The organism is Acinetobacter sp. WCHAc060042, assembly GCF_003231195.1.
Classification (GTDB): Bacteria; Pseudomonadota; Gammaproteobacteria; order Pseudomonadales; family Moraxellaceae; genus Acinetobacter.
In genome coordinates, this window is record NZ_QKVN01000020.1 from 1 (window position 1) to 57,671 (window position 57,671).

Below are 57,671 nucleotides of genomic sequence, written 5' to 3' on the forward strand. Positions count from 1 at the left end.
CATGGGAGGTTTTTTGAGAAGCTACATGGAGCATATAGATCCAACACAATTCCTTCATATTCATCAGACATTTTCAAAAATATGACTGATAAAAATATAGATTCTAAATTTCAATAATATTACAAAAATACAATCTACTTTTCCAATAGATATAAAAATCAATTAAATATGTTGATTTTATTATATTATTACATTTATTTTTCCAGTTTAATTCATTCTTAACATCTAAAATTTCAATGTAACAATTAGGAAACAAAAAATAAGAATCATTATTATTCGCATACTAATTTACAACGCTAGAACTAGACTCGTTATGGCCTTCATCAAAACACGTAAAAAGCTGGTTTCTTCAGCAATCGCTTCAACACTTTCAGTGATTGCAGTCAATGCTGTTGCACAAGATCAAGTTACGCAACTAGAAACAATTCACACGGAAGCGGCAGCAGAACAAAGTTTGAAAGTCGATAAATCTGCAAACAGCAAATTTGTTGCTCCCCTACTGGATACTCCAAAGTCTGTTGCTGTTATTTCTAAACAGTTGATTGAAGACACTCAAGTTACAACGTTAAGCGATGCTTTACGTACCGTACCAGGTATTACCCTCGGTGCTGGTGAAGGCGGAAACCCAAATGGAGATCGTCCATTTATCCGTGGTTATAACTCAGAAGGCTCTATATATGTAGATGGTGTAAGAGCAGGAACTTCTCAAAATCGTGAAATGTTTGCAGTAGAGCAAGTCGAAGTAACGAAAGGTTCTTCTTCAATGTTAGGTGGTGGTGGTAATGCCAGCGGTAACATCAACTTAATTTCTAAAGTGGCTAAAAAAGGGGATTCTTTAGAAGGTTCTGTGCAAGCAGGTACTGATGATTACCAACGCATCACTTTAGATGGTAACAAAGACTTCGGCAATGGTATTGCTGCTCGTGTTGCAGTGATGGGACACCACAATAATAAAGCAGGTCAAGGTGATGATGGTTCAGAATACAAACGTGCAGGTATCGCACCAAGTATTACTTTTGGCTTAGATACACCAACTCGTGCCACTTTAAGTTATTATTATTTAAAAACAGATGATACACCTGATGCTGGTGTTCCATACAATAATCCTAACAATTATGCTGCTGGTTCTGGTAAACCAATTGATGTTAAGCAAGGCATTTATTATGGTTGGAAAGATCGTGATTTCCAGAGACAAGAAAACCAAATTGGTACATTTAAATTAGAGCATGATTTAGCAGATAATTTAACAATAACGAATGTTGCAACTTACAGCAAATCAAAAAATGACTATGTATGGACACAGCCCGATGACAGTCAAGGTAACTTTATTAACTCAGCAACAGGCGAATTAAAAAATAAAGGTATCTGGCGTCGTGCCAATACTCGTACAACGGATATTGACACTTTCAGTGACCAGCTTTTTTTAAATGGTAAATTCAATACTGGTGCATTAAAACATAGTTTTATTGCAGGTGCTGAATACTCAAAACTAGATGGTGACAAAGGTACTTATGTCGTTACTGACCCAGCGACAGGAAACAGCACTGCAATTGGTGGTAGTACTACAGCTGGTGCATGCACCCTTGCCAACTCAAATGGTTGGTGTACATCTACATTTAACCCAAATTCAAACGATCCTTTCCTTGGTTCTATACAAGCAAATAAACGTGTAACAAATACAACTACCGAAACTACAGCATTTTACCTCAGTGATCATATTGAGATTACGCCTCAATGGTTGGTAGATTTAGGTGCTCGTTGGGATAAATTTGAAACAGAATTAACAACATATAAAAATGGAACAACTGTTCTTGCAACACCAACTAAAGTAAATAGCGATTCTGATTATTGGAGTTGGAATGGCGGTGTAACATTTAAACCAACAGAAAATGGTAGCATTTATGCAAGCTACTCAACATCTGCAATTCCTGTAGGTATTGATGCAAGTGAGAGCAGTGAAACTACTCCATCTAATGCGATTAAAAATTTAGACCCAGAAAAAGCACGTACATATGAAATTGGGACTAAATGGGATCTATTGAATGACAAACTGAATTTAACCGCATCAATTTTCCGTACTGAAAAGCAAAATACACGTATACAAATTGATCCAACCACATATACAAATGGTGGCGACAGTAAAGTCGATGGTATTGAACTTGGCGTAAATGGCAACCTTACCGATAAATGGGCTGTTTCAGCTGGCTACACGTATTTAGATAGCGAACAGACTAATCCTGGCCCATCTTGTACTCGTGCTGGTGTCTGTACATATCCTAATGCTGCTAAAGGTAAACGTTTACCAAATGTACCTAAAAACTCTGCAACTCTTTGGACAACCTATGCTTTCACTCCTGCATTCACATTAGGTGCTGGTGCAGTTGCTATGGACAAAGTCTATGGTAATACCACCAATACCAAATATGTTCCAGGTTACGTTCGCTACGATGCTATGGCACGTTATAACGTTAACAAAAATGTGAATCTTCAGTTAAATATTAATAACTTGACTGATACACGTTACTTCACTAAAGCGTATGCTTCTCACTATGCAACTGAAGCTGAAGGTCGTAGCGCAATACTGTCTTTGAACTTCAAATACTAAGTGAACCGACTGAATCTCATGCATTCATGATCGAATTATATAAAAATAGCCTCTCTTTGAGGCTATTTTTATATATGCTTAAATATTAAAGATGTTTTTCCTTTTCAGCAGGCCGTATTGTGATCCACCATATTCCCCATGTGTTAAGCAAAGAACAAGTACAATACTTTCGCAGTGAAATGTCGAAAGTCGAATGGATTGATGGAAAAAAAACCACAGGATCACTCTCAAAAAATGTAAAACAAAACCAACAACTCCCTGAAGATCACCCTCTCACTCAACACTTAGGCAATATCATTCTAGAAGCACTCGGAAAGCATCCATTATTTCTATCCGCCGCCCTACCCTTAGATATTTTACCACCTTACTTTAACCGCTATGAACAGGGGGAAACCTTTGGCTTCCATGTCGATAATGCCATTCGTTGGATTGCTGGAAGCAAAGATCGGATTCGTACCGATTTATCCTGTACTGTTTTTTTGAGTGAGCCTGACGAATATGAAGGCGGAGATTTGGTCGTAGAAGATACTTATGGTTATCATGAAGTAAAACTACCTGCTGGAGATATGATTCTATATCCATCGACTAGCGTACACGAAGTCACCCCTGTAACTCAGGGTTGCCGCGTGGCTTCATTCTTTTGGGTTCAAAGTATGATTCGTGATGATGCTGATCGTCATATCTTGTTTAATCTTGACCAAACTATCCAAAACCTACGTGTGCAACTGAGCGACCAACATGAAGAGGTGGTAAAGCTCACTAGCCTGTATCATAATCTGATGCGAAAATGGGCTGAGATTTAAGTAAAACTAATAGAATTAGTCCATTTTGAAGCATGGATTGACTATGCTTCAATGGAAGCCATGTACTTTCCATATAATTATAAGATATTGGTTTAAATATATTTTTACCATTTGTTTTAATTCACCATTATATTTAGTTTACTTTTCACTAATCATTATTGTTTTCCTTAATTAATAAAGATTTATTAAACATTATTTCCATACATACAAATGAGTTTTTCAGCTTAAAGACCATTGTTAACGATAATTATTATCAATAGAATTCGCAACCACAGTTACATAGCTTAACAATACCTCCATGATTACTGCACTTTATGGTTCGACCCGAACTGAGCAGTGATGGAACTCTGTCGTATATTATTTGGGACACCGACAATGGCAAAAATCAAAAGCCGTAAACATAACCGTACTGCACAATTTGTTGCATTAGCAGCTTCTCTCCCACTGATGGCACATGCAGCAACGCCAACAAAAGATGATTCAACTGTGCTACCTACCATTACAGTGAAGTCGGAAGTCGAAAGTAAATACAAAACAGACAAAGTTAGTTCTGCAAAATACACCCAACCTTTAGTTGATACACCACAAACGATTTCTGTAATTAAAAAAGAATTACTCAAAGAACAAGGTGCAACATCTCTAACTGAAGCATTACGTAATACACCAGGAATTACATTACAACTTGGGGAAAATGGTAATACCAGTGCAGGCGATTCTTTTCAAATGCGTGGATTCGACACCAAAAACTCAATTTATGTCGATGGCATTCGTGATATTGGCGCCGTGAGCCGTGATATCTATAATCTTGAGCAAATTGAAGTCATTAAAGGACCATCAGGGGCAGAAGCTGGTCGTGGTGGTGCGGGTGGATATATTAATCTCGTCAGCAAATTACCGCATTTAGAAAACAGCCAAGAAGTTTCTGCAACTTACAATACCGCAGAACATGCACGTCTTACTGCAGACATCAACCAAGCCCTTTCTGAAGGGTCTGCACTTCGTCTAAATGTAATGGGTCAGCAAGGCGGGGTAGATGGTCGTGACTATGTAGAAAATAATGGTTATGCCATCGCTCCATCTATTGCTTTTGGCTTAGATAGCGATACACGTTTTTATTTATATTCACAGCATATAGTACAAAACAATATCCCAGATGGTGGTATTCCAACCATTGGCATGGACGGCTTTTACTACAACAACACGGATACAAAACTAACCCAAGCTCAAAGAGACATCATCAATACTGCTGTGAATGCAGCAGAACCTGTTGATCGTGAGAACTTCTACGGTAGCGTTAATGATTATGAAGACGTTGAAGCCCACATGTTTACAGCCAAAGTTGAAAGTGATCTAAGCAAAGGTGTGAAACTCACCAATATTTCAAGATTTGGTAAAACTGAAATGAATCGCGTCTTAACGGGAGTGAATGCTTTAGTCATTAGCAATCTTGCAACACCTAAAGATCCAGACTCATGGTCTGTAGCTCGAACTCGCCAAGGGGTCGATCAAGAAAATAAGATTTTGACCAACCAAACTACACTCAACATCAACACTCAAACGGGTGCGATTGAACATGACATCGTTGCTGGTTTAGAGCTCTTACGCGAAGAACAATACAATAAAACATTAAGCACACAAACCCCAGGGAAAGCTGCTCCAAGCATTACATCTGCAAGTTTATACACACCTAACCCTTATCAAAATTTACCAGACCTCGTCTACACGGGGGCATATGCCAATGGCCAAACAGATACTGTCGCGGCCTATTTATTTGATACTTTAAAATTTGGCGAACGTTTCCAGCTTAATGGTGGGGTCCGTGTCGATTATTACGACACCCAATCCGATGCTTTAACCGTCACGACGAATTCTTCTACTTTAGCCGTGACCCGCACACCAAGCCAGTTGAGTACGCATGGTACACTGGTCAGTTGGAAACTCGGTTCTGTGTTTAAACCAACCCCTGCAAGTAGTGTGTATGCTTCTTATGCGAAATCATTAACACCACCAGGTACGGCATTCGTTCTCAACAATAGTGCCAGCTCAGCCGCAAATGCTGCGAATGATCCAACTGTTAAGCCACAGGAAACCCATCATTATGAAATTGGGACAAAATGGACATTCAATGAAGACAAACTCATTTTAACTGCTGCGGCTTACCATACAGAAAATGAAAACCAAATTACTCAAGATCCGATTAGCTTACTGTACATTCCTGAAGGAAAAACAACAGTTAAAGGTTTAGAGTTAGGTGCTGTTGGTCAATTGACACGTGCGTGGAATGTCTCAGCAGGTGTTGCCTTTATGGACACAGAACAAGAGAACCAGCAAACCTATAATGCAACGACTAAAGTGTGGACTGAAAATGATTCAGTTCGCTGGTCGCCTGACTGGACTGCAACGTTGTGGACGACTTATAGCGTAGCTGGTTTTAGAGCGGGTCTTGGAGCGCGTTATGTAGATGAACAAAAGCGTGCAATTAGCACAGGTTCAACCGCAACAACAACCATGCCTGTTATTCCAAGTTATGTCGTATTTGATGCCTTACTAGGTTATACCTTTAATGAACATGCCTCATTAAACCTGAACATCTACAATCTTGCAGATAAAGATTACATTAGTACGCTTAATAATAGCGGTGCACGATTAGTAATGGGACAACCACGCTCTGCGGCACTGACCTTTAACTATAAGTTCTAAGAACCAAGCTAAAACGCGTTTAGACCTCAAACAAATGTAGTGTATTATCCCAATACACTACATTTTTACATTCAAATCTATCTTAGCCAATGGCCAGCTTGTCCCAAGGGGAGCCTAAAACGATATGATGCTACATATTCCAGCTGTGTTAACCAAACAACAAGTAGCGCAAATTCGACACCAACTGGATCATAGCCATGCATGGGTTTCAGGACAGGATAGCGCAGGTGCACAAGCACAAAAAATTAAAAGTAACTTACAAATTGATGTACATAGTGCAATTTATCAAACACTTCACCCTATACTTTCACAAGCCATCCAACAAAACACTTTAATTCGATCTGCAACTTTGGCAAAACATGTATTAACCCCCATGTTTAATTGCTATCAATCCCTTGGCGCATACGGCAACCACGTGGATAGTGCAATACAGTTTAGCTCGGATGCAGGACAAGCAATTCGTACCGATGTTTCCATCACCGTTTTTCTGTCAGAACCGCATGAATATGAAGGCGGTGAATTAATCATTGAAGATCATTATGGTAGCCATGAAGTCAAACTCGACGCAGGCGATGCGATTATTTACCCTGCAACCAGTCTACATCGTGTTGAACCCGTGACCCAAGGGAAACGAATTGCTTCATTTACGTGGATGCAAAGTATGGTCAAAGATGATTGGCAACGCAGTATGCTATTTAACTTGGACATGACCATCTTAAAACTACGCCAACAGCTCGGGGACAGTGAAGAAGTGCTGAATCTCACTCACCATTATCATAATTTATTACGTCAATGGGCTGACTTATGAACACTGCATCAATCTTAGCACCACTCACCCAAATTCCTGCCTCCCTGCAAACCGTTGCAGACTATGAGCGCCAAGCAGAAAAACATCTGCCAGAAATGGTTTGGCACTATTTGCAAGGTGGTTCAATGGATGAGCTCAGTGTTCAGAATAACCTCGCTCAATTCCAAAACCTGCACTTAATACCACGCATGTTAAGAGATCTCACTCAAGGCAATACGAGCTGTGAAATCTTAGGACAAAGCTTTCCACATCCTATTTTTGTTGCACCGATTGGTCATCAACAGCAGTTTCATCCTGACGCAGAAGCTGCAACCGCGTTGGCGGCTGAAGTACTCGGCAGTAATATGATTTTGAGTACTTTTACCAATACCGATATGCGCACATTCAAATCAGAGAATCCCTACAAATGGTTTCAACTGTACTGGCAAGGTGACCGCGATAAATCTTTGGCTTTGCTTAAACTCGCTGAGGGACAAAATTTCACCGCCATTGTCATCACTGTAGACTCACCACATACAGGGATTCGTGACCGTGAACGTCGTGCATTTTTTCACTTACCTGAAGGCATGCAACACCCACATACCCCTGCTCATATTCCGCTACCTGAACTGCAAGAAGGTGATCATCCCGTGTTTAATGGCCTAATGAAAATTGCCCCTACATGGGAAGATATCGCGTGGATAGTTCAACAGACTGATTTACCCATTCTGTTAAAAGGCATCGTCAGTCCACTCGATGCGCAACTGGCCATTCAACACGGCGTACAAGGCCTGATTGTCTCCAACCACGGTGGTCGCGTTTTAGATACCTGCATTCCCCCATTAAAAGCCTTGCAGCTCATCAAAAAGACCGTACCTAGTGACTTCCCGCTTTTATACGATGGCGGTATTCGTCGCGGTTCAGATGTATTTAAGGCGATTGCCTTAGGTGCTTCCGCAGTTTTAGTTGGGCGACCGTGTATTTATGGTCTGGCCACCGCAGGTGCTTTAGGCGTTGCCCACGTGCTTAAAATCTTAAAAGAAGAGTTTGAAATCACCATGGCTTTGATGGGCACTGCAACCCTTGCAGATATACAGACAGATATGATTATAGAGTTTTCATAACCCTCTATAAATAGCGAATGAAATGAATCAAATTCGTTATTTATAGAAAAATATCAAACACATTGAAAACATATGCGGAAATATTTCCCCTATAGCGCCCAATAGCGGGAAATATTTTTTCAGATACGACTAAAAGCCATAAAAAAAGAAAAATCTTTTCGACTTAACTGCATTAAACTCTTCAATATAAGCTTACAAGGTTACTCACGGTAAATCTAAGTCGTATCAAATATTTACGTTTACAAACACCCTGAAGACTCCCTTGTAAATAGAGCACATAGACACAATCTATATAAATAGTAGGTTGCTTTTTCTTACCCACTCAAATGCAACCCATACTATGTAAGGAGTTACCTCATGATGTTAGCTGATCCAAGTAAAAAATATCGTCGCATGTACCAACGTGTTGACTTGCCGGACCGTCAATGGCCAAACAACGAAATTACAAAAGCGCCTATTTGGATGAGTACTGACCTACGTGATGGTAACCAAGCAATTTTTGAACCGATGGATATGGAACAAAAATTTAAAATGTTCCAAATGTTGGTCAAAATTGGTTTCAAACACATTGAGATCGGTTTCCCTTCTGCATCTCAAATTGACTTTGACTTTACTCGCAAATTGATCGAAGAAAATCACATTCCAGACGATGTCTATATCGAAGTTTTGGTTCAAGCACGTGATCATTTGATCCAACGTACTTTTGAATCTTTAGTCGGCGCAAAACGTGCGATTGTGCATATTTATAATTCAAATGCCCCAACCTTCCGTCAAAAAGTCTTAAATGTCGATGTTGCGGGTGCGAAAAAATTAGCAGTTAATGCAGCGACCAAAGTTAAAGAATATGCAGCACAATATCCTGAAACGGAGTGGATATTCCAATACAGCCCAGAGTGTTTCTCTGCAACCGAATTAGACGTTGCAAAAGACGTGTGTGATGCAGTCACGGAAATTTGGGAAGCATCTCCAAGCAATAAAGTAATCTTAAACTTACCTGCAACAGTTGAAGTTTCAACACCGAATGTTTATGCAGACCAAGTCGAATGGATGCACCGTAACATTGAACGTCGTGATGGTGTCATCATTTCGGTACACTGTCACAACGACCGCGGCTGTGGGATTGCGGCATCAGAATTGGCGATTATGGCCGGTGCAGACCGTGTCGAAGGTTGTGTGTTTGGTAATGGCGAACGCACAGGTAATGTCGATGTTGCTGCAATTGCCTTGAACATGTATACCCAAGGCGTTGCACCAAACTTAGATTTCTCAAATATTAATGAAATTATTGCAACGGTAGAAGAATGTACAGGCTTGCCTGTTCACCCTCGCCACCCTTATGCAGGTGACTTGGTCTTCACAGCTTTCTCTGGTTCACACCAAGATGCCATCAAAAAAGGCTTCGAGTTCCAAAAGAACGAAGAAATTTGGGATATGCCGTACTTACCTATCGACCCGAAAGACTTGGGTCGCGACTATGATGCTGTAATCCGCGTCAACTCACAGTCTGGTAAAGGCGGTATTGCTTACTTGTTAGAAGCAAATTACAACGTGGTCTTGCCACGTCGTATCCAAATTGAATTCTCTCAAACCGTACAAAAACGTACCGATGAAGAAGGCACTGAAATTACCGCACAAGAAATTTGGAAATTGTTCAAAGAAACCTATGTGAATACCAAAGATACACATTATTCAACCAAAAACTACCGTTTATATGACAACAACGGCAAGCAAGTGGTTGAACTTGATGTTGAAGTAAATGGTGAAACGCAGCAATTACGTGGTGAAGGCAACGGCCCGATTTCTGCAATGTTAGATGCTTTACAGTTACCAATTGATGTCTTGAGCTATGAAGAGCGTGGTATTAGTTCGGGTGCCAATGCAAAAGCACTGGCTTTGGTTGAATTACAAGTCAAAGGCACAGGCAAATCAGCATTCGGTGCAGGTATTCACGACAACATTGTGACCTCATCTATCGAAGCGATTATTGCGTGTACCAACCGCTTAATTGATCAAGGTGTGTTAAGCACAGATCAAGTCATTGCTGCTGCGGTATAAGTATTAGCAATAATAATTAGCACTAAAATGACTTTAGAAGGATACCCTCAAGTGGTATCCTTTTGTTTATTAATCCCAAAGATTTAAGGCGTATTATTCCTGTGTCTTTTCCTGCTGACTCCGTGGGTATCGTTACTCCACAAAAGTTTACTTTTGAAGAGCCGTTAGAGCTCGAATGCGGTCGTATTCTTCCTCGTTATGAATTGATGGTTGAAACCTATGGGGAACTCAATGCAGATAAATCCAATGCGATTTTAATTTGCCATGCGCTATCAGGACATCATCACGCCGCGGGTTATCATCATGCCGATGATAAAAAACCGGGTTGGTGGGATGCTTGTATTGGCCCAGGTAAAGCGATTGACACCTCGAAATTTTTCGTGCTTGCACTGAACAATATTGGCGGTTGTAATGGTTCTACGGGTCCAACTTCGCCAAACCCTGAAAATGACAACCGCCCTTATGGCCCAGACTTTCCTTTAGTCACCGTCCGTGACTGGGTTAAAACCCAAGCCATTTTATCTGATCATCTGGGCATTCAGGTTTGGAGTGCGGTGATTGGCGGTTCATTGGGTGGTATGCAAGCCTTGCAATGGTCGGTTGATTATCCTGATCGCTTGCAAAAATGCGTGATTATTGCCAGTGCGCCGAAATTATCGGCTCAGAATATTGCCTTTAACGAAGTCGCACGCCAGTCAATTTTGTCTGATCCAGACTTCCATGATGGTCGCTATCTTGAAAATGACAGCTATCCAAAACGTGGCCTAATTTTGGCACGCATGGTCGGTCATATTACCTACTTATCTGAAGAAGCCATGAAGCAGAAATTTGGTCGTGACCTAAAGTCAGGCAAATTTATGTATGGTTTCGATGTCGAGTTCCAAGTCGAAAGCTATTTGCGTTATCAAGGTGAGCAATTTAGCCGTAACTTTGATGCCAACACTTACCTGATTATGACCAAAGCTTTGGATTATTTTGATCCTGCGCGTGAGTATGAGCAGTCTTTAGTTAAAGCCATGTCACAGACCAAATGTCAGTTCCTCGTGGTGTCCTTTACCACCGACTGGCGTTTTACCCCGCAACGCTCACAAGAAATTGTGGATGCGCTGATCACCAACCACAAACCGGTGAGCTATTTAGATATCGATGCTGAACAAGGCCATGACTCATTCCTGTTCCCGATTCCTTTGTATGTAAAAGCATTACGTGCATTTCTGGGCGGTTCTGAACACCTTCAAGCAACATCTCAGGAGGCTGTGTAATGCGTATTGATCATCAACTGGCAGAAAAATGGATCAAACCTGATTCCAGCGTACTCGATTTGGGCTGTGGTGACGGTGAATTACTGGCCCATATGAGCAAAAAGCACAATATTCGCGCATATGGACTGGAAATTGATCAAGAAAAGATTGCAATTGCGGTCGGTCGCGGGTTAAATATTATCCAACAAGACTTAAACTTGGGTTTAAGCCGTTTTGCAGACCAGTCTTTTGACTATGTCGTTATGGCACAAGCCTTGCAAGCGGTAGATGCACCAGATGTTTTATTACGTGACATGGTGCGCGTAGGGAAACAGGCAATCATTACATTTCCTAACTTTGCCCACTGGAAGACCCGTTCTTTCTTGGCACTGAAAGGAATGATGCCCGTTTCTGAAGCTTTGCCGTACATGTGGTATAACACACCCAATATCCACTTATGTACTTTCCGTGATTTTGAAGCACTTTGTGCGGAAAATAACATCAGAATTATTAATCGACTCGCTGTAAATGGGGATCAACAAGATAGTTTACTCAGTAAACGTCTCCCGAATTTGTTTGGTGAAGTCGCAATTTATCGAGTGAGCGCTCTATGAAAAAACTATTCTTAAGCACGACGCTACTGGTTGGACTTTTGAGCATTCAAGCTCATGCAGATTATGTTTCCCCAACCACGTCTGTTGCGAGTCAAGCTGCACAATATTCTGTTATGGATATCAATAGCTTAATTAAAGCAGCAAAAGCAGGCCAGCCTGCTGCACAGTTCTATCTTGCAACCAAGTACCAACAAGGCAAAGACATTGCTGCAGATGAACGACAGGCTTTTGCTTGGTATAAAGCTGCTGCTGATCAAGGTCTTTCGGCGGCTCAGCTGAATGTGGGACGTATGCTTGCAGATGGTCTAGGCACCAAAAAAGATGAATCTTTAGCACGTCAATACTTTGAAAAAGCAGCCAGCCGTGGTGATAACCGCGCAAGCTTTAACTTAGCCATGATGGAAGAGCAAAAGAAAAATTACATGGGTGCTTACCAATGGTATGAACTTTCAACCCGTGATGGCATGCTCGACAATAAAGTAATCACGCTTTCTGAAGGCAAGAAAACAGCCTTGGCAGCAAACTTAACCCAAGATCAAATTCGTCAAGCACGTGACCGTGCAGACAAATGGATTCAAGCCCAATAAGCTTTTATTTCCATACTCAGCACCTTCGGGTGCTTTTTTATTGCCTATCCATGAGTAGGACTTGTTAAAATAACCGCATAAGTTTTAAAGCACGGATCTTTCACATGGCATCAACTGATTGGTTATCTCAAGGCACGCTAGTCCTCGCAAGCAATAACAAAGGCAAAATTGCTGAATTTGAAAAATTATTTGCAGAACTCAACTTACCTGTCGAAGTGATTGCTCAAGGTAAATTGAATATTGAAGATGCCATTGAAGATGGTTTGAGCTTTATTGAAAATGCCATCATTAAAGCACGCCATGCCTCTAAAATTTCAGGAAAACCTGCCATTGCAGATGACTCAGGGATTTGTGTTCCAGTGTTAGGTGGTGCACCTGGGATTTACTCTGCGCGTTATGCAGGTGAACACGGCGATGATGCTGCCAATAACCAAAAACTATTGGCTGAGCTCAAGCCATTGCGTAAAGACGATCAAGTGATTGAAGGCATGTTTGTATGCGTTTTAGCCTTAGTACAACATGCCGATGATCCTCTTCCTCAAATTTTCCAAGGCATTTGGAAAGGTGAAGTACTCGAAGCTGCTCGCGGTGAAAATGGGTTTGGTTATGACCCACTGTTTTGGTTACCGAACTTAGGGCTATCAAGTGCAGAAATGAGCAAAGAAGAAAAAAATAAAATCAGCCATCGTGGTCAGGCGATGCAACTGTTTAAAGCCAGTTTGAAACACTAAAATCTAGCTTTACAATAGATCCCTCTCCTCCTTTTCAAAGATCAGGATGAGGGATTCTTTATAAACTCGGAATCAAAGCATGGATCAGTAAACCATACGCACCAATCAATATCGCACTGGCAATCGTACCTGATGCAATGTATTTCGCAGAATGTCCTGTACCTTGATAATATGTTTCTAAAGCCACAATATTTGCCGCTGGTGGCAATAAAAAGAACATCAACATAATGGCATAAGTCAAAACCACATGCGGAATGGGTAACCAAAAATACGCCACAGTACACAATAAAACGGCAATTAACATCCGACTAAAAATCAAAACGAGGCTCTGTTTTAAGTCGATCCAATGAATCCTGACTTTACTCAGCCACATGCCCAAAACACACATCCCTGAAAACGTCACCAAAACTTTATTTAACTGATACAGAAACTGAATCACTGGATGATGTTCCCACAGACTTAAATCCCAAACTGACAGTACAGCTGCGACACAAAGCGCAACTACAGGCGGAGAAAGGAGGACATTTTTTAAAATAAACTTTGGATCTTGCTTGGTTTCACTCACTGCAATTACGGCGCAAATATTACCAAAAAGTGACCCTCCAATATACAAAGCGACAATCGTGCTACTGGCTTCAGGGCCAAATATCGCCAAGGCAAATGGAAAACCCAACCATGCGCCATTTAAATAACTCAAACACAGTACACGTAATTTATCTTTAAGCATGGCATAAAAGATAACAAAGAAAAAAATAGAGCTAAAAAAGCTAAATGCAATCAGCCACAGACTTCCCTCTTTGTAAAACACCATGTTGTAGATAATGACAACAGGAATCAGCAAACGTGCCAATAATGAAGCTAAAAGTGCACGAAACGATTTTAGCTTTTCGGCTCCCCAGTACCCGATCAGAAATGAAATGAGAGGAAGAATGAGCGCCATTGAGTTATTTTTTCATATAGAGAAAGGCTAAATCCTAGCACAGTCATAACGATCCAATAGGTGAAAGTTCACTTTTCTAAATGTCTTTTTTATCGCATGTTGTCTTGAAACTGAAATATGACCGTCACCTCCATGTCATACAAGCCTGTTGATATAGGGAAAACGAAAAATGATGAGGAACGACCCATGGCGGGATTATCAATTTGGCATGTACTAATTTTTGCAATTGTTGTGATTCTTCTTTTTGGTACAGCCAAACTCAAAAACTTAGGTAAAGACGTTGGTGGTGCTGTAAAAGACTTTAAAAAGTCGATTCGAGATGATGAAACAGAACAAGCACAGTTAAATGAGCCAAAAACAATTGATGCTCATGTCAAAAGTAAAGAAAGTACGATCAAAAGCTAAGCGAGCATTGCCATGCTAAATGTCGGTATGACAGAACTATTATGCTTCGCTATTGTTGCATTATTAGTTTTAGGTCCTGAAAAGCTACCTGAAGCGGCACGCTTTGCAGCCAAATGGTATGGCAAAGCCAAACGCTTTATCAATAGTGTTCAAACAGAAGTCGATCGTGAGCTGAAGCTTTCTGAATTTCGTCAAGAAATCCAAAAAGAAATTGAACGCATGACTGAGTTGGAACAGCGTCTACAAAAGCAGCTTGATCATCTCAGTCAATCTGCTCCAACGGTCAAAGTTGAAAATGCAATAACCTATAAATATCAGTGGCTAGCCCCTTCTCCTTTAGCCCCATTTTCAATCAACCATCTTAAACAACATGCTACACCTATGCCCAACGCAGCGAATGTACCTATCCAACCTGAATTGAAGATTGCAGTATGAATCAAGTGTCAACAAGGCCCGACTCAAGCACAGGCCAAGATGAACAATTAGAACAAATGCCTGTCATGCAGCACTTAATTGTACTGCGTAAGTACCTATTTAAAATTGTTGGTATTACCCTGTTGTTGTTTTTTTGCCTACTGCCATTTCGTAATACAACCTATCAATTGCTATCAGAGCCATTACGCCAACAACTCCCAGTCAACTCCACCATGATTGCGACAGATGTCACAGCAACATTTATGGCGCCATTTAAATTAAATTTATTTGTTGCGCTGATGTTGGCTATGCCAGTTATCATCTACTTACTTTGGTCATTTGTTCGACCCGCACTCTATGAGAAAGAGCGTTTTTTGGCCATTCCTTTGCTCGTTGGGAGTATTGCACTGTTTTATATTGGCGTAGCCTTCGCCTATTTCATTACCCTTCCAGCCATATTACATTTTTTTATCAGTGTCTCACCTGAAAGTGTTGCACCGATGACAGATATCAATAGTTATCTCAGTTTTTGCCTGAAACTTTTTTTAGTGTTTGGACTCACTTTTGAAATTCCAATTATTACCCTCATCCTGATTTTAATTGGTGTGGTTAGCACTCAAAGTTTGGCTGAAAAGCGTCGCTTTATCGTAGTCGGATGCTTTTTCATTGCCATGTTTGTCACACCTCCTGATGCACTTTCGATGATTATGCTTGCAGTACCGATGTGGTTATTATTTGAAGTTGGTTTATTTTTCGGAAAACTATTAGAAAAAAGAAAAACCATAAGCCACTAAAGCTTAAAAAGAATCAATTTCTCTTCTCTTTCCTCCAACACTGTATGGAGGATTTTTCATTTGTGATTTAAAGCATCATCCTATCAACTTCTGTCTTTAAATTGACCCAAAACTGTAAATAAAACGTCATTTGCGCTTCCTACAATCTAGCTCAACTTACTTACAATTATTGATATGGACTTACTATGACAGCCACAACAAATCAGCCAAGTCGTCGTGATCTTTTAAAATGGTTTGCGGGAATTCCTTTTTTACCGCTTGGGGCAATGACAACCGCAGCAGCATTAAGCGGTTGTAATGACAGCGACAACGAAACCAATGTAACACCACCAGTGACAAAACCTGCAAACTTAAAAACAGCAACATTTACAGCAATGGCAGCACCGATTGTAATTGCTGACCGTGCTAAAACTTCGGTCAGCTCAAAACTCAAAATCGACTGGGATGACTCGACCAGTTCAGAGTACCAACTCGGCTATCAAAGCTTTTTTGAAACGGGTAATACAGTGCCTAAATGGGGCGGTGGTGAAATCATTGCTGGGGGCTATTTTAATGCCAAAGGTGAAGCCATTATGGATACATCTGTTCCAAGCTCACCACGCCAATTCTTTTCAGACTGCCCAGATGGCTCATCACTGATCCATTTAGAAGGTGCTCAGGTTGAAGGTGTAAGCAATCCAGTGTTCCATGTGGTGCAATTTGAATATGCATCCCTAAACTTAGCTGGCGTGAGCGAGTATGGCAACTTACCCTCCCCAATCGCGATTTTAACGCTAGACCAAAACCAAACGACAGGCCATTTAGAGCTTAAAAAATACTTTAATGTTGATACATCGGCAGTTCATGGACTATGGATCACTTGTGGTGCAAGTCTGTCGCCGTGGAACACACATTTATCGAGCGAAGAATATGAACCTGATGCATTTGAACAAGGTATTGGCGGGCCAAGTCCAAAAGGGATCAGCAAAAACTTCTTTGGGGATGAAACAGTCGCTAAACCATATAACTATGGTCATTTACCTGAGGTGATTGTCAACAAAGACGGTAGCGGTAGCATTGTAAAACACTTCTGCATGGGGCGTATCTCGCATGAGCTTGTACATGTTATGCCTGATAACCGTACCGTGATTATGGGCGATGACTACACCAACGGCGGTTTCTTTATGTTCATTGCCGATGTCGCAAAAGATTTGTCGGCTGGTAAGCTTTATGTCGCTCAATATGTATCTGAACTGACAGAGAGTAGCACAGGTCAAATCAAATGGATTGAACTTGGTCATGCAACCAGTCAAGAAATTGAAAACATGGTCAATGTTAACAATATTCAACCTAGCGATATTATGGAAAGTTTAACCACCAATCCAAATGACACGTCATACACCGAAATTATTTTAGCCAAGAAGAAACTTTGGGTAAAAGTAAAACCGGGTATGGAAAAAGCAGCAGCCTTCCTTGAAACCCACCGTTATGCAGCACTCAAAGGTGGCAGTATGGCCTTCACCAAAATGGAAGGCACCACCATCAACATTAAGGATAAAGTGGCGTATTCTGCTTTAGCCAACATTCAAGATTCAATGATCAAAGACAATGCGGCATGGGTTGCTGCGCACAATGTTTCATTTACGAAAAAAATCACCGCAGGTGGCGTGCTGGCACATGATTTAACAGCAGGACAGAACACAACCGATGGTCAACCAATCGACAGTGAGTGGGTTCCACATCAATCTAAAATGTTATTGATGGGTGAAGACATCACAGTAGATAGTTTAGGCAACACTGCAAATCCAGATAAAATCGCAAGCCCTGACAACTTAAAGTTCTCTGAAACGCTACGTACGTTGTTCATTGGTGAAGACAGTGGGAACCACCCAAATAACTTCCTATGGGCATATAACGTTGATACCAAAGCAGATCCTGTACGTTTACTCTCGACCCCTGCTGGTGCAGAGTCAACTGGTTTACATGCGGTAGACTCTGTGAATGGTTGGACTTATATCATGAGCAATTTCCAGCATGCGGGTGATATGAAGAGCTTATCAGCAGATTTGAAAGCCGCAACTTTAGCCAATTACAATAATGGCTATAGTGCAAGTGTGGGTTATTTAACAGCAGACTTGATGCCATCTATTGAAAAGAAAAAGACTAAAACCAAAGCCTCTTAAAACCGACCTTAAAAAAATGCCGACATCGAGTCGGCATTTTTTTAGGTCTTAACGACTACCGTCTGCTCAGTAATAAGCCCTTTCAACTCGCCCTGTTGCTGCTTTTCCAGCCAAGAGCAATGTTCATGGGTCATGCGCAGGAAGTTAGAGCAACGTGTGCCATAGATTGGGCTTTGAATAAAAGTCGAAGACAATAACTCCTCCATGTCCTGACTAATCCCCGTTTGTGGTAACAAGTCGGGGATAATCTTACGCTCATCTTCCAAAATATCCCATGCAGCCATCTCCACATCACTTTGTAAAATATGGCTTTGTTGCAACATTGGTAAAAACTCTTGAGTAAAGCGTTTGCGTAAATGTTTGGTCTTCTCCCAATGTTCGGTCATTAAACCATTTGACACTACATATACGCCTTTAGGCAAAATCTGTGGTGCCTCACCACGATTACTCATATAAACAGCTTGATGACGATCACCCATAAACAAGTTAAAGCCCGCATAGTCACATTGTTGTTTCTCTAAGTCTTGTGCAAAACGAATTGGCGTTTGTTCCGACTCTAAAAAAGATTGAATCAAATGCCCACGAGATGTGGGATAACTGGTTTGATCACGACCATCACGAAAGTTAGTCAAAACCGCCCAGCGCCCTGTGGGTGTAATACCCATCCACGTACCACCAGACTGCAAATCTTGCCCTGCAATAATCGGACTATTTTCCCACTGTTTTAAAGGACTCGAAGGACGCTGATAGAACTCATCTCGATTTGAAATCAAACACAATGGCAGATCATCCAAGACCTGCCATGCAATTGCCACAATGCACATAAACGATACTCATCATCTTTACACATTGAATGTACAACATTTTTCATCTCTTTCAGCTAAAATCTGTTCAAAACATAATGACTAGGAATATGCATGCTGACCTATCCAAATATTGACCCCGTCGCAATAGCACTTGGCCCTTTACAAGTCCATTGGTACGGACTGATGTATTTATTGGCCTTTTTGTTTGCTTGGGGACTGGCAAGCTATCGCGCTAAAGAGCGTGGCTGGACACCCGATATGGTCTCTGATCTAATTTTTTACGGTGCTCTCGGTGTAGTGATTGGTGGTCGTGTCGGTTATGTCCTCTTTTATGGTTTTGAGCAGTTCCTTGCCAATCCGATTTGGCTATTCCAAGTCTGGACAGGCGGCATGAGTTTCCATGGCGGCTTCTTAGGTGTAATGCTTGCCATGCTGTTCTGGTGTAAGAAGTACGCCATGACATGGTTCCAAACCCTCGACTTCATTGCTCCCTGTGTACCTACAGGTCTTATGTTTGGACGCTTTGGTAACTTTATTGGTGGGGAACTCTATGGACGCCCTGTAAGCGACCCGAACTTTGCGCTCGGCATGATCTTTCCAACCGACCCATTACAACTGGTTCGTCACCCCTCTCAACTCTATCAAGCCTTTTTTGAAGGCTTACTGCTGTTCATCGTCTTGTGGTGGTTCAGCTCAAAACCACGTCCACGTATGGCTGTGTCTGCCCTCTTCCTGATTGGTTATGGTATAGCGCGTTTCATCGTCGAATTCTTCCGGGAACCAGACAATGGCCAACTGTTCATCGCATGGATGAGTAAAGGTCAGTTCCTTAGCCTACCAATGATCTTGGTCGGAATCTGGATGATGTGGTATGCCTACCAAAAGAAAATCTATGATTGGGGTCCACAAAAAAACAATGGTTAATTAACCGCTATGATTCAATATTGGGGGCATCATCGCCCCCTTTTTTATGGCTAAATTATGCTAAAGTGGTGCTTATCTCAGTTTAAAATACATCATCCCCATGCTTGAATTTTGGTTTAATCCCTCGATTTCTGTTCTAAAAAAATTATTTATTTTTGTCGCGATTGCGATCGTAACAGGCCTATTGTATTGGATGGAACCATTGCGTCTTGATGCGGTCTTGATGTTCTTAGGCACAGGGATTATTTTTCTAATTTGTCGTTATTGTAAAATTCATTTTGCAGGGAAAAATCCTACAGGTTTTTTATATCGCTTACTTACATGGATTCCGATTGCTCTACTCTTAGCACTGATTTTTATGAATATTAAAGATGGCGAGCTCCTTATTCCTGGTGCACAAGGTGTGGGCTTTATGGCATTAGGTATTTGCTTATTCTCCCCCTTATCTCTTTTGCATAACAACACTGCATCTGAGTCCAAATAAACCATGTTGAATTTTTGGTATTCTGAACGCTGTACCCGTCAAATTAAACTGATCGTGTCTATTGCAACTTGTGTGCTGATTTTTATGGCAGCACAAGTTCAACAGCTTGGCACGATTTTTATTGGTTTGAGTCTAGTGATTGGTATTACAACGCATCTGTTACGCCTTATCCCATTGAGAATGGTACCAGATCACCCTTATCGTGAAGGTTTTTCACGCTTAGTGACATTCTTTCCCGTCATTGCACTGATTTGCTTAATCGGCTATTTACCTCATCAGCATAAAATCATGCTTGCGCTTCAGTGTATCGGCTTTAGCGGAATTGGTTTATTTTTAGTGTCAATCTATGCACAACGCGAAAGAAGATTTTAAGCAGAATATTGGGGAGATATTTATATCCTTTAATCCATTCGATAGTAGCTATAGTTCACATTTTGATTACGGTAAACTGCATAACCACTTTGTTTAAAGTCTGAAACCCAGCCGTTACCTGAATAAGCGGCAATATGTCCATAACGATTTTTTGCAGTCCGGTCAATAATATAGATATCGCCTTTTTTAGGCTGATCAAAAGACAGGTTGATTTTGCGGTAGCCAATACTGGTTAAGGTTCTCCCCCAATCCGCCGCAGCAACAGGATGATTTTTAAACTGAGCACCCGCAGACTCTAGACCTAAGCGAATGCTTTTCGCACATTTCTGAGTACTGGTTTGACGAGTAATATTTTTTAGAAACCCCGTAAATTTTTCAATATCTACGCGTTGATTACTGTTGATTGCTCTTTCTCTTGCCTTCTTCGAGGTCAGGATTTCAGCAGCGGTAACGTTTCTCTCTGACTGGGAACGTATTATGATATTGGTTTGCGCAGGCGCATAGACTTCGTTCATATTCACGTTTTGATCATAAGGCATACTAAAACCAACACTCCTCCCAATCATCAGGGTCTTACATCTTTTCGAGTTGGAAATACTAACCGCTCAGCATTGAACTTTCATGTTCTAAATGTAATATTTTTTTTCAAAGAACCAAGCCACTTTTCTAAAGTTTTATTTTCACTGTATTTTTTGGAATAAAGATTCATTTAAAAAATTAATTATCAAACAATCTATCAGTTAAAAGTCTCCTGTGGGCTATCATTTTTCGCTCAAGTTTCCAGCATATTGAACTCCGTATAGATCCATATGAGTACGTCTTGCGGCACAAAAATAGCTATATTTTTTGGTTTCAACCCTGAAGAAAACCTCACATTGAAGCATCAGAATCCTTTTTAATGGCAAAAAGTGAAGCATGCCAAAACAGCAAATAATCGCACTAAGCTCAAATCCCGCGAAGTTCCATCCTCAGTAAAAAACAGCTAGAATGCGCATAAGTGATTACCCAAAAATATGAGAGAAATATGCGTCAATATTTGGACCTTTTACAACACATCCTCGACAACGGTGGCGATAAAGGCGACCGTACTGGTACGGGAACGCGGTCTGTCTTTGGTCATCAAATGCGCTTTGATCTTTCTAAAGGCTTTCCTTTATTAACCACTAAAAAAGTGCACTTTCGTTCGATCGTAATTGAACTGTTGTGGTTTTTAAAAGGGGATACCAATGTTCAGTATTTAAAAGACCATAAAGTTTCTATTTGGGATGAATGGTCTACCGCAGAACAAACTGCACGTTTCGGTCGCCCAGAAGGCGAATTAGGGCCTGTCTATGGTCATCAATGGCGTAACTTCGGCGCAACGAAAAAAGCCGATGGTCTATATGAACAAGATGGTTTTGACCAAATTACTTGGTTAGTGAATGAAATTAAGACCAATCCCAATTCACGCCGTTTGATTGTATCGGGTTGGAATCCACAAGAAGCAGGGCAAGTTGCTCTTCCTCCGTGCCATACCCTCTTCCAGTTTTTTGTCCATAACGGCAAACTGTCTTGTCAGCTCTATCAGCGCAGTGCAGATGTATTTTTAGGTGTGCCTTTTAATATTGCCAGTTATGCGCTCCTTACCCACATGATCGCGCAAGTCTGTGGTTTAGAGGTTGGTGACTTTGTCTGGACGGGTGGTGATACGCATTTGTATACCAACCATTTTGAGCAAGCGAAGCTTCAGTTAAGCCGTGACCCTTTAGGACTGTGCCAACTGCAACTCAATCCAGAAGTTAAAGATATTTTCGACTTCAAGTTTGAAGATATTGAAATCGTTGGTTATGAGTCGCACCCAGGGATTAAAGCTCCTGTTGCTGTTTAAACAGACTCATTGAATCTCGCTCAATCAGCGAGATTCGCATTTATAAAGAGATATTCTTCCTCTGCTTGAGGAAAAATAAATAATAAAACTTCACATTCGAGCACCTTATGGCCTTTCAAAACTTAGAAGTTGTACATGTCGTTGCCATGGATCAACAGCGTTGCATTGGTAAAGGCAATGACCTGCCTTGGCACATTTCCGCTGACCTCAAACACTTCAAAGAAATTACGCAAGGTGGTGTCGTCATCATGGGACGTAAAACACTGGAGTCTATGGGGCGTGTTTTACCTAAACGTGTCAATTGGGTGATTACTCGCGACAGCACTTGGTCATTTGAAGGAACCAAAGTGGCATATAGTATCGAAGAGGCTTTAACACAAGCTGTTGCGGATGTTCAAGCATCAGAAAAGCCGAATAGCCTTTACATCATTGGAGGTGGTGAAATTTTTAAACAAACCATCGACATTGCTGATCGTTTAGAACTCACGCATGTTGAGCTCAATGTGCAAGGTGATGCGTACTATCCTACCATTCCGTCAACATTTAAAAAAGTCGCGTCAGAACAACATATTGATGACAAAACAGGGATTGCATTTGAGTTCGCAACCTATCAAAAATAAAGCATATTCTTCTTGCTAAAACATGATGCAGAACATGACAAATAAAGAATTTTGGCGAACGCTAGGTTTTGGATTAATTCACACCCTGTTTAGTATTTTTGTTTTGCTCAGTTCTATTTGGCTATGTTTTGCACTTTGGATTCAAGAGCCTTTCGGCTGGCTCATTAGTCGTATTTTGATTGGAACATGGATTGCTTTTGCACTCAGCGTATTAGGCATCTACATTAGTCACAACTTTTTTGGCCGCCGCCGCGATATTGTTATTTATATTCTTAGTTTTTTACTGAGCTTATCTTGGTATTTTGGTTTAGAGGCCCGCCAAGATCGTGACTGGAACCCAGAAGTCGCTAAAATTTTGTCCTATGAAAAACAAGGCGACCTTGTCACCTTACACAATGTTCGTAATTTCACTTGGCATTCAGATGGCTCATATACTGAACAGTGGGATACACGTAGTTTTGATTTGAATCAAATTACAGGTGTCAACATCATCACCTCCTACTGGATGGGACCGCAAATCGCGCATACTCTCGTCAGTTTTGACTTTGCCAATACTGCACCACTCACATTTTCTATTGAAATTCGTAAAGAAAAAAATGAAGAATTTTCAGCCATCGGTGGTTTTTTTAGAAAATATGAGTTGAGTTTAATCGCCTCAGACGAACATGATATTGTGTATACCCGCAGTAATATTCGTCATGAACAGGTTTATTTCTTTCCCATTCGCCTTGGACAGTCTGAAAGCAAAGCACTGTTCGCCGAGTATTTACGTAAGGCGGATGAGTTAGCCGAACATCCTAAATGGTATAACACCCTCACCAGTAATTGCACAACCTTGGTGTTTGATATGGTTCAAGCCATTTCCCAAGAGCAATGGCCAACAGACTATCGTATTTTAGCCTCGGGCTATTTACCGAATTATCTATATGATTTAGGGGCGATCAGCCCACAATGGGATATGAAAACGTGGTATCAAAAAGCCCATATTAATCCACGTGTAAACAGTCATACACCTTTAACCAGTTCACAGTACTCTCAACTGATCCGCCAAGGTTTACCTGTAGACCAAACAGGTAAATAGATACAACCAAAAGTCATCAAGTTAAAACTAGCAATTCAAAACAAAATTTGCTTTGATAGTTCTCAGCATACATCACAATAAGAGTCTGACCCATGTTAAAAAAACTGATTGCAAGCAGTCTTTTAGCGAGTAGCTTAATTATGTCTGGCTGCCAAACTACACCTGCCCCATCCGATACCATTGAAATAGCCAATATTCAACAACTCCAGCAAAGGGCTTGGATTTTGACACAGATTGGCAATACTGAAATTAAAACAGCGCCAAATGAACGTAACATCCCAAGCCTTCAATTTTCAGCAGATAACCGCATCAGCGGAGCAGATGGCTGTAATCGTATTATGGGTAGCTATACCGTAGGACGCGATACGCTCACCTTGAGCCAACTCGCAACTACACGTATGGCTTGTTTAAACAACAGTACAGTTCCACAACAATTTCAGGAGGCACTTGCAAAAGTGACTCATTACCAAGTGTTTGGCAAGACGCTGAAACTACTCGATCGACATGGCAACTTGTTGCTACAGTTTGGTTCAGCGATTCAACCACGTTAAATCGTTGCTAAGAAAAGCCTGTAAACACAGGCTTTTTTAATCCGTAACGAACAACATTGTAGTGAACCAATCTGCCCTGATATCAACAGATATAAACACAATTAGGATTTTAAAATGCAACAGGCACTTTTTGGCGGTGGATGTTTTTGGTGTGTAGAAGCTGTGTATTTAGAGCTTCAAGGCATACATAAAGTGACCAGTGGTTATGCAGGTGGACATACCAATAACCCAACCTATGAAGACATTTGTCGTGGCGATACCAATCATGCAGAAGTCATTTTGATTGACTTTGATGAAATGCAAATCAGCTATGCGCAATTGCTCGATGTGTTTTTTGCCACCCATGACCCAACAACACTTAACCGTCAAGGTAACGATATTGGAACACAATACCGTTCTGTCATTTATTATTTTGACGATGTTCAACGTGCTGTAGCGGAACAGGCGATTGCTGACTTAAAAGCTGAAGGTCTCGATATTGTAACGGAACTCAGCCCAGTACCAACCTTCTATGCCGCAGAGGATTATCATCAGAATTTTTATGCGCGGAATCCATCCCAAGGTTATTGCAACTTTGCTATCCCCCCAAAACTCATGAAACTCCGTTCTAAGTTTCAGGCTTTATTGAAAGACAGCAAATAACTCAATAACTGACCATAAAAAAAGCGACTTCAAGAGTCGCTTTTTTTATCATCTACATTTTTAGTTATCGCTAACAAAAGCAATATCTGCCAGTCCAGCCTCACTTGCACGAGACATCACTTGTGCGACCATATCGTAACGAGATTCTTTATCTGCACGAAGTTGAACTGTTGGCTTGGTTTCTAACGCACCCGCTTCATTAAAGCGAGTTTGCAGCTCTTCCAAGCTAATCACTTGATTATCCCAAGCCACTTCGCCCTTCGCATTAATACTAACAGTAATCGCTTTAGGCGGCGGGTCGATAATATCCGCTGTCGTTTTTGGTAAAGTTAATGGAATTGATGGGTTGGCAACGGTCGCTGTCACCAAAAAGATGATCATCAATACCAACATAATGTCGATCAGCGGAATGAGGTTCATCTCATTCATGCCAGCATCGTTATCGTCACCCAATTGAAAAGCCATTAAGCTTGACCTCCAACTAAACCTGATTGAGTTGCTTTCGCCTCAGCACTTGCTGGTGCTGAATCTTGCTGCAACATAGTGTCAATCAACAAACCATGAGCTTGATCTTGAAGTTCATGTGCTAAGGTACGGTTCACACGTGCGCAGATGTTGTACGCTAATACAGCAGGAATCGCAACAGCCAAACCTAAGCCCGTCATAATCAGTGCTTCGCCCACAGGTGTTGCCACTTGTGCTAAGCCTGCTTGACCACTTTTACCGACTGCAACAAGGGCATGAAAAATCCCCCATACGGTCCCGAACAAACCAACGAAAGGCGCAAGTGATGCGATAGTTCCTAAAATAGAAACACCTTTCTCAGCATTTGCTTTTTCTGCAGAAATCTGACGAAGCAAAGCTTGTTCAGCAACAGCTTTGCGTTGATCAAAGTTTAGTGTAGCAATCTTTGATTTTAACTTAGCTAAAGCCTGTGAAAGTTGAGCATAAGCTTGTTGTTTCAATTGACGTGTACCCATAATACGTAAAACAAAAATGGTCCACGTTGCAATCGACATTGCCAACAAGATGAAATACAGTGTTTTACTGACTGCATCAGCATGTTGCCAATAAACTGAAAAGTTCATACTCGAACTCCTGATAAAGTTAGCGTTTTGTATTCAATTCTAAATCAAATGGTTGTACGGCCCGAATTGGGTAAGCCACACCATTCTCTTTATAAGGTTTAAACTTAGCGCCTTTGACAGCTCTTAAAATCTTTTCATCTAAAGCAGGAACGCCACTTGAACGCGTAATGCGGGCACTTACAATGACCCCTTTCTCATTTGCTTCAATCTGTACGACTACTTGACGGTTTTCACCTTGTAAATCTTGATTACTATAAACTGGTTTTGGAGAGCGGCTCCATTGCACACCTGAACCACCAATCGACACCGACTTAGGTGAAGTATCAGCAGGTTCAGCTTGCGTGACAGGTTTCGCTTGTTCTGGTTGTACGACAGGTTTTTCGACTTTTTTCTCTGAAATGGTCGTGGTAACTGTCGGCTTAATAGGAGTCTCTGTTGGTTTAACAACAGGCTTGACTACTTCCGCCTTTTTAACTTGTTGAACCTTTTCTACCTTTTTCGGTGGAGTCGGTTGTGGTTTTTCCACAATCTTCACTTCCTTCGGCTTAGTCGGTTCCTTTTTAGGTTCTTCCTTCGGCTTAGGCGGTAGCGGTTTTGGTGGTTCTTGAATTTTAACGAAACGAACCTTCATGGGTTCTTTTTCGATGGGTCTGAGTTCAGGAGCTTTCATGTGGCTCACCGCCCACAATACACCCATATGCCCCACCACAACCGCAACCAAAGCAGCAACAACTTTCTTTTTCATGGGGTTAGGTGTTTGCATAGGAGAAGTAACTGTTGAACTCATTAAAATCTGTTACCTAATTTAAGCTTAGCAGAGACATTGTCGGTTTCCACTATCATGCTTATCGGTTAGTACAATAAAGTAGCGCAATGATAAATGAGAAGTGTTTTCATTTGCAACTATTAATTTATCACTTTTTATGGTTTTTTCGAATAAAACAAAAGCAAAAAAGGCATACTTAATGTATGCCTTTCCTCATCATGTCCGCAATCTATTTTTATTGGAAAACGACTGTTTTGTTACCATCCACAATAATACGGTCTTCTAAATGCCATTTCACTGCACGTGCCAAGACATTACGCTCAACATCCTGACCTAATTCACGTAATTGATCTACCGTAAAGTCATGATTTACACGTTCTACGTCTTGTTCGATAATTGGGCCTTGATCCAAATCCGCAGTGACATAGTGCGCAGTTGCACCAATCAATTTGACACCTTTTTCATGTGCTTGCTTATATGGATTTGCCCCAACAAAAGCAGGAAGGAAGGAATGGTGAATATTGATTACTTTCATTTCCCACTTTGCCACAAACTCTTCATCTAGAATTTGCATATAACGCGCAAGTACCAATAAATCGTTACCCTGCATTAATTGATCTATTTCTGCATAAGCTTCGCGTTTATTGTCTTTGGTCACAGGCACCACTTCAAATGGAATACCAAAGTTTTCAACGGCTTCACGTAAAGTCTCGTGGTTAGAAACCACTTTGGTAATTTCACAAGGTAAACCACCGCGTGAATGTCGCCATAAGAGCTCCAATAAGGCATGGTCGACTTTAGAGACCAAAATCCCAACTTTCTTGACATCACTCACTAGCGCCAAACGCCATTGCATTTCATAACGCTCTGCAACATTTGCAGCAAAGGTTTGGGTGATACTTTCTTTACGCGACTGCAAATTGTCTAGTTCAAACTCAACACGCATGAAGTAACGTCCGCCCTGAGCTTCGGTCGCGTATTGATCAAGCGCAGTAATATTCGCGCCTTGATGATACAAAAAGCTCGATACAGCTTGCACGATCCCTGGCTTATCTTCACAAGTAATCAGTAACCGTGCTGTGTTAGCAGTTGTCATATTCATGTCAGTTTAAATCAGTAAAATGAAAATCAAGCCGAGTATTCTAGCGCTTTTTACTCGGCTGTCAAAACACCTTATGGCTTATCATCTGATTTAAATGCGGCCAAACTCGAAAACAGCTCCGAAGGTCCCATGGTATCTAATAAACGCTCATAGGTCTCACGACTCTCACCACGTAAATATGCCCCTTCTAAGAACACCATTTGACGTAGCGCTTGCCAGACCCACTTTTCTTCTAAATGGTTTGAGTCAGTAATATGCCCTGACATATAAAGGAAGTTAGTCCAGTTGGTCAGTACAATCCATAAATTGATAATTAAGGCTTCAATTTCAGAGGCCGTCATTTGCATGAGACCTGCATCCACAAAGGCTTGATAAATCTTTTGCCCTTGCTGCATTACTTGCCCTGCAAAACGCGGGTACATCTTACGAAAATCTTCATTATTTTCAACCAAATGATAGACATCACGATGTAAAAAGCGATATGCCCATAATTGGCTACTTAATACCTGAAAATAACGAATTTTATCATTCGCATCCAATGCTCGGTCATCAGGAAGTGCAAGCATTTGCAAGGTCTCACCCTGATATTGCTCCATTAACTCTTTGATAATTTCACTTTTATTACGAAAGTGATAATACAAATTGCCTGGACTCATATTCAATTCAGCAGCAATATGGTTAGTCGTAACAGAACGTTCTCCACGCTCGTTAAAAAGCTGCAAGCTGAGCTGCAAAATACGTTCTTTGGTTTTCAACGTTTTAGTTTGGGACATCCTAAAATAACCATTCATTCAGTGCATTAGAAGACTAACACATAAAGTAACTTGACTAATTAGAGTAATTGCTCTAAAAATTAAACATAAATTGAAATGTGAAATGGTAGTGCGGTATGAACAGTCAAACAAAAACAACTTCATTGACACCACATTCTTATGATATTCAGCATCTGCATGATGTGCTTGAACAGCAAAAGTACGCTTATTTACGCTACCCACTGCCAACTGCAAAAGAGCGTATTGACCGTCTAGCACGACTTAAGCGTATCTTAGTTAAGTATCAAGATCAATTTGCAGAGGCAATTAATCAAGACTACGGCAACCGTTCAACCAGCGAGACTAAAATTGGCGAATTACTGACGTGCCTTGAGCATATTAAATATTATAGCAAGCATTTGAGCTCATGGATGAAACCATCGAAACGTCATGTTTCAATCATTCACCAACCAGCAAAAGCGTGGGTGCAGTATCAACCTTTAGGGGTGATCGGCATTATTACCCCATGGAACTATCCTCTATTACTCTCGATTGGACCCCTGATTTGTGCTTTGGCTGCAGGCAACCATGCCATGATCAAAATTTCTAGCTCATCGGCTAATTTTGGTCGTATTCTTGAAAAAGCGCTCTCTGAAGCCTTTCCTCAAGAGTTAGTTTCAGTGACCAATGGCGGGGGCGCAGTCTCCGATGCATTTTGTCGTTTAGCTTTTGACAAACTGATTTTCACAGGTTCAACCAATGTCGGTAAAACGGTCATGGCTGCTGCGGCTGAAAATCTGGTACCGCTGATCTTAGAGCTTGGCGGTAAGTCACCCGTATTAGTGCATCCTTCTATTCATTTAAAAGATGTTGCGCAACGTATTGCTGCAGGCAAACTCTGGAATGCAGGTCAAACTTGCGTGGCACCTGACTATATGTTCTTGCCTAAAGGTAAAACAGCAGAGTTCATTGATTACTTCCAAGCATGCGTAGAAGAAATGTACCCAGACATTCTGCATAATCCTGACTATACCTCGATTATTAATGCACGGCAGTACAATCGCTTACAAGGCTATCTTGAAAATGCCCGTGAACAAGGTGCACAAGTGATTCAAATCAATCCAGCCAATGAAATATTCACAGATACACGTAAAGTTCCCCCTACCTTGCTAACAGGGGTCACGCCTGAAATGCGCATTATGCAAGAAGAAATCTTTGGCCCGCTGCTTCCCATCATGGAATATGATCAAATAGACGATGTTATCGAGTTTATTAATAGCCGTCCGCGTCCACTTGCTTTATACTACTTCGACTTTGATCAGGCGCGTGCAGATTATGTTGCACAGCGTACTCATTCAGGGCATTTCGGACAAAACACGGTTTTAACCCATGTCGCACAGGACGATTTACCATTTGGTGGTGTCGGTGCATCAGGTATGGGGAAATATCATGGTCCAGAAGGTTTCTTCAGTTTGTCGCATGAACGGTCAGTGATGTCGAATCCCAAGTTATATAGCTTGAAGTTCATTCTTCCGCCGTTTAACAAGCCAATTCACAAGTTGATTTCAAAGACCCTTCTTCGTTAAATGATCAAGGCATGATCTATCACACTCGATCATGCCTAGTTTTAATGAAAATCGCTTGTCTTTTAAGCGCATTTTTGGTATAAAACGCCCCTTGAATGATTTCATCCGTTTACTTTTAATGACTAGCCGCACAATCGGTGCTGTCTAGCAATGGAGTTCACCATGTCTAAGGTTTGCCAAGTTACCGGCAAGCGTCCAGTCGTTGGCAACAACGTCTCGCACGCCAATAACAAAACCAAACGCCGGTTCGAGCCGAACCTGCATCACCACCGTTTCTGGTTAGAAAGCGAAAAACGTTTTGTACGTCTTCGCCTAACTACAAAAGGTATGCGTATTATCGACAAATTGGGTATCGAAAAGGTTGTTGCTGACCTACGTGCTCAAGGTCAAAAGATCTAAGGAGTCTGAACCATGCGTGATAAAATTCGCCTAGTTTCTACTGCTGGTACAGGTTATTTCTATACCACAACTAAGAACAAACGTACTATGCCGGAAAAAATGGAAATCAAAAAATTTGATCCAAAAATCCGTCAACACGTAATCTTCAAAGAAGCTAAAATTAAATAATTTTAGTTTTTTGGAAAAAACGACCTGTATCAGGTCGTTTTTTTTTGCTTTTTTTTCATTCGACTTGTTAAACTTTTAATCTCTTTTGGCACCGTTTGTGCTTTGCTTATTTTTCACCCTTAACTTTTTTGCTTAAGGAGTTTTTAGTGCCTCATGACGTAGATCTCATTATATTACTTGCTGTTGGCTTTGGGCTTGCGCTCATTTTCGGCTATCTTGCCGTACGCTTACGCCTCCCTCCACTCATTGGCTATCTGATTGCCGGTATTATCATCAGCCCCAACACCCCAGGTATTGTCGCAGACATGCATCTAGCGAACCAGTTGGCTGAACTTGGAGTCATGTTCCTCATGTTCGGTGTGGGCATGCACTTCTCTCTGAATGATCTATTACAAGTTCGACGTATTGCCTTACCTGGTGCAATTTTACAAATTGCTGTGGCAACTCTACTTGGTATAGGTGTCAGCATGCTCTGGGGGTGGAGCTTTGGTTCTGCACTGGTTTTTGGTCTCAGTTTATCCTGCGCAAGCACAGTGGTATTACTCAAAGCCCTAGGAGATCGCGGTCTACTCAATTCAGTTAACGGTAAAATCGCTGTTGGCTGGCTTTTGGTTGAAGATCTAGTCATGGTCTTGGTGCTGGTTTTATTACCTGCAACAGCGGTCTTACTCGGTGGCGAAGCTTTTGCAGGCAGTGAAAATACCAACATTTGGCTTACCCTCGGCACCACCCTACTTAAAGTGGCTGGTTTTATCGCTTTTATGCTGATCATCGGGAAACGTCTGGTTCCAATGATCATGCAGTTCGTCGCTCGCCTTGGTTCACGTGAGCTCTTTACTTTAACCGTAGTGGCTGCCGCGGTATCCATTGCTTTCGGTGCTTATAAAATTTTTGGTGTTTCCATGGCGCTGGGCGCTTTCTTTGCAGGGATGGTCGTCAAAGAATCTGACTTTAGCCATCGTGCAGAAGAGGAAACTCTCCCTCTACGTGAAATTTTTGCCATTTTGTTCTTTGTTGCAGTGGGCATGTTATTTGACCCACGCATCTTAGTAGAACAACCTGTGCATGTGCTTGCTGTCGTTGCCATTATCATGATTGGCAAAACCATTGCAGCTATGGCACTGGTGCTCTTCTTCCGCTATCCCATCAATACAGCTCTCACTGTAGGGGCTTCACTGGCACAGATCGGAGAATTTTCCTTCATCTTGGCAACGCTTGGGGTTTCACTCAAACTTCTGTCTTTAGAAGGACAAAACCTGATATTGGCAGGCGCTTTGATCTCCATCACTTTAAACAGTTTTGTGTTCTCTGCCATTGAGCCTGTACAACGTTGGATTCGTGAACGCTCTCATTTGGCCCGCTTACTGGAACGTAGTGGGGATCCACTAGCAATGTTGCCTGATGAAGTCTCACAGGACTATTTACGCGACCAAGTCGTGATTGTTGGACATGGTGAAGTGGGACGTCGTATTACCAAACAATTAATGGCCGAAGACATTAAAGTGGTGATTGCGGAAGAAAACCGTGAAATTGTAGAGAACCTCCGTGAGAAAGGCATTGCGGCTGTTTCTGGTATAGCAACCGATCCTGGAGTACTGATTCAAGCCCATATTCAACATGCGCGCCTGTTGGTACTTTCTCCAATGGATATTTTAGATATTCATAAGATCGTAGATATTGCCAAAACTCTCAATCCTGAGATTCAGGTCTTGGTGTGTGCGGAAAGTAAAGAAGAAGCCGAAGTAATTCGTCGTGACAACATTGGTGAAGTGTATTTTGCCAAAGAAGAAATGGCAAAAAATATGAGCAATCATATTTTAAATCAAATTCAGATTGCACATCATCAGGCACCCACCCACTAAGGAACAAACACGAGATACAAAAAAACGCACTGTTCAGTGCGTTTTTTCTTATTCAGTTTAGCTCAAGAACTGTGGTTTTTCGTCTACAACTTCAGCTTGCCACTCACCCACTTGCTTTTCAAGTAAGGCGTATAAAGCCGCTTGCACCATATGCTGTGCAACCACAGTTGCTTGATCACCCAATAGGGCTTTAACTTCATCATTAAATTGTATCGTGACTAAAGGCGCACTTTCAGAACCTGCGTTACGTAGTGCCAATTCGCCACCTTCAAGTTGAACCAATTCCAAAATGGCCTCTTGATTTCCAAATAATTCTTTCAACTGTTCTATAGACATATTTCCTCCATGTTCAACATGGTGGCAAAGGCAGTTGCACTTTGCTTCGCTTAGACTTATTGATATAAGGACAAATTTTCAAACTTCAAGCGCTGGTCATCGCTTTTAGAACTCGACCATCTCATTCCGGAAGCCATCAATCAAAGCCGTCAAGTCGCGGTGCCACTCTCTTAGAATTTTGGTATCAGGTAACCATGCTTGCGGTGTTTGCGTCACTTTAATGATCAAGTTCGATGATGTTTCAGACTCTGGTTCAGGACTCGTTGGTTCTGGCGCATACTGGCATAAACGATAAGCACGCTTTAACTCTGCGATAAACCCTTCTTTTGATAACTGCTGCAACACCGTTACCTCAGGTGAAACTTGTCCTTTAACTGCCATTTGTTCCTCAATAGATTTCAAGGTCGGGTTAAAGTCATTTAAGCGGTAGTATCTTACCAATTCCTGTAAAAAGGCCAGTACAGCACCGTGTAAATGAAAGACGGCTGCTTCACGGTGCGCTTGCGCTTGCTGCACATGATCGTTCTGCTCAGCTTGTTGACAGGCAAGGCGAGCAAAATAGAGTTTTTGATTGGTACGATCTGCATGATAGCGGGCAACACGGGTCATGAATGGTGTTCCTAATGTTTGGCGTTTTTTACAAGGCCAAGATTAAACTTTATGCACAGCAGTGCATAATGAAAATTATGCATGATCTATTTCAATAAAATAAATCTTTCTTTTGGCCATAGCGGGAGTCTGGACAAGCATTGGACGTACATTACTTAATACCCAAGCCCAATATCCTTCGTCCCAATATGATGCCATAGCCACTTCAAGCTCTTCCTCTTTCCACGGATGAATCGCCTCAACATCGACCATAGCCACAGCATATCCTAACTCTTCATCACCCTCTTGTGTCAAATAATGCTGATTTTCAACAATCAATAAATCTTTCAACGGCAAATGTGTAGGGCGCCAAGAACGTATTTCTAAAGTCTTTTTTCCTTGTGCAATGTATTGCCCCATCGGAGCAACAATAGATAATGCTGGGTAGATTTTTTTCATGCTTGACTCAATAAAAAAGGAGCATTAATTGCTCCTTCATACTTATGCTTCTGGCTTCTCAGGCTTATCTTCCGCCTGTTTCACACGAATACCGCTACCATGCAAACGCAATGTGTTTAAGCCTTTAATAGCTTTAATCGCCTCACGTGCATGTGGCATGTCCACAAAAGCGAAACCTTTCGATTTACCTGTAGCCGCATCCAGCACTAAAGTACATGATGCAACTGTGCCGTATTGTTTAAACAACTCAAGTAATTCTGCTTCTGTTACTGTACGTTCTAAACTACGAACTAAAATTTTCATTCAACAACCTTCAAAAATAGGCAAAATCATCAAAAAGCAATCGCCTACGCTACTTTCTGAACATTGCACAACAAATACCACAATGTAATCAGTTTAGTTTAATCGAGATTAATCCCAAAATCTAAATTAATCGACTGTCGTTCAATCAGTGCACTTTTAACGGTTTGCTGACGGGGCTTATGATGGGTTTCCATGCTACACAAATTTCGGGTCAAATCGTTCAAAAAATAACTTTCGACTTTCCGTCCTTGCTCATCAATCATATCTCGCGCCCACAGACTTAAATTTTGCTTGGTCAAAATCAGCTCATTCTGGGCACGGGTCAGTGCCACATACAAGACCCGACGCTCTTCTTCAACATCATTAAAATCACCTTGGGCACGAGCATGCGGATATTGCCCTGGCGTGACATTAACGACATAACATACTTTTTGCTCTGTACCTTTGGCCGAGTGAATGGTAATCAGGGTGACGACATCCGTATCCGACTGTCGTTCGATTTCAGAAATAGACACAGGATCAAGTACATATTCCTCAAGAAATTCACTCAACTGGGTATGTTTAGATGCCAATTGCTTCACTAACTCAAAGTCACCTTGGCGACGGTTCCAGTCTTTTTTATAATTTTCTGCCAATTGTGCTTCAATCGCCTGAATACCCAAACTGACGCAAGCCTGCACTTCCTGTTTTAGTACCGTCATTTGCTTCATGATCAACACGGTTTCAGCTGGAATTCGCCCAAATTTCTCTAATTTATCAAAGATCAAATCAAACTCAGGCTCCAGTAAAAGTTGCTGAGCGAGACGACTTGCCCCCACATCCCCCACCCCATTCCACAGGGTGAGAAAACGCATCCATGCAATATCATCTAGAGGATTGGCAATCACACGTAGCAGGCTCAGTAAATCTTTCACATGCGCGGTTTCAAGCAGTTTCATGCCCCCAATAAAACGATAGGGAACATTGGCCGCAATACACGCTGCCTCAATATGCCGTGCTGCAAAGCTGGAACGCACCAAGACCATGTGATCCGACCAGCGCTGTCCTTGTAAATAATGGCGCTCTTTAATGTCGATCGCAATCCATTTTGCTTCATCAAATTCATTTGGGAAAATGTGCATGCGAGGCTTTACACCCTCACCCCGATGAGCATCTAGGCGTTTATTATATTGAATCTCCGATTGATCGAGCAGCCAATTAGAAAGGTCTAAAATTTCTTGAGTGGAACGATAGTTTTGCTCCAATTTAAACACCTGAGCATTCGGCACACGGTCTTTAAAATGGTGAATATTTTCAAAATCTGCCCCACGGAAACCATAGATTGACTGCGCATCATCCCCCACACAAAACAGGCTCACTTTGTCTTTAAGCGGTTCAAGCAAGGCCCACTGCAAAGGATTGGTATCCTGCATTTCATCGACCAACATGTGTTTGCAAAGCGATGCTACATAGTCGGCTAAACCGTCTGACTGATCGAGTGCTGAGGCCACGATTGCAAGAATATCGTCATAATCTAAAAAACTACGGGCACGTTTTCGTGTCTCATACTCTTTCATGATTTCCGCAATTTGATCTTTAAAAGCCAAATGCTCAGGATGCTGTTTTTCTAAGGCATCGCTCAATTTTTGACGTGTATTTCGGGCAAAAGAATACAGATCACACAGTTCTTGCGGCTTAGGCAACTGATTGGGATTTTTCTTATCATCTTTCCCACGAATCAGGCGGAACATCATCAACTGATCATCACGATCAATAATTGAAAACTGTTCTAAACCAAAGGCTTTCGGTACGCGGCGCAGCAGATACATACAAAAAGTATGAAAAGTAGAAGCGCGCAGCCCTTTTGCCTGCTCACCTAAAGCCAACTCCACTCGCGCCACAATCTCGCTGGCTGAACGACGGGTAAAGGTTAAAATCTGGATTTGGTTGGCTGGAATCCCTTGATCAATCAGGTACGCCGCTCGCGCCACAATAGTTTTGGTCTTGCCACAGCCAGCCCCTGCAAGCACCAGACTGTGTTGTGACTCAGTCGTGGCAGCTTGTTTTTGTTGCGGGTTTAATTCATCAATTAGGCTGGCTAAACTCATAATCACTCATCAATTCGTGGATGCTACTAGTTTAACAAATCTATGACGTCAATATGAGCCTACAGCAACGATTATCCATTTCTGTCTGAAATACATCTTCAAATTTAGGCCAAGGCCTTATGCCCGAATCAATTACTGACTCAACAAATTAAAACTAATCTTGCTCAACATGATTTAAAAGCAAAAGTCGAGTGATATCCTCACAGCTGTTTTGCAAATGCTGCTCTGCATTTTTCAATGCTGTGGCTAAATCACAGTCGGATTCATTGATCGAAACAATTTGACTAAACCCTTCATCAAATAATGACTCAATATCCTCTCCAACACGTCCAGCAAAGGCAATCACTGGTTTATTCAACTGTTTGGCTAACTGAGCCACCGCCCACGGCGTTTTACCAAACTTGGTTTGGAAGTCGATACTGCCCTCACCAGTGAAGACATAATCAGCTTGCTTTATTTTCTCAGCCAGTTGGGTTTGCTCAATCACCCACGTCGCACCTGACTGAAGCTTAGCACCTGTGAATGCCATTAAGCCAAAGCCTAGTCCACCTGCGGCCCCCGCCCCTGCAACATTACGTATCTGCATATTCAGCTGTGTTTCCACCACATCTGCAAAGTGACTCAAGTTTTGATCTAACTGCTCAACCATCTCTGCACTCGCCCCTTTTTGCGGGCCAAACACATATGACGCACCCTGTGCTCCACACAGCGGATTAGTGACATCGGAGGCAATCAAAACTTGAACCTTTTGCAAGCGAGGGTCTAAAGCCTGCATATCCATCCGTTCAATCTCTTGTAAATGACCACCACCAACGGCCAGTTCAGCCCCTTGTACATCTAAAAACCTGATTCCAAGCGCTTGAGCCATGCCACTGCCTGCATCATTGGTGACACTGCCTCCGAGTGCCAAAATAATTTTTGACACACCTGCGTCCAAGGCATGCCGAATCATTTGCCCCGTTCCCAAAGTTGTGGTTAGGAGTGGATTCCGCTGCGCAGATTCAAGCAGATGAATCCCATTGGCTTTGGCCATTTCAATAACAGCCGTTTGCCCACCATCAAATAAACCCCAATACGTTTTAATTCGTTGTGATGGCAATGGCCCTGTTACCTCACATTCGACTTTTTGACCCGCTAATGATGTGAGTAAGGCATCAACCGTACCTTCACCACCATCTGCCATGGGTACATGTATACATACCGCATCAGGGATTATTTTTTGAATCCCACGTTGCATAGCTGTACAGGCCTGCTCCGCAGTCATGCTTTCTTTAAATGAATCGGGCGCAAGAACAAAAGTTTTCATCGTGTGAAATATTCCATAAATTATATTTGCCAGCTCTCAAACTTAAATAAAAAGAGTGTTGAAATATAAAAAGAGTGCTAAAGCACTCTTTTTTTGTTCAGATTAATCATTTAGGCATCTGCTGAACTTTTCGGGACTTCTCTTTTGATATAAGAAGCTAAAGAAAGATAGTTAATCCCTTGGAATAAAATATCGAATGCTAAAAATAATCCCAACACCCAAAATGGAGCATCTGGGGTAGTTAAAATCATAATCCCAGCGATTAGGGTTAAAATACCTGAAAAAAGTGTCCAGCCCCAGCCTTGGAATGTACGAAATAGTATCGCATTAAAAATACGAATCACGCCTGCAATGACCAGGAATACGGCCAAAATACTGGTCAATACAACGGCTGTTTTGACTGGTGTTGTGAAAGCATAATAACCCGCAACCCAATACAACACACCAAACAGCGCCCATAACCAGCGAAAACCGCCCTCAAAAATCTTAAAAGCCGCAATCAAATGCAGAACACCGCCTAACATCATCAATACACCAAAGATAAAGACTGCAGATAAAGTCGCGAGAGGTAGCGATGCAAAAAGGATTAAACCAAACAAGACCAATAAAATCCCTAAGCCCAAATACCACTTACGGTTTTCATGCAGTTGATGGCGAACTAAATCATTACCTACTGTTTTCATATTCTTCTCAAGTCTGATTTCGTTCATTTAGTTTTAACATGTTTTTCAACAGACTTGTAGGCATGAATTTATCCACATAAGCACACTGGATTGTGGATAAATTCGACATTATCCACAGTTACTTTTTCCAGCCAATTTCTATCGCGGTGATCTCATTCACCAAGGTATCATCAATCGTTTCTGGCATTTTACTTTGTGTTTGCGAAGTTGGTATGTGTCCAGCCATAAGCTCAGCTTTGGCTTGTGGGAACAAGGGCTGCTGATTTGGATATGCATAACCTACGGGATACATCGGTTGCCCAGTAGCTAAGTCATATTTATCACTGGCACCAAAGGCATGAAAAAGCTCATGTGCAAGCACCACTTTGTTTTGCTCTGTTTGCTTGGTCGATGCAAATAAATTCACTGAACCAATACGCCCTTTTTGCAAAGCTGTTGAGTGTTTCAGTTCTTTGGTCAGTGCAGGTTCATAATAGTTCAAATACAAAGTAACAGCTGGTGCGCCATCTGAACCTTGATGATTTTTCCACGCATAATAACGGAACTTTAAACTCCACATTACAGTATCCAACAAGCTCGCCTGCTCAGGTACTTTAGGTGGTAACTGCTTGAGCTCGCGTCCAAGTTGGAAATAAATTGAAATCGGCTGGCCACGATATTGTGCTGACATCTGCTCTAAATAGCCTTGTACCCCTTGTAAGTTTCCAAGGTTCAGTTGCTGAATATATTGCTGAGTTGTAGCCTGTCCATCTGCATTCACTGGATGGAGTAATACAATAATGGGCTTGTTCCAATCTTGGTTCTGATCCCTGTAAGCATTCACAGCGACCACCAATAAAATCAGCAGCAAGATTAAAATACGAAGTTTTTTCCACATATCCCCAAAATCCAATTTTCTTAATCACTTATCTAAAAATACCAACTGATTTAGTACGCCAATAAAATCTAAAGCAAAACTCTATTAATTTTTACAAACTTATTATTATCTAATTCTTTAAACTCAAGCCAGCCAGAATGTATTGATTCTACAGCTTCTTCATAATTTCTAATATTTAAATCAGAATTTTTCAAATATTTAATAATATCAGACATCTGAACCCAACCATCATCTACTGAGTAATTATTAATTGCCTTTTGCACTAGGCGAATAAATGTACTAAAACTACTTTTCCTTAAATACATTTGGCTTCCATTCATTTTAGTCTCAAAAATACCTAAAGCTTTAACTAAACTAGATAATTTATCAAAACCATAATTTCTAGTATCAAAATCAGGTTTCACAGCATTAATATAACCACCTACTAACCCTAAATACGCCCAGCCACTATCATCCGAATTATCTTTAACTGCTTTATAAATCAAGTTTAAGGTTGCCCGATCAACTGTTTCTGGAATAATTCTTTCTTTTGGTTGGATTGCTGCTTTTTGATCAGTTGCTTTCAAGGTTTCTACTATTTTTTTGGCCGTAGATTCAGAAAGGAACTCATCTTCAATATTTTTAAGATCGCTACCCACAATTAAATTTTCAACATAAATAAATTTATCGCATGCCTTCTTAAATGCTTCTGGTGTTTTCTTTTTTCCAAAGCCATAAACACTTAAACCATTTTCACGAATCCGAGATGCTAAAGGCGTAAAGTCACTATCACTGGAGACGATACAAAATCCATCCAAAGCCCCTGCATAAAGTAAATCCATTGCATCAATAATTAGGATCATATCCGTAGCATCTTTACCTTTTGTATAGGCAAACTGCTGAACTGGTGTAATTGCATGTGGTAAAAGCACTTCACGCCAATTTTTTAGAGTTTCACTACTCCAATCTCCGTATACGCGCTTTACGCTAGCAATACCATATTTAGCTACTTCTTCAAGTACTGATGGAATTGCACTAATTGATGAATTATCAGCATCAATTAATACGGCAAACTTTTTTGTTTGTATGTCCACGTATACCCCAATATGCTATTTTTTATAAATTATGATTAAAGGATTGTGACATAAAAAATGCCCACCAAAGTGAGCATTTCTTGATTATTTCTAAGCAATTAAAACTTAAGCTTCAACCCATTTTCCATCATTGAACACCAATGACCACTTGGTTTGCTTACCTTCAGGCGTTTCAGAGCCAATATATTGCGCTTGATTCTTACGACTAAACTTCACAAGTGTTGGATTGCCTTCTGGATCAACATCAGGTGCTTGCAAAATAAACTGATACTTTGGATCAAGCTGATCAGCCACCGTACGCAATTCAGCAACCTTCGGAGCACGTGTTTCACGTACTTTCGGGAACTTACTTGCAGCTAAGAACAGACCCGCCGCACCATCACGCAGGACAAAAAAGTCATCATGCTTGGTTGAACGTAGATGTTCCATTTTAATCGGGTCGACACGCGGAGGTGCAGGTTGACCACTTTTCAGTACTTTACGCGTGTTGTCACAGCTGTTACAAGCAAAGTAAGGGCCAAAACGCCCTGTCTTTAACTGCATTTCGCCATCACACTTATCACATGGAATGGTTGGGCCATCATAGCCTTTGATTTTGAACTCACCTTCTTCAAGCTCAAAACCAGCACAATCAGGGTTATTACCACAGATATGTAATTTACGACCACCATCAATCACATAGCTGTCCATTGCGGTTTCACAAATCGGACAACGCTTTTTCGACATCAAGTCTGCTGTTTCTGCTGCATCATCGTCCGAGAGTGCTGCAAGTGATTCAACTGGTGTTAAGTTCAACGTGCCTTTACAACGCTCTTTCGGTGGCAAGTTATAACCTGAACACCCTAAGAACACACCTGTAGTTCCTGTACGAATCTGCATAGGACGGTCACATTCTTTACAGTGAACGGCTTCGACTTCAACAGGTTGGTTACGGCGCATACCGCCCTCACCTTGAGCATTGGTCAGTCGGTTTTTGAAATCACCATAAAAACTGTCAAGCAACTCTTTCCAATTACGCTCACCATCTGCCACTTTATCCAACTGACCTTCTAGATCCGCGGTAAAGTCATAATTCATGAGGTTATTGAAACTTTCATCCAAACGATCTGTAACAATCTCACCCATTTTTTCTGCATATAGACGGCGGTTTTCTAGTTTGACATAACCACGATCTTGAATGGTTGAGATAATCGCCGCATACGTTGATGGACGGCCAATCCCTTTCTTCTCAAGCTCTTTCACCAGTGACGCTTCGGTAAAGCGTGCAGGTGGCTTGGTAAAGTGTTGCGATGGATCGAGTTTTTCAAGTTTGAGGATTTCACCCACTTTGACCGCTGGCAATAATACATCGTCATCTGACTTGTTTTGACCGCGGACTTTGGTGAAACCATCAAATACCAGTGTGCGACCTTTAGCTTTGAGCTCAACACCGTTTGCATCGACTAAAATAGTTGATGACAGGTATTCTGCTGGGGTCATTTGACACGCGACGAATTGACGCCAGATCAGGTCATACAACCGCTGAGCATCACGCTCCACACCCACTAAACTGTCACCTTTTAAAGCCACATTTGATGGACGAATCGCTTCATGGGCTTCTTGTGCACCCGCTTTGTTACCATAGCGGTTCGGCTTAGCAGGCAGATACTTTGCCCCAAACTCTGTCTCAATATGATGACGCACCATATTCACCGCATCGTCGCTCAAAAAGGTCGAGTCGGTACGCATGTAGGTAATAAAACCCGCCTCATACAAACGCTGCGCCAACATCATGGTTTTCTTCACTGAGAAACCCAGACGTGTACTCGCGGCTTGTTGTAAAGTCGAGGTGATATACGGCGCACTCGGATTGACCTTGGTCGGTTTATCCTCACGTGCTGACACTTTGTAATCTGCGTCTTTAATGAGCTTCAGTAAAGCATCGGTATCGGCTTTATTGCGTAATTTTAGGGTTTTACCCGCTTGCTTGACCGCCTCTAAACGAATGTCATCCGTCTGTGATTTGGTATCTGCAAAAACTTGCCAATATTCTTCTGGGACGAACGCACGAATTTCACGTTCACGTTCAACCACCAGTTTCACGGCAACAGACTGAACACGACCAGCAGACAAACCGCGGGCAATTTTTTCCCAAAGTAATGGGGAAATCATAAAGCCAACAACGCGATCTAAGAAACGACGGGCCTGTTGCGCATTGACTTTATCAATATCAAGACGTGCTGGATGTTTAAAAGCTTCTTGAATGGCATTTTTGGTAATTTCATTAAAAACGACACGTTGGTAACGAGAGTCCGCACCACCAATGACCTCTTTAAGATGCCATGCAATGGCCTCTCCCTCACGGTCCAAGTCCGTTGCGAGATAAACCTCGTCAACCTGCGAAGCAAGCTTTTTCAGTTCAGCAACCACATGCTCTTTGCCTGGAAGCACTTCATAATGAGCTTTCCAGTCATGTTCAGGGTCAACCCCCATACGATTGACCAAGGCATTCTGTGCTTTTTCAGCTTTCTGAGCATCGGTCAGTTTGGTTCGTGTCGCTGGCTTTTTTTCTGCAGTCTTACTTGAGCCACCCGTCGGTAAATCACGAACGTGACCAACGGAAGACTTCACAATGTAATTCGAGCCTAAATATTTATTGATTGTTTTCGCTTTTGCAGGCGACTCCACAATTACTAAAGCACGTTTTTTCCCAGCCTCAGGAGAATCTGCTGTAGTACTTTTGGATGTGGAGCGAGGAGCTTTCGCCATATTAACCGTTAATCCTGTTTCAATGGGTCTGTAAAATTAAAGTTCAGCCAAAGACTGTAAATATGCTTTCATGGCATCTAACTGGGTTGCTCTTAAGTCAGAATGTTCATCCCAATAGATTCCCACGCAGTTTGCTTGCATATCAATAGCATAAATACCCTTTAATTCAATGGGTAAATGTTTAAACTTGTCATCACCTGTAATGAGCTCAAGCTGCTGATCAACAACACGAGCACGCATTAAAGGTAGGCGTGCATCTGGAATCAGGACACTGTAGTACGCCACCATACTGGCACGGTTCTCCGATGCCATCGGTATTTTCGTCCATTCAGGTGCCGCAACTAAACGTGGGTGCAAGCCCATCTTGCGGGCTTTTTCTCGCATCTCCCCCAAAGCTTTTTCTCTTGGACTCACACGAAGTCCAAAAATCGAGCCGAGAACGAACAAGATAATAAATCCAGCAACCCAAATTCCAATATTTTCCATAGCACAACCTTTTTATTCCTTTATTAGAGTTGCATAAGCACAATATAAAACGCAAGTTTGAACGATAAAATTAATTTAAGAACATTTCATGACTATATAAAACTTCATGTCCATTCCAATAAATATAGCCTTTATCAAGCAACTCTTTCAGTAACATACGTACATCTGACTTCGGAAACATTTGCTCAAGCAAATCACGGAGTGCATAAATATCTTTAGGTTTATTGGTTTTGAGCTCACGCAATTTGCGTGCGACCTCAAGCTGTACGGGGTCAATTTGAGCAAAATTTTTAAACAACGCTTGTTGTGCTGACAAAGTTTCCACAACAGGTTCAACAGTATCGCTCTCATCATCTTTTTTTAATTGCTGCAATGCCTGTTGTAACGTTTTCGGTTCAGTAGCCGAGTCTTGTTTTTCGATATTCAATGCCAACCATTGTTTCAATACTTTTTTACGGAAACTGATTTGCTCATCATAACGCTTCACAATTTTTAGGTTGATCAGCATACCGACCACTCGTTGGGTCTTTTCAGGTACGAGTTGCAAAATATTACTGATTGAGTTTTTTAAACCATCCAGTGTGGTTGGTTTACCTGACATTTTGCCCAAAGCATCACAATATTTTTTGACCATTTTCAAGTAGGGCTGGTTTTGAATAGTCTCTAAACTTGGAATCAGTCCTTTTACCGTTTGCAAGTCTGTCTGAATTTGGATCAAATGACAACTGATCTGAGAAGACTGCATCAATGCCAACAATAGCTCGGCTGTACTGACAGCAGAAATAAGTTCAACATGCGTCTCAGGTTCAAGTAAAGCCATTAACTGCCCCACAACAACCGCATATTCATATTCTTTTTGTTCGGCTTTTGGCGTTTCTAATACCACCACTTGACCGCTACTGATCCAACTTGCCAATTCAGTTAAATCGGACAATGCATATTCAAATTGACCTTGGCAATTCAACAAATACACAGTTGGATAGTGCTCCATTATTTCGCGCAAAAGCTTTGCCGTAGGAACATTATTTTCAAGATCAAGAAGTACAACTTTTGAAGTCATAGGGCCATTTTTATGGGATACACCAGAAAGCACGTATTAGAGTCGGAACTGCATCAAAGGTCAAATGATTTTGACGAATCCTAAACCTTGATGTGCTTTTTGGTGGTATAGATCTGTTGATATAGATCATTAGAAAAGTGCGAATGCGAAAATAATATGAAGCTATATTTTACTTACGCTTTAGACTCATTCAGTTTTGAGTCAGATCTGTACGTCTATTATCAAGCCAATGTTGGATTCCAAAAAAGATCAACACCAAAATGGATACACATACAGTAAATCTGAGAATTTAAAGCACAATAAAACCAGATCTTAATAATGTGGAGGGCGATCAGCCATCGGGTCAAAAGGTGCTATCCCATCTGAAACATCCGATGCTTCAACACGTTGATACAAAATTTGCATTTGCTTCTTTAAGTCAGCAATTTCCTGCCCTTGAACCACCAATTGTTCATGCAGTTGATCAACTAAATCATCTAAAAATGCAATTCGGACTTGCAAATCTTCAATGGGTGCGGACAATGGCGCTTGATTATCAATATTTTGTTGTTTAGACACTTCAAGTCCTCATTTGAGATTTTTCAGGAAACATTATGGCCTATATTACTTTAAGGGATGTCCAACTTGCGTTTGGTGGACCTGCCTTGCTCGACGGCGCGAACTTTTCATTGGAACGCGGTGAACGAGTGTGTTTAATTGGTCGTAATGGTGAGGGTAAGTCTACTTTACTTAAACTGATCGAGGGAAGCTTATTAGCCGACTCTGGCGAAGTTTCTCTACAAAACGGCATCACCATTTCCATGTTGGCACAAGACGTACCGATGGATTCGGGCAAAGTGGCGGATATCGTGGCAGACGGCGCAGGTGAAGCTGCGGATGTACTCAGAGCATATCATGAAGCCAGTGATGCTTGTGTGCTCGGAGACATGGAAGCGTGTGATCGCATGGGTAACCTACAACACAAACTAGATCAGTTGGATGGCTGGGCTTTAGAAACCAAAGTCAATTCTATTTTAAGTAAAATGGGCCTAGACCCAGATGCTGATTTGGCCGATTTATCGGGTGGTCGTAAGCGTCGTGTGCTACTTGCTCGGGCTCTCCTTACCCAACCCGATGTGCTATTACTAGACGAACCAACCAACCATTTGGACGTTGAAAGTATTGAATGGCTCGAAAAGTTTTTACTCGATCAAAATAATTTAACTTTACTGTTCATCTCGCATGACCGTTCATTTGTGGACAGCATTGCCACTCGAATTGTTGAACTCGACCGCGGCACTCTGCGCAGCTATGAAGGTAACTACTCACGTTACCTCGAACTGAAAGCACAGCAAATGGAAGCAGAAGAAAAGCAGAATGCACTGTTTGATAAACGCTTAGCTGAAGAAGAAGTTTGGATTCGCCAAGGCATTAAAGCCCGTCGTACGCGTAACGAAGGCCGTGTTCGTGCCTTAAAAGCACTGCGTGAAGAGTCGAAAGCCCGTCGCTTCCAGCAAGGCAAAGTCAGCATGGCGACCCAAGAGGCCAATCGCTCAGGTAAAGTCGTCTTTGAAATTGAGAATTTAAGCGTTCGCTTTGGCAATGATGCACCTATCATCAACGACTTCTCAGCATTGGTGTTACGTGGTGATCGGATTGGTCTGGTAGGTGACAACGGTGTCGGTAAAACCACCCTCATTAAAGCCATTTTAGGTGAGCAACAACACACGGGTACTGTGAAAACCGGTACACAATTGGAAGTGGCTTACTTCGACCAATTACGTAATGCTCTCGACCTTGAAAAATCAGTCAAAGATAACGTATCAGAAGGCTCTGACCATGTCGATGTGAATGGAAACCGTCGTCATATCTACAGCTATTTACAAGATTTCTTGTTCTCACCAGAACGTGCACGCACACCAGTCAAAGCCCTTTCAGGTGGTGAGCGTAACCGTATTCTTTTAGCAAAATTACTACTTAAACCCTCTAACTTAATTGTGATGGACGAACCGACCAATGACTTGGATATGGTGACACTTGAGCTGTTAGAGGAAATGTTGTCCGACTACAAAGGCACCTTACTGCTTATTTCACATGACCGCGCATTTATGGACAATGTCGTGACATCAACGTGGGTGTTTGATGGTAAAGGCAATATTGACGAATATATTGGCGGTTACCAAGACTATTTACAGCAACGCCCAGACCAAACTGTAGTGGATCAGAAAAGTGCGGTGAAAAAGGCTGTGGCAAAAGCCGAAGCTGAGGCAGAGCCTGCGGCATCAAAGAAAGTAAAACTTAGCTATAAAGATCAACGCGCACTCGAACAACTGCCTGCTGAAATGGAAGCATTGGAAAAAGAACAAGTGGAAATTAATGCTGTATTGGCAGATGGTTCACTCTTTATCTCCGATGCAGACAAAGCACTTAAACTGTCTAATCGTTTGAGCGAAATTGATGACTTATTGCTTGAAAAACTTGAACGTTGGGAAGAGCTAGACAACCTAACGAAGTAATTTATTTTTTCTTCAAAAACGCTGCTGAACGCAGCGTTTTTTTATCGAAAAATATATCTACAAATAAAGATCAGATACGAAAATTTAAGTTAGACCCAAGAATTCGCCTTATAATTCAGCACAGTTCTTCAACTTTATTTATCTATCTGGTTTTTGCATGATAATGAACCGAAACCACCTGAGCAATGCTCTCTATCTTTTTAAAATACTTGCATGTGCAGTCGTCATTGTCATTTTAGCGCTCTGTTTTGATAGTAATAAAGATACCAACTTCTTTCTATGGGCATCATTGACAGCCTTTTTAACCATTCAAATGGACTCAGGTAAAAAGATTAATTTTAACCAGTTGATAGGGAATTTTATTGGCTCTGCTGTCGGCATCCTGATCTGGCTCGCCATGGATCACTCTGCATTTATTCATAATTTTAGTATTAATTTAGAATATCTTTTTTTAATTACAGGCATTTTTATGACCAGTTTAGTTTGCGTTCTTTTTAGAGAAGGAGCCTATACAGGCATTGCATTATCGAGTTTCTTAATTGTGACGATTTATGATGTCGGGCATCGCACCATAGACGGTGCGCTACTCCGGATTGTTTATTGTTTCATTGGTTGTAGCATTGCACATCTAATTGAGAAATTTTCTGTTTTTCTATTTAAAACCAGCTACAAATAAAGCTGAATGTTCAAAACACCCAAACAACATTAAAATTAATGATTTCTTAAAAAAACGAGATACTTACCATAATACTGAAAGCTTACAATTATTCATTTCAATCGCACTATTTTTCTCTACATTGGCTCCATGATCTTTCCATACAAATCCTTGAATATATACCTATCGAATCTAATCAGATATCGAAACACTCAAAGAGAGAATGATCATGAAAAAAGTAGCATCAATTGTATTAGCAGCATTTACTACCGCAATTTTTGCAGGTTCTGCAATGGCCGCAACTTCTGCACCAAATGAAACTCACAAAGCCACAGAACAAAAAGTAGCCACCCATCAAATCCACAAGAAACAGCAAACAGATCATGCAAAAAAACAGCACGTGGCTAAAACGACAACCAAAAAAGTAGAGGGCCAAACTTCCGCTACTAAATCATAATCTTCATGAATTCTTTATTCCCTCATTAGTCATTAAAGGCTACTCAAGATGTAGCCTTTAATATTGATTCCTTTCCCGACCCATTTCTTCGTTGTTTTGATTGCTATTTTGAAATCTTATAAATTTTTTTTATAATCATAATCTTAGTTAATAAAAATAAATTCTATCAGTACACCTGTCTTTTCAAAACCCACCTATCAAAGTCTCTAAACAATGATTATCCGCAATTTTGAATGGCGGTGGCATCGAGCACAGCTTGTCCCTTCATACATGCTTCATGCTAAACTCAGAACATTCTTTTTCAGCACTTATCGCAATTTATGAGTTCTCAGCCAGACTATCAACCCGGTGAATTTCAATGGTCTTTCCTGCAACCTAAATATTGGGGTATCTGGATTGGTATTGTATTCCTTATGATACTGGCAATTCTGCCTTGGGCAATTCAACACCGACTAGCCATCCTCTTAGGCAACCTCAGTTTTAAGTTTCTCAAATCGCGCCAAGACACCACCATTCGTAATCTCGAAGTCTGCTTTCCTGAATGGTCTACCCAAGAAGTGCGTGAAAATGCACGTTTAGTTTTTGTCGACCAAATGCTGGGCGTATTTGAAACGTTGAATGCATGGTATAGCCCAAAATGGTTTACTGGTCGTGTCAGTATTGAAGGTTTAGAGCACATTGAAAAAGCACAAGCAGAAGGTAAAGGTGCGCTGCTTTTAGGGACCCATTCGACTTTGCTTGATGCAGGCGGTTACCTTTGTGCACAGTATTTTGAGCCAGATGTGGTCTATCGCCCACAAAATAATCCACTGTTGGATATGCTGATTTACCGCTGCCGTTCCACCATTTACGCAAACCAAATCGACCATGATGACATGCGCGGTTTGGTTCGCAACTTAAAAAATGGCCATGCCATTTGGTACAGTCCAGACCAAGACTTTGGTTTAAAACAAGGCGTGATGGCACCCTTCTTTGGTGTTCCTGCAGCAACGGTTACGGCACATCGTCGCTTATTGAAAATGACCAAGGCTGCGGCTATTCCATTGTATTTTTATCGTGATGGGGACATTCGAAACCCACACTATAAAGTGCTGATTGAACCTGCGGTCGAAAACCTACCTAGCGAAGACGAGCTGGATGACGCAACGCGAGTGAATCAAATTATTGAAAATCAACTCCGCATTGCTCCGACTCAATATATGTGGTTTCACCGCCGCTTTAAAACGCGTCCAAAAGGTTATGAGAAGATTTATTCTAAGAAACGCTAAATATAAAAAGTCATCACCCGAGTTCTGCATCCTGCAAAACTCGGGTACATGAGGTTGTGCTTTCAATGTTATTCTTGTTTTATTCGGTGGCATTCCATACCTACATCATATCCATGATGATTTCCATCAGCGTCAACTTCCATACTGGGATGATCCATTCACGCTCCATGTGCTGATGAGCTTAGAATAAAGCCATACCGAGTGACTCACCATTCGTCAGGTTCCCAAATCCCTGTAAGCCATATCTTACACTGATGAAATCCAAGCACCTGATGTGTTTATTGGTAATCTTTGGCAATTTCATCTGTAACCTGCTTACCTTCTCGTTCTGCTTTCTCAATTCCCTCTTCGATCGCCTCCTGCGCCTCTTGCTCATCGGCTTCGGTCTGTTCCAGCTCTTCTTGTACTTGCTCAAACACCCGACCTGTTTGCAACACTACATATACGGGAAAATGATCTGAACCAATATGGGGTAAACGCTGCATCTGTACTAAAGCAAAATCCTTACTATGGAAAACATGATCCAGTGACCAACGCAGTAAAGGATAGTCAGCATGAAACGTATTGACGAAATGCCGTCCAACTCGGGGGTCTAGCAGCCCACTAATCCGTTGAAAAAGGCGTGTGGTACGAGACCATGCCACGTCATTCAAATCCCCCATTACAATGCAACTCTCATCCAAATCTTTAATCTGATCACCAACAATCAACAATTCAGCATCACGTAAAGTGGAGTCTTTGGCTTCGGTCGGACTCGGTGGTTTCGGATGTAAGCAATATAGCTGTACTGGCTGACCTGACCTTAGAATGGCTGTGGCATAAATTGAAGGAATTTCATCGCTCAAAATAAACTTAACGTCAATATTTTCAAGCACTAAACGACTATATAAGTGCATGCCATACAAGTTATCCAAAGGCACTGCAACCCGATAGGGATAGTCATCTTCTAGTACACTCAAAGCTTGTTCCCAATGTCCATCTGACTCTAAAGTCAAAATCAAGTCAGGTTGATGCTGATGAATCTGTTGCAGTAATAAATGGTATTGAGTATTGGGCGTCAGTACATTCGATACGATTAAAGAAATCTGGCGTTCTGGCTGTAACTCTGTTTTGGCAACCGTTTTAACCTGCTTTTTCCATACAAAGGTATAAGGCAACACCATTTTGAGTTGGTACGCCACTGCCGCAATTAATCCCAGAAAAATGACTTCACGTACCCAATTCCAAGGTGCATCCCAAAGCAACATCAAAATAAATGCAATCAGTCCCAATACCAAAATCTGGAGCCGTGGAAAATCTGCACCACGAAACCACCATTCATCACGTGGAATCAGTGACCAGAAGCTTAACCAAATCACAATACATGCCAGCAACTCAACCCAGATCATAAGCAACAACTCTTATATTCTTAATTTTTTGTAGATTCATAAATTAATATCAATTTTGCATGTAACATAAACAAGATATATTGCACAATATAATTGCTGTTTTCATTGTGTAGTGCTTGCAGTTAAGCGCTCTTTTGATACACTCGAATCCCCTTTTAATTTTTAACGCACCGAGGCAAAGTGACATGAAAGTAGGTCTGGTCGGTTGGCGCGGGATGGTTGGTTCCGTCCTTATGCAACGTATGGTTGAAGAGAATGATTTTGCTCATTTTGAGCCATTTTACTTCTCTACCAGTAATGCTGGCGGTGAAGCGCCTGCGTTTGGCGGTAAAACTGCCCCAGCACTTATGGATGCATCAGACATTAACAGTCTGAAGCAAATGGATGTCATTATTACCTGCCAAGGTGGCGACTATACCTCAGAAGTTTTCCCGAAGCTTAAAGCGGAAAACTGGACAGGCTATTGGATTGATGCGGCATCTACACTGCGTATGGAAGATGAAGCCATCATCGTACTTGACCCTGTCAACATGAACGTAATTAAAGATGGTTTAGTGAACGGCACCAAAACATTCGTGGGCGGTAACTGTACTGTTTCACTGATGTTGATGGGCTTAGGTGGTTTATTCCAAAACAATTTAGTGGAATGGGCAACCTCGATGACTTATCAAGCAGCGTCAGGTGCTGGTGCGCAAAACATGCGTGAACTGATCTCTGGTATGGGCTATTTGTACAACAACACCAAAGATTTGTTAGATGACCCACACTCTCCAATTCTAGACATCGACTCTAAAATTGCGGAATTACAACGTGGCGAAGGTTTCCCTTCTGCTAACTTTGGCGTGCCATTAGCAGGCTCACTCATTCCTTATATCGACAAACAATTAGACAGCGGTCAGTCGAAAGAAGAATGGAAAGGTCAAGTTGAAACCAACAAGATCTTGGGCAACCAGCAAATCGTTCCGATTGACGGTCATTGTGTACGTATTGGCGCGATGCGTTGTCACTCTCAAGCTTTAACCTTAAAGCTGAAGAAAGACGTGCCACTCGATGAAATCGAAGATATGTTACGTCGCGCGAACCAATGGGCAAAAGTGGTTCCAAATACCCGTGAAGCATCTATGACTGACTTAACACCTGTAGCGGTAACAGGCACATTAACAGTTCCTGTTGGCCGTCTACGTAAATTGAATATGGGCAAAGAGTACTTAGGTGCTTTCACTGTCGGCGATCAATTGCTTTGGGGAGCTGCAGAGCCCTTACGTCGTATGCTCCGCATCCTGATTGACTACAAAAATACTTAAGCATTTACCGCTAAAGTATTAAGCCGATCACACTTGATCGGCTTTTTTTTGTAACCCCGATGTTAACGTTTTACAAATAACACACAACTCGCTAATCTATAATTTTCGCTTTGCGATCTGTGACCGAGCTAAAGATTAAGATGACCGTAAATAACAAATTAAAGATAGCCATTTTAGCCATTATTGCTTCGCAAAATGTGAATGCGATCACTGTCGATCCTATTCAAATTCAGTCTGCACCTGGGGAACTGTTATATGCAGAATTGAACTTTCACGATGCCGATCCAAATACTCCCATTCAAGCCAGTCTAGCCAGCGCAGAAGATTTAATGTCTCTTGGTGTCATGCATCAGCCGCCCAGTAATCTGAACTTTTTTACCCGTCGTACCAGTGCCAGTACAGGTGTGATTACAATTACCTCATCTCGCCCATTGACTGATGCAGAACTCAACATTGTGGTCAAAATCAAAGAAGGTAATGCGGCACGACTGCAACATATTAAAACAGTCAATAAACGCTCGGCATCACTTCAAGCACGCACAAATAATAATGAAAAAGCGTTAAAACCTATGGTGATCGTCAATGAAAAAGATATTGCGTTGAACTTACCAGTTAGCACACAGTTTAATAATTTAAAAACAGCAACAGCAGCAACGACAAGCAATACACCGTTGAAGCTCAATGGTCATACACCACCGAGCATGAGTACCACGACCACTACAACACCAACACAGGTCATCTCAACAGCTACGACACAAATCGCGACAATTGCACAAGCGCCAACCCAACACATTGAAACCACCACACAAAACAAGAAATCGTCAGATCCCTTGGTGCAAAAGTATGCCAACTCCCTTAAAAAAGCGGAAGCACCGATAGCAACACAAGCTAGCCCTCAACCTGTACCCAATTCAACTCAGGCATCAAGATCTGTACCCTCTACAGCTCAAACATCGAAAACGGTCACACCCAAAGCGGCTGTGACATCAAGCACGCCTGCCCACATTGTTCAATCCAATGAATCCTTATGGGGAATTGCATCACGTATTGCCACAGAACAAAACCGTCCTGTTGGTGAAGTCATGCAACAAATTAAATCCAAGAATGAACATGCATTTATTCAGGGGGATGTAAACCGTTTACGTCGTGGTGCAAATCTTAATTTAACGGGTCTACAAACAGCCAAAACAGAGCAAAAAGTCTCCGTTTCTTCACTGCCAAAACATAGCTCACAGCAATCAGGCAAAGCCAAGTATCGCCTCAATCAAGCGGAAATGAGTTTGGTTGCAGAGAAAGAGCAAGATTCAAACAATGGTTCTGCCAAGAAGTCGACAGAAAAAAATCAAACATCGAACGAGTTGTCATTAAAAGTTATGACATCCCGTGAAAAAACCGTTAAATTACAGAGAAACGTAACGCAATTAGAACTGGCACTTAATCAGAAAGATCAGAGAATTCAATTACTAAACGCTCGTCTTGCACAATTGCAACAACAATTGAAAGCACAACAAACTGATAAAAAGCCAACACACTAAAGTGTTATTTTGATTATTTGATTTTGGATGAACTTGCACAACGACAAGTTCGAAAGGGGTAAAACATGCTGATTTATGTGATTCCATTTATCTTACTATTGGTTGTTGCCATAGTCTTAAAAAAGCGTGAGGCGAGTAAAGAAGCAGAGCCAAAAACTCAAAAAGCAGTGGCTGCAAAAAATAAAGCCAAAAAAACTAGCCCGTCTAAAAAAACACCTCAACAAACTCAAGTCGTTGAAGATGTGGTCACTAAAAAAGCCACAACACCTCTTGCAACCGATCTCCGCAATAAAATTGAAGGGCAAATTCGTGATCGCAATTTCTTTTCAGCTGAAGCGCAGATTAACCAAGCATTAAATAAAGACAATTCACAACATGAATTATATTTACTGCTATTGGATATTCACTTACTACAAAAAGATGAATTTGCAATTAGCCAATTGCTGAATCATTTACGCTCTCTGAAACTATATGATATTTTGACGCAAGCAGAAGCCAAAAAATCAGATTATGAGCAGTTAAATCAAACAAATACTCCTGACACAATTCAGTTTAAATCAGTTGATATCGTAGCACCTGCATCCCAAAGACCTGTTGTTGAAGCACCAAATACTGCTGATTTCGATGCGCTAATGTCATCAGACAGCACAACAGTGCCTCCTGCACAAAGTATTACTGTTGAACCAGTTCAAGACATTAAACCACTAGATTTTGATACCTCAGCATTCACAACCACAACAACTCACCCCGAACCAGAAACACGTATTGAAGTACCTACTTTAGAATTTGATACTTCCAGCCTAAACACCATAGCAACTGAACCATCTCAACCAATTGGGGAAATTAAGCCCCTTGATTTTGGTTCGTTGTCATTGGACCCCACCCCTGCTCAAACGGAACTTCCTACAGAAGATATCAAACCTTTAGATTTTTCGTTCAATCTTGATGCGCCTTCTACAACAACTGAAGCTGAAACTTCGTTGATTGCGACACCAGATGAGCGTCCTGAATTTACATTTGATTTTTCAAACCAACCCACAACTGAAGCGACAACAGATATTTCTCCTGTTTCTTTCGACACTGTTAGCCCAAATGCAGCAATAGTAGACGAAACACCTGCAGTTATTACGCCAAGCCTCAGTTTTAGTCTTGAGTCTACGATACCTACCCATAAGACTGAAAGTGATCCTCTGGTACAATCTTTCCCTCAACTAAGCGAAGTTAACGAAATCCTCTTAAACTTTGAGTTAGCTGAGCAATATATTCAATTGGGTGCTTTTGAAGCTGCACGTGAAATTCTGGCTGAACAAGAAGCAAACTACAGCGTTGAACAACGAGATCAAGCTGAACAATTGCTAGGTCGCATAGCATCCTAAGTCATTTCGTTTTAAACTAAAGCAGTCATCACCGACTGCTTTTTTTATAATGAAAAAAATTGCGCTTATTTATATGGGTGGAACCTTTGGCTGTATTGGTGAACCTTTACAACCCATGCCTGCCGAAGACTTTATTCCCAAACTTACCCATGTCTTGCCGATTCATCTCGACATAGAATGTTTTGTTGCACCTGTCATTAAGGACAGTAGTGCATGCACAGCCGCTGATTGGTTATTGTTGATTCAACAGATCCAGCACTTACAGTTGCAACAGTTCCAACATTTTGTCGTGATTCACGGCACAGACACCTTGAGCTATGCCAGCGCCGTGGCAGCACACTTTATCGCTGACTCAGCTCATGTGATTTTCACAGGTAGTCAGTACCCCTTACTCAATGTACAAGGAACTGACACCCGTGAATTTAGTGATGCCATCAACAATTTGAATTTTGCCTTAGATGCCGTAGTGAAATACCCTATCGGCGTTTATTTAGCATTCCATCAATATTTGTTTCACGCCCAAACCGCTATAAAACGACATACCACTGAACTAGATGCCTTTAGTGGTCTGCCTGCTGAACAATCTATTTCGCACAATTTAAAAGCACATATTGTACAAACACGTGATGTAGAACAATCACAACAGTTCAACTGTCTTAATCTAATGATGCAACCTGTTGGCTTAGAACAGCAAATGCAGAACTTAAGAAACCTCTTAGTGGCCCCACCCCACTTTCTCATTTTACAAGGTTTTGGGACAGGTAATTTAGCCGTGAATGCCGAGTTGACTGCGCTTTTCGATGACCTTTATGCACAAGGCTGTGTTGTTATCTTAAGCACCCAAGTTCCTTTCGGCCGCACTGATCAGCGCTATGCCGTTGCCGCGTGGACAACCCAAGCCAAAATAATTGTCAGTGATTGCCTCGGGCATGCAGATCTGTATGCCAAAGCCCTCAAAATGTATTTACAATACCCCACCGCTGAAGAACGCTTCAGCCATTGGCATGATTTGGGTTAATTTGAGGTACATATGCAACGTTTTGCAATCGGCATTGAATTTTGTGGGACACATTATCGTGGCTGGCAAACTCAGCAAACTGGCGTGATCAGCGTACAAGAGACGATTGAAAAGGTGCTTTCGAAAATTGCCAATGAACCAATTAGCCTACATGGTGCAGGCCGTACCGATGCTGGCGTTCATGCAACCAATATGGTGGCGCATTTTGATAGCTCCGCGCTTCGCTCCGAACGTGGCTGGCTAATGGGTAGCAATAGCCAACTACCCAAAGATATCTCGATCCAATGGATCAAAGCGATGGATCAAGACTTTCATGCGCGCTTTAAAGCACAAGCACGTCGTTATCGTTATGTGGTCTATAACCATCCGCAGCGACCTGCCCTGATGCATAAACAAGTCACGCATGCTTATTATTCACTTGATGTAACCAAGATGATACAAGCTGCACAAAAGTTTGAAGGCACACATAACTTTGAAAGCTTTCGTGCTGCAGCATGCCAGTCTAATCAACCTGTACGCCATGTGAGCCATTGTCGCTTAATTCAACATGGTCCATATCTGGTGCTCGACATTCAGGCTGATGGCTTCTTACACCATATGGTCCGCAATATCATGGGCTGTTTACTAGAAATAGGACAAGGTATGTATGAAGTCGAACATATTGAGGCTATTTTCGCAGCAGAAGACCGTAAAGCTGCTGGCATTACTGCGCCTCCTGATGGACTATATTTTATTCATGCCGACTATCCAGCACAGTTTGAATTACCTAAACAGCCCCTTGGACCGCATTGGCTGAATATGCCAGAATAATTTATTTTTCAATCTCTCCCTAGTCGCTCCTTTTTCAAAGGACATGAGACTCCTCCCTTGATAAAAGGGAGCTTAGGAAGAATTGTTTAACGCTGCTTCCGCTTGCGATATTCCACTGGGGTTTCATTGGTCCAGCGTTTAAACGCACGATAAAAGGTACTTGGCTCTGAAAAACCAGTCAAATATACAATACGTTCTACACTTTCAGCCGTATTGGCCAAGAGCTTTTTCGCCAAACGACAACGGTAATCGGACAAAATCTGTTGAAAGCTAGTATTGGCTTCAGAAAGCTGAGTCCGTAAACGCCTTGGGGTAATACTGAGCTGA

At 41.6% G+C, this 57,671-nt stretch carries 58 protein-coding genes (1 of these 58 running past the window's edge); 35 read left to right on the forward strand and 23 right to left on the reverse strand.

The window, feature by feature from the left end; translation table 11 throughout:
- The first annotated feature begins 313 nt into the window (after window positions 1-313).
- The 10 genes from DPG01_RS09975 to rdgB all read left to right on the forward strand — a co-directional run bounded on the left by DPG01_RS09975 (window position 314) and on the right by rdgB (window position 13,247).
- On the forward strand, window positions 314-2,605 hold the full coding sequence (locus DPG01_RS09975; protein ID WP_110974981.1) for a TonB-dependent receptor: 2,292 nt from the start codon (window positions 314-316) through the stop codon (window positions 2,603-2,605).
- Window positions 2,606-2,724: 119 nt separating this feature from the next.
- Window positions 2,725-3,408: a Fe2+-dependent dioxygenase gene (locus tag DPG01_RS09980; protein WP_110974982.1), complete on the forward strand. Its 684-nt coding sequence runs from the start codon at window positions 2,725-2,727 to the stop codon at window positions 3,406-3,408.
- Between the two features lie 375 nt (window positions 3,409-3,783).
- Window positions 3,784-6,108 carry a catecholate siderophore receptor Fiu gene (locus DPG01_RS09985; RefSeq protein ID WP_110974983.1) on the forward strand — a complete coding sequence of 775 codons (2,325 nt, stop codon included), beginning with the start codon at window positions 3,784-3,786 and terminating at the stop codon, window positions 6,106-6,108.
- Window positions 6,109-6,232: 124 nt separating this feature from the next.
- Window positions 6,233-6,916, forward strand: coding sequence for a Fe2+-dependent dioxygenase (locus DPG01_RS09990; RefSeq protein ID WP_086209943.1), 684 nt, complete (start codon window positions 6,233-6,235; stop codon window positions 6,914-6,916).
- The gene (locus DPG01_RS09995) at window positions 6,913-8,019 is read left to right on the forward strand and encodes an alpha-hydroxy acid oxidase (RefSeq protein ID WP_110974984.1); all 1,107 of its coding nucleotides are present in this window, start codon (window positions 6,913-6,915) and stop codon (window positions 8,017-8,019) included. Before DPG01_RS09990 ends, DPG01_RS09995 begins: the two co-directional genes overlap by 4 nt.
- 357 nt (window positions 8,020-8,376) lie before the next feature.
- A complete protein-coding gene (gene leuA / locus DPG01_RS10000) occupies window positions 8,377-10,074 on the forward strand; it encodes a 2-isopropylmalate synthase (RefSeq protein ID WP_110974985.1) in 1,698 nt (565 codons plus the stop codon).
- 101 nt (window positions 10,075-10,175) lie between these two features.
- Window positions 10,176-11,336 (forward strand): homoserine O-succinyltransferase MetX, encoded by a 1,161-nt coding sequence (metX, locus tag DPG01_RS10005; protein WP_110974986.1) that lies wholly within the window; start codon window positions 10,176-10,178, stop codon window positions 11,334-11,336.
- Window positions 11,336-11,929 carry a methionine biosynthesis protein MetW gene (metW, locus tag DPG01_RS10010; protein ID WP_004979039.1) on the forward strand — a complete coding sequence of 198 codons (594 nt, stop codon included), beginning with the start codon at window positions 11,336-11,338 and terminating at the stop codon, window positions 11,927-11,929. Before metX ends, metW begins: the two co-directional genes overlap by 1 nt.
- Window positions 11,926-12,516 carry a tetratricopeptide repeat protein gene (locus DPG01_RS10015; protein ID WP_086209946.1) on the forward strand — a complete coding sequence of 197 codons (591 nt, stop codon included), beginning with the start codon at window positions 11,926-11,928 and terminating at the stop codon, window positions 12,514-12,516. The genes metW and DPG01_RS10015 overlap by 4 nt, the downstream gene beginning before the upstream one ends.
- Before the next feature lie 104 nt (window positions 12,517-12,620).
- Window positions 12,621-13,247 carry an RdgB/HAM1 family non-canonical purine NTP pyrophosphatase gene (gene rdgB, locus DPG01_RS10020; protein ID WP_086209947.1) on the forward strand — a complete coding sequence of 209 codons (627 nt, stop codon included), beginning with the start codon at window positions 12,621-12,623 and terminating at the stop codon, window positions 13,245-13,247.
- A gap of 58 nt (window positions 13,248-13,305) precedes the next feature.
- On the opposite strand, the gene DPG01_RS10025 is transcribed toward rdgB, so the two are convergent.
- Entirely contained in the window at window positions 13,306-14,187 is an 882-nt protein-coding gene (locus tag DPG01_RS10025; RefSeq protein WP_110974987.1) for a permease, read from the reverse strand.
- 186 nt (window positions 14,188-14,373) lie between these two features.
- Between DPG01_RS10025 and tatA the strand changes: the two genes are divergently transcribed.
- From tatA to DPG01_RS10045, 4 genes are all read left to right on the forward strand, one after another.
- Window positions 14,374-14,592 carry a Sec-independent protein translocase subunit TatA gene (gene tatA, locus DPG01_RS10030; RefSeq protein ID WP_110974988.1) on the forward strand — a complete coding sequence of 73 codons (219 nt, stop codon included), beginning with the start codon at window positions 14,374-14,376 and terminating at the stop codon, window positions 14,590-14,592.
- A 12-nt stretch (window positions 14,593-14,604) separates the two neighbouring features.
- Window positions 14,605-15,027, forward strand: a complete 423-nt coding sequence (tatB, locus tag DPG01_RS10035; RefSeq protein WP_086209949.1) for a Sec-independent protein translocase protein TatB — start codon at window positions 14,605-14,607, stop codon at window positions 15,025-15,027.
- A complete protein-coding gene (gene tatC / locus DPG01_RS10040) occupies window positions 15,024-15,800 on the forward strand; it encodes a twin-arginine translocase subunit TatC (RefSeq protein WP_086209950.1) in 777 nt (258 codons plus the stop codon). The genes tatB and tatC overlap by 4 nt, the downstream gene beginning before the upstream one ends.
- Window positions 15,801-15,985: 185 nt before the next feature.
- Window positions 15,986-17,962: a PhoX family protein gene (locus DPG01_RS10045; protein WP_110974989.1), complete on the forward strand. Its 1,977-nt coding sequence runs from the start codon at window positions 15,986-15,988 to the stop codon at window positions 17,960-17,962.
- 41 nt (window positions 17,963-18,003) lie between these two features.
- Here DPG01_RS10045 and DPG01_RS10050 read toward each other — a convergent pair whose 3' ends face one another.
- Complete coding sequence (locus DPG01_RS10050) at window positions 18,004-18,786, reverse strand: NRDE family protein (protein WP_110974990.1); 783 nt, start codon at window positions 18,784-18,786, stop codon at window positions 18,004-18,006.
- A 93-nt stretch (window positions 18,787-18,879) separates the two neighbouring features.
- On the opposite strand from DPG01_RS10050, the gene lgt reads away from it, so the two are divergent.
- The 3 genes from lgt to DPG01_RS10065 all read left to right on the forward strand — a co-directional run bounded on the left by lgt (window position 18,880) and on the right by DPG01_RS10065 (window position 20,548).
- Window positions 18,880-19,692 carry a prolipoprotein diacylglyceryl transferase gene (gene lgt / locus DPG01_RS10055; RefSeq protein WP_110974991.1) on the forward strand — a complete coding sequence of 271 codons (813 nt, stop codon included), beginning with the start codon at window positions 18,880-18,882 and terminating at the stop codon, window positions 19,690-19,692.
- A gap of 100 nt (window positions 19,693-19,792) precedes the next feature.
- Window positions 19,793-20,176, forward strand: coding sequence for a hypothetical protein (locus DPG01_RS10060; protein WP_086209954.1), 384 nt, complete (start codon window positions 19,793-19,795; stop codon window positions 20,174-20,176).
- Window positions 20,177-20,179: 3 nt separating this feature from the next.
- Window positions 20,180-20,548, forward strand: a complete 369-nt coding sequence (locus tag DPG01_RS10065; protein WP_110974992.1) for a hypothetical protein — start codon at window positions 20,180-20,182, stop codon at window positions 20,546-20,548.
- Between the two features lie 29 nt (window positions 20,549-20,577).
- Here the strand turns inward: DPG01_RS10065 and DPG01_RS10070 are convergent, their stop codons facing one another.
- Window positions 20,578-21,087 carry a CHAP domain-containing protein gene (locus tag DPG01_RS10070; protein WP_110974993.1) on the reverse strand — a complete coding sequence of 170 codons (510 nt, stop codon included), beginning with the start codon at window positions 21,085-21,087 and terminating at the stop codon, window positions 20,578-20,580.
- 485 nt (window positions 21,088-21,572) lie between these two features.
- Here DPG01_RS10070 and thyA point away from each other — a divergent pair, with 485 nt between their 5' ends.
- The 5 genes from thyA to msrA all read left to right on the forward strand — a co-directional run bounded on the left by thyA (window position 21,573) and on the right by msrA (window position 25,309).
- A complete protein-coding gene (gene thyA / locus DPG01_RS10075; RefSeq protein ID WP_086209957.1) occupies window positions 21,573-22,415 on the forward strand; it encodes a thymidylate synthase in 843 nt (280 codons plus the stop codon).
- 107 nt (window positions 22,416-22,522) lie between these two features.
- Complete coding sequence (locus tag DPG01_RS10080; protein ID WP_086209958.1) at window positions 22,523-23,035, forward strand: dihydrofolate reductase; 513 nt, start codon at window positions 22,523-22,525, stop codon at window positions 23,033-23,035.
- Between the two features lie 25 nt (window positions 23,036-23,060).
- A complete protein-coding gene (locus DPG01_RS10085) occupies window positions 23,061-24,116 on the forward strand; it encodes a DUF4105 domain-containing protein (protein WP_395579373.1) in 1,056 nt (351 codons plus the stop codon).
- A gap of 92 nt (window positions 24,117-24,208) precedes the next feature.
- A complete protein-coding gene (locus DPG01_RS10090; protein WP_086209960.1) occupies window positions 24,209-24,667 on the forward strand; it encodes an META domain-containing protein in 459 nt (152 codons plus the stop codon).
- A 114-nt stretch (window positions 24,668-24,781) separates the two neighbouring features.
- Window positions 24,782-25,309 (forward strand): peptide-methionine (S)-S-oxide reductase MsrA, encoded by a 528-nt coding sequence (gene msrA, locus DPG01_RS10095; RefSeq protein WP_086209961.1) that lies wholly within the window; start codon window positions 24,782-24,784, stop codon window positions 25,307-25,309.
- Window positions 25,310-25,369: 60 nt separating this feature from the next.
- Here msrA and DPG01_RS10100 read toward each other — a convergent pair whose 3' ends face one another.
- The 5 genes from DPG01_RS10100 to DPG01_RS10120 all read right to left on the reverse strand — a co-directional run bounded on the left by DPG01_RS10100 (window position 25,370) and on the right by DPG01_RS10120 (window position 29,038).
- A complete protein-coding gene (locus tag DPG01_RS10100; protein WP_086209962.1) occupies window positions 25,370-25,774 on the reverse strand; it encodes an ExbD/TolR family protein in 405 nt (134 codons plus the stop codon).
- Complete coding sequence (locus DPG01_RS10105; RefSeq protein WP_110974995.1) at window positions 25,774-26,397, reverse strand: MotA/TolQ/ExbB proton channel family protein; 624 nt, start codon at window positions 26,395-26,397, stop codon at window positions 25,774-25,776. The genes DPG01_RS10100 and DPG01_RS10105 overlap by 1 nt, the downstream gene beginning before the upstream one ends.
- 19 nt (window positions 26,398-26,416) lie before the next feature.
- Complete coding sequence (locus DPG01_RS10110) at window positions 26,417-27,184, reverse strand: energy transducer TonB family protein (protein WP_086209964.1); 768 nt, start codon at window positions 27,182-27,184, stop codon at window positions 26,417-26,419.
- 214 nt (window positions 27,185-27,398) lie between these two features.
- Window positions 27,399-28,265 carry a formyltetrahydrofolate deformylase gene (gene purU, locus DPG01_RS10115; protein ID WP_086209965.1) on the reverse strand — a complete coding sequence of 289 codons (867 nt, stop codon included), beginning with the start codon at window positions 28,263-28,265 and terminating at the stop codon, window positions 27,399-27,401.
- A 71-nt stretch (window positions 28,266-28,336) separates the two neighbouring features.
- Window positions 28,337-29,038, reverse strand: coding sequence for a TetR/AcrR family transcriptional regulator (locus DPG01_RS10120; protein WP_086209966.1), 702 nt, complete (start codon window positions 29,036-29,038; stop codon window positions 28,337-28,339).
- Window positions 29,039-29,154: 116 nt separating this feature from the next.
- Between DPG01_RS10120 and DPG01_RS10125 the strand changes: the two genes are divergently transcribed.
- The 4 genes from DPG01_RS10125 (at window position 29,155) to DPG01_RS10140 (ending at window position 33,032) form a co-directional block, all read left to right on the forward strand.
- The gene (locus DPG01_RS10125; protein ID WP_110974996.1) at window positions 29,155-30,603 is read left to right on the forward strand and encodes a coniferyl aldehyde dehydrogenase; all 1,449 of its coding nucleotides are present in this window, start codon (window positions 29,155-29,157) and stop codon (window positions 30,601-30,603) included.
- Between the two features lie 162 nt (window positions 30,604-30,765).
- On the forward strand, window positions 30,766-31,002 hold the full coding sequence (gene rpmB, locus DPG01_RS10130; RefSeq protein ID WP_000048256.1) for a 50S ribosomal protein L28: 237 nt from the start codon (window positions 30,766-30,768) through the stop codon (window positions 31,000-31,002).
- A 12-nt stretch (window positions 31,003-31,014) separates the two neighbouring features.
- The gene (rpmG, locus tag DPG01_RS10135; RefSeq protein ID WP_003654787.1) at window positions 31,015-31,170 is read left to right on the forward strand and encodes a 50S ribosomal protein L33; all 156 of its coding nucleotides are present in this window, start codon (window positions 31,015-31,017) and stop codon (window positions 31,168-31,170) included.
- A gap of 146 nt (window positions 31,171-31,316) precedes the next feature.
- Window positions 31,317-33,032: a cation:proton antiporter gene (locus DPG01_RS10140; RefSeq protein ID WP_086209968.1), complete on the forward strand. Its 1,716-nt coding sequence runs from the start codon at window positions 31,317-31,319 to the stop codon at window positions 33,030-33,032.
- A gap of 57 nt (window positions 33,033-33,089) precedes the next feature.
- Here the strand turns inward: DPG01_RS10140 and DPG01_RS10145 are convergent, their stop codons facing one another.
- From DPG01_RS10145 to DPG01_RS10205, 13 genes are all read right to left on the reverse strand, one after another.
- Window positions 33,090-33,368, reverse strand: a complete 279-nt coding sequence (locus DPG01_RS10145; protein ID WP_086209969.1) for a hypothetical protein — start codon at window positions 33,366-33,368, stop codon at window positions 33,090-33,092.
- 105 nt (window positions 33,369-33,473) lie between these two features.
- Window positions 33,474-33,977: a DUF6586 family protein gene (locus DPG01_RS10150; protein WP_086209970.1), complete on the reverse strand. Its 504-nt coding sequence runs from the start codon at window positions 33,975-33,977 to the stop codon at window positions 33,474-33,476.
- A gap of 75 nt (window positions 33,978-34,052) precedes the next feature.
- A complete protein-coding gene (locus tag DPG01_RS10155) occupies window positions 34,053-34,415 on the reverse strand; it encodes an ASCH domain-containing protein (RefSeq protein WP_110974997.1) in 363 nt (120 codons plus the stop codon).
- 42 nt (window positions 34,416-34,457) lie between these two features.
- On the reverse strand, window positions 34,458-34,718 hold the full coding sequence (locus DPG01_RS10160; protein WP_086209972.1) for an RNA recognition motif domain-containing protein: 261 nt from the start codon (window positions 34,716-34,718) through the stop codon (window positions 34,458-34,460).
- Between the two features lie 98 nt (window positions 34,719-34,816).
- Window positions 34,817-36,805, reverse strand: coding sequence for an ATP-dependent helicase (locus tag DPG01_RS10165; protein WP_110974998.1), 1,989 nt, complete (start codon window positions 36,803-36,805; stop codon window positions 34,817-34,819).
- A gap of 154 nt (window positions 36,806-36,959) precedes the next feature.
- Complete coding sequence (locus tag DPG01_RS10170) at window positions 36,960-38,111, reverse strand: glycerate kinase (protein WP_110974999.1); 1,152 nt, start codon at window positions 38,109-38,111, stop codon at window positions 36,960-36,962.
- A gap of 110 nt (window positions 38,112-38,221) precedes the next feature.
- The gene (locus tag DPG01_RS10175) at window positions 38,222-38,794 is read right to left on the reverse strand and encodes an HdeD family acid-resistance protein (protein WP_086209975.1); all 573 of its coding nucleotides are present in this window, start codon (window positions 38,792-38,794) and stop codon (window positions 38,222-38,224) included.
- A 118-nt stretch (window positions 38,795-38,912) separates the two neighbouring features.
- Window positions 38,913-39,671, reverse strand: coding sequence for a hypothetical protein (locus tag DPG01_RS10180; RefSeq protein ID WP_110975000.1), 759 nt, complete (start codon window positions 39,669-39,671; stop codon window positions 38,913-38,915).
- A 68-nt stretch (window positions 39,672-39,739) separates the two neighbouring features.
- Window positions 39,740-40,744, reverse strand: a complete 1,005-nt coding sequence (locus DPG01_RS10185) for an NYN domain-containing protein (protein ID WP_110975001.1) — start codon at window positions 40,742-40,744, stop codon at window positions 39,740-39,742.
- Between the two features lie 105 nt (window positions 40,745-40,849).
- Window positions 40,850-43,492 carry a type I DNA topoisomerase gene (gene topA, locus DPG01_RS10190; protein ID WP_110975002.1) on the reverse strand — a complete coding sequence of 881 codons (2,643 nt, stop codon included), beginning with the start codon at window positions 43,490-43,492 and terminating at the stop codon, window positions 40,850-40,852.
- 36 nt (window positions 43,493-43,528) lie between these two features.
- Window positions 43,529-43,978: an ammonium transporter gene (locus tag DPG01_RS10195; RefSeq protein WP_086209979.1), complete on the reverse strand. Its 450-nt coding sequence runs from the start codon at window positions 43,976-43,978 to the stop codon at window positions 43,529-43,531.
- Window positions 43,979-44,048: 70 nt separating this feature from the next.
- Window positions 44,049-45,038 (reverse strand): hypothetical protein, encoded by a 990-nt coding sequence (locus DPG01_RS10200; RefSeq protein ID WP_110975003.1) that lies wholly within the window; start codon window positions 45,036-45,038, stop codon window positions 44,049-44,051.
- Between the two features lie 312 nt (window positions 45,039-45,350).
- Window positions 45,351-45,596 carry a SlyX family protein gene (locus tag DPG01_RS10205; protein WP_110975004.1) on the reverse strand — a complete coding sequence of 82 codons (246 nt, stop codon included), beginning with the start codon at window positions 45,594-45,596 and terminating at the stop codon, window positions 45,351-45,353.
- Between the two features lie 35 nt (window positions 45,597-45,631).
- Here DPG01_RS10205 and DPG01_RS10210 point away from each other — a divergent pair, with 35 nt between their 5' ends.
- The 4 genes from DPG01_RS10210 (at window position 45,632) to DPG01_RS10225 (ending at window position 49,913) form a co-directional block, all read left to right on the forward strand.
- On the forward strand, window positions 45,632-47,533 hold the full coding sequence (locus DPG01_RS10210) for an ATP-binding cassette domain-containing protein (RefSeq protein ID WP_110975005.1): 1,902 nt from the start codon (window positions 45,632-45,634) through the stop codon (window positions 47,531-47,533).
- Between the two features lie 163 nt (window positions 47,534-47,696).
- On the forward strand, window positions 47,697-48,209 hold the full coding sequence (locus tag DPG01_RS10215; RefSeq protein WP_110975006.1) for an FUSC family protein: 513 nt from the start codon (window positions 47,697-47,699) through the stop codon (window positions 48,207-48,209).
- A gap of 208 nt (window positions 48,210-48,417) precedes the next feature.
- Entirely contained in the window at window positions 48,418-48,645 is a 228-nt protein-coding gene (locus DPG01_RS10220) for a hypothetical protein (protein WP_228156987.1), read from the forward strand.
- Window positions 48,646-48,965: 320 nt separating this feature from the next.
- Window positions 48,966-49,913, forward strand: coding sequence for a lauroyl acyltransferase (locus tag DPG01_RS10225; RefSeq protein WP_110975008.1), 948 nt, complete (start codon window positions 48,966-48,968; stop codon window positions 49,911-49,913).
- A 278-nt stretch (window positions 49,914-50,191) separates the two neighbouring features.
- On the opposite strand, the gene DPG01_RS10235 is transcribed toward DPG01_RS10225, so the two are convergent.
- Window positions 50,192-51,301, reverse strand: coding sequence for an endonuclease/exonuclease/phosphatase family protein (locus tag DPG01_RS10235; RefSeq protein ID WP_110975009.1), 1,110 nt, complete (start codon window positions 51,299-51,301; stop codon window positions 50,192-50,194).
- A gap of 185 nt (window positions 51,302-51,486) precedes the next feature.
- Between DPG01_RS10235 and asd the strand changes: the two genes are divergently transcribed.
- From asd to truA, 5 genes are all read left to right on the forward strand, one after another.
- Window positions 51,487-52,605, forward strand: a complete 1,119-nt coding sequence (asd, locus tag DPG01_RS10240) for an aspartate-semialdehyde dehydrogenase (protein WP_110975010.1) — start codon at window positions 51,487-51,489, stop codon at window positions 52,603-52,605.
- 140 nt (window positions 52,606-52,745) lie between these two features.
- Window positions 52,746-54,140, forward strand: a complete 1,395-nt coding sequence (locus DPG01_RS10245) for a FimV family protein (protein WP_110975011.1) — start codon at window positions 52,746-52,748, stop codon at window positions 54,138-54,140.
- Between the two features lie 65 nt (window positions 54,141-54,205).
- Window positions 54,206-55,516, forward strand: coding sequence for a hypothetical protein (locus tag DPG01_RS10250; RefSeq protein ID WP_110975012.1), 1,311 nt, complete (start codon window positions 54,206-54,208; stop codon window positions 55,514-55,516).
- A gap of 49 nt (window positions 55,517-55,565) precedes the next feature.
- Window positions 55,566-56,534 carry an asparaginase domain-containing protein gene (locus DPG01_RS10255; protein ID WP_110975013.1) on the forward strand — a complete coding sequence of 323 codons (969 nt, stop codon included), beginning with the start codon at window positions 55,566-55,568 and terminating at the stop codon, window positions 56,532-56,534.
- Between the two features lie 12 nt (window positions 56,535-56,546).
- On the forward strand, window positions 56,547-57,344 hold the full coding sequence (truA, locus tag DPG01_RS10260) for a tRNA pseudouridine(38-40) synthase TruA (RefSeq protein WP_110975014.1): 798 nt from the start codon (window positions 56,547-56,549) through the stop codon (window positions 57,342-57,344).
- An 86-nt stretch (window positions 57,345-57,430) separates the two neighbouring features.
- On the opposite strand, the gene DPG01_RS10265 is transcribed toward truA, so the two are convergent.
- Window positions 57,431-57,671, reverse strand: the final stretch of a protein-coding gene (locus tag DPG01_RS10265; protein WP_086209992.1) for an AraC family transcriptional regulator. Its footprint extends 767 nt past the window's final position; 241 of the gene's 1,008 nt are visible here — the last part of the coding sequence; its start codon lies beyond the right edge, outside the window; its stop codon occupies window positions 57,431-57,433.

Coding starts and splice junctions, on each gene's coding strand:
- DPG01_RS09975 (WP_110974981.1), top strand. CDS start 314: ATGGCCTTCATCAAAACACGTAAAAAGCTGGTTTCTTCAGCAATCGCT.
- DPG01_RS09985 (WP_110974983.1), top strand. CDS start 3,784: ATGGCAAAAATCAAAAGCCGTAAACATAACCGTACTGCACAATTTGTT.
- DPG01_RS09990 (WP_086209943.1), top strand. CDS start 6,233: ATGATGCTACATATTCCAGCTGTGTTAACCAAACAACAAGTAGCGCAA.
- DPG01_RS09995 (WP_110974984.1), top strand. CDS start 6,913: ATGAACACTGCATCAATCTTAGCACCACTCACCCAAATTCCTGCCTCC.
- leuA (WP_110974985.1), top strand. CDS start 8,377: ATGATGTTAGCTGATCCAAGTAAAAAATATCGTCGCATGTACCAACGT.
- metW (WP_004979039.1), top strand. CDS start 11,336: ATGCGTATTGATCATCAACTGGCAGAAAAATGGATCAAACCTGATTCC.
- DPG01_RS10015 (WP_086209946.1), top strand. CDS start 11,926: ATGAAAAAACTATTCTTAAGCACGACGCTACTGGTTGGACTTTTGAGC.
- rdgB (WP_086209947.1), top strand. CDS start 12,621: ATGGCATCAACTGATTGGTTATCTCAAGGCACGCTAGTCCTCGCAAGC.
- DPG01_RS10025 (WP_110974987.1), bottom strand. CDS start 14,187: ATGGCGCTCATTCTTCCTCTCATTTCATTTCTGATCGGGTACTGGGGA.
- tatA (WP_110974988.1), top strand. CDS start 14,374: ATGGCGGGATTATCAATTTGGCATGTACTAATTTTTGCAATTGTTGTG.
- tatB (WP_086209949.1), top strand. CDS start 14,605: ATGCTAAATGTCGGTATGACAGAACTATTATGCTTCGCTATTGTTGCA.
- tatC (WP_086209950.1), top strand. CDS start 15,024: ATGAATCAAGTGTCAACAAGGCCCGACTCAAGCACAGGCCAAGATGAA.
- DPG01_RS10045 (WP_110974989.1), top strand. CDS start 15,986: ATGACAGCCACAACAAATCAGCCAAGTCGTCGTGATCTTTTAAAATGG.
- DPG01_RS10050 (WP_110974990.1), bottom strand. CDS start 18,786: ATGTGCATTGTGGCAATTGCATGGCAGGTCTTGGATGATCTGCCATTG.
- lgt (WP_110974991.1), top strand. CDS start 18,880: ATGCTGACCTATCCAAATATTGACCCCGTCGCAATAGCACTTGGCCCT.
- DPG01_RS10060 (WP_086209954.1), top strand. CDS start 19,793: ATGCTTGAATTTTGGTTTAATCCCTCGATTTCTGTTCTAAAAAAATTA.
- DPG01_RS10065 (WP_110974992.1), top strand. CDS start 20,180: ATGTTGAATTTTTGGTATTCTGAACGCTGTACCCGTCAAATTAAACTG.
- DPG01_RS10070 (WP_110974993.1), bottom strand. CDS start 21,087: ATGCCTTATGATCAAAACGTGAATATGAACGAAGTCTATGCGCCTGCG.
- thyA (WP_086209957.1), top strand. CDS start 21,573: ATGCGTCAATATTTGGACCTTTTACAACACATCCTCGACAACGGTGGC.
- DPG01_RS10080 (WP_086209958.1), top strand. CDS start 22,523: ATGGCCTTTCAAAACTTAGAAGTTGTACATGTCGTTGCCATGGATCAA.
- DPG01_RS10085 (WP_395579373.1), top strand. CDS start 23,061: ATGCAGAACATGACAAATAAAGAATTTTGGCGAACGCTAGGTTTTGGA.
- DPG01_RS10090 (WP_086209960.1), top strand. CDS start 24,209: ATGTTAAAAAAACTGATTGCAAGCAGTCTTTTAGCGAGTAGCTTAATT.
- msrA (WP_086209961.1), top strand. CDS start 24,782: ATGCAACAGGCACTTTTTGGCGGTGGATGTTTTTGGTGTGTAGAAGCT.
- DPG01_RS10100 (WP_086209962.1), bottom strand. CDS start 25,774: ATGGCTTTTCAATTGGGTGACGATAACGATGCTGGCATGAATGAGATG.
- DPG01_RS10105 (WP_110974995.1), bottom strand. CDS start 26,397: ATGAACTTTTCAGTTTATTGGCAACATGCTGATGCAGTCAGTAAAACA.
- DPG01_RS10110 (WP_086209964.1), bottom strand. CDS start 27,184: ATGAGTTCAACAGTTACTTCTCCTATGCAAACACCTAACCCCATGAAA.
- purU (WP_086209965.1), bottom strand. CDS start 28,265: ATGAATATGACAACTGCTAACACAGCACGGTTACTGATTACTTGTGAA.
- DPG01_RS10120 (WP_086209966.1), bottom strand. CDS start 29,038: ATGTCCCAAACTAAAACGTTGAAAACCAAAGAACGTATTTTGCAGCTC.
- DPG01_RS10125 (WP_110974996.1), top strand. CDS start 29,155: ATGAACAGTCAAACAAAAACAACTTCATTGACACCACATTCTTATGAT.
- rpmB (WP_000048256.1), top strand. CDS start 30,766: ATGTCTAAGGTTTGCCAAGTTACCGGCAAGCGTCCAGTCGTTGGCAAC.
- rpmG (WP_003654787.1), top strand. CDS start 31,015: ATGCGTGATAAAATTCGCCTAGTTTCTACTGCTGGTACAGGTTATTTC.
- DPG01_RS10145 (WP_086209969.1), bottom strand. CDS start 33,368: ATGTCTATAGAACAGTTGAAAGAATTATTTGGAAATCAAGAGGCCATT.
- DPG01_RS10150 (WP_086209970.1), bottom strand. CDS start 33,977: ATGACCCGTGTTGCCCGCTATCATGCAGATCGTACCAATCAAAAACTC.
- DPG01_RS10155 (WP_110974997.1), bottom strand. CDS start 34,415: ATGAAAAAAATCTACCCAGCATTATCTATTGTTGCTCCGATGGGGCAA.
- DPG01_RS10160 (WP_086209972.1), bottom strand. CDS start 34,718: ATGAAAATTTTAGTTCGTAGTTTAGAACGTACAGTAACAGAAGCAGAA.
- DPG01_RS10165 (WP_110974998.1), bottom strand. CDS start 36,805: ATGAGTTTAGCCAGCCTAATTGATGAATTAAACCCGCAACAAAAACAA.
- DPG01_RS10170 (WP_110974999.1), bottom strand. CDS start 38,111: ATGAAAACTTTTGTTCTTGCGCCCGATTCATTTAAAGAAAGCATGACT.
- DPG01_RS10175 (WP_086209975.1), bottom strand. CDS start 38,794: ATGAAAACAGTAGGTAATGATTTAGTTCGCCATCAACTGCATGAAAAC.
- DPG01_RS10180 (WP_110975000.1), bottom strand. CDS start 39,671: ATGTGGAAAAAACTTCGTATTTTAATCTTGCTGCTGATTTTATTGGTG.
- topA (WP_110975002.1), bottom strand. CDS start 43,492: ATGGCGAAAGCTCCTCGCTCCACATCCAAAAGTACTACAGCAGATTCT.
- DPG01_RS10195 (WP_086209979.1), bottom strand. CDS start 43,978: ATGGAAAATATTGGAATTTGGGTTGCTGGATTTATTATCTTGTTCGTT.
- DPG01_RS10200 (WP_110975003.1), bottom strand. CDS start 45,038: ATGACTTCAAAAGTTGTACTTCTTGATCTTGAAAATAATGTTCCTACG.
- DPG01_RS10210 (WP_110975005.1), top strand. CDS start 45,632: ATGGCCTATATTACTTTAAGGGATGTCCAACTTGCGTTTGGTGGACCT.
- DPG01_RS10215 (WP_110975006.1), top strand. CDS start 47,697: ATGAACCGAAACCACCTGAGCAATGCTCTCTATCTTTTTAAAATACTT.
- DPG01_RS10220 (WP_228156987.1), top strand. CDS start 48,418: ATGAAAAAAGTAGCATCAATTGTATTAGCAGCATTTACTACCGCAATT.
- DPG01_RS10225 (WP_110975008.1), top strand. CDS start 48,966: ATGAGTTCTCAGCCAGACTATCAACCCGGTGAATTTCAATGGTCTTTC.
- DPG01_RS10235 (WP_110975009.1), bottom strand. CDS start 51,301: ATGATCTGGGTTGAGTTGCTGGCATGTATTGTGATTTGGTTAAGCTTC.
- asd (WP_110975010.1), top strand. CDS start 51,487: ATGAAAGTAGGTCTGGTCGGTTGGCGCGGGATGGTTGGTTCCGTCCTT.
- DPG01_RS10245 (WP_110975011.1), top strand. CDS start 52,746: ATGACCGTAAATAACAAATTAAAGATAGCCATTTTAGCCATTATTGCT.
- DPG01_RS10250 (WP_110975012.1), top strand. CDS start 54,206: ATGCTGATTTATGTGATTCCATTTATCTTACTATTGGTTGTTGCCATA.
- DPG01_RS10255 (WP_110975013.1), top strand. CDS start 55,566: ATGAAAAAAATTGCGCTTATTTATATGGGTGGAACCTTTGGCTGTATT.
- truA (WP_110975014.1), top strand. CDS start 56,547: ATGCAACGTTTTGCAATCGGCATTGAATTTTGTGGGACACATTATCGT.